This window comes from Bacillus sp. FSL K6-6540 (assembly GCF_038007545.1).
Genome location: NZ_JBBOXH010000002.1, coordinates 461,374 through 519,044, shown reverse-complemented (window position 1 = coordinate 519,044; position 57,671 = coordinate 461,374). Strand labels below are relative to the sequence as shown.

Genomic DNA, 57,671 nt, shown 5'->3' with positions numbered 1-57,671 from the left:
TTGCAGGATGGCATCTCCTTGCTGGAGAGTGAAGGATACCGTGTGATCGTACGCAACTCCGGAGGTCTTGCCGTCGTATTGGATGACGGTGTTTTAAATATCTCTCTTATATTCGAGGACGAAAAGAAAGGCATCGATATAGACAAAGGATATGAAGCGATGGTCGAGCTGATGAGACGAATGCTGAGACCGTACAACGCAAAGATCGAAGCCTATGAAATTGAAGGGTCTTATTGTCCCGGCAGCTATGACCTCAGTATAAATGGCAAAAAGTTCGCCGGCATCTCTCAGAGACGCGTTCGCGGCGGAGTCGCTGTTCAAATTTATCTCTGTGCGGATAAGAGCGGCAGTGAAAGGGCCGACTTGATCAGACGATTCTATCAAGCGGCGCTGAAAGACAAACAAAACGATAAAAAAGGCGTCTATCCGGAAATACGTCCGGAAACGATGGCGTCCTTAAGTGAGCTTCTGCAAAAAGACATCTCCGTACAAGACTTAATGTTCGCTTTATTGACGGAATTAAAAGCGTTAAGCACTCATCTTTACTCTGCCGGACTGTCCATTGATGAGGAAATGGAATTTGAGAAAAACCTCGCCCGGATGGCTGAGCGGAATGCAAAGGTATTTGGGTGAACGTTCTTCGCATGCCGGCTGTATATGCCGGCATGCATTTTTTATCACAAGCGGCATTTTACCCCAATAATCTTATTTTCAGATAAATCCTTCTTACATACAGATAACCACAGCAAAAAGAAAAACGATAAAATGATATCAGCATCCATATTAAAGGGGAGAGGCAGATGAAAGGGAATATTTACAGCCTTTTTGTATTGATTGCGGCTTTTTTCTGGGGGACCACGGGAACCGTTCAGGCATTGGCTCCAGAAAGCGCCACACCGCTGGCATTTGGGGCGTTCAGGTTATTAATAGGAGGGAGCGCCATGCTGCTTGCGGTTTGGATCAGCCGAGAGCTTCACGTGAAAAATTGGTCATGGCCGCTCGTATTTTTAGCCGCTGTTTGTATGGCGTGTTACCAGCCGCTGTTTTTCACAGCGGTTAAAGAAACGGGAATTGCAGTGGGAACTGTGATTGCCATCGGCAGTGCGCCTATCATTGCCGGGACCCTCGAATGGGCTGTATTGAAGAAACGCCCGCGAAACTCCTGGTGGATTGCGACTGTGCTGGCTTTAGTGGGTTGCTGGCTTCTGTTTTCCGACAGTTCCAATGTTCGGATTGATGTGGCTGGTGTTTTTATGGCGCTTGGAGCGGGTGCTTCTTTTGCAGGCTATACGCTCATCAGTAAAGCGATGATGAAAACCCAGCCTCCGCGAGCGACCTCCGCCGTTGTATTCATGATCAGCGCCATCTTGCTGACGCCGCTATTATGGCAGTCAGATATCTCGTGGATATGGACCCCTAGAGGACTGGGAACAAGCCTTTACATCGGGTTAATTGCAACATGTGCCGCATACTTTTTGTTTGCGAAAGGGCTTACCGGGGTTCCGGCCTCGGCGGCGGTCACGCTGTCTTTAGCTGAACCGCTGACGGCTTCATTGCTTGGCGTGTTTTTCATAGGGGAAATGCTTTCGCCTTTCTCGTGGCTGGGCATTGCGCTTATGATGCTGGGGCTTTTGGTCATTTCTGCTGCGCCTCGAAAACAAAAAACGGCCGAGGCAGCTCACATGTCTTAATAGATTCACATAAGCTTGGCCTCATTTTACAAGAATAGCTGATCCGGCTGCAAAATGAGGAAATTCTCTTTTCTCAATAGAAAAGGGGATTTTGCACATGGCGAAAATCCCAAAACAGCTGCCCGTTTTGGGATTTTTCTATGTCATTCCGCTAATTTTTCTAAATTGCCGTTCCGGTCCATTTTGAAGGACGGAGAGGCATGTTCATCTTCTTCAAATAAAACTAGCTTTCTGGCTCTGTTCATAATTTTCACCAAGGTTTCATAATCTTCTTGGATCGTTTTTTGGTCTTTTTCAAGCTTTTGAACTTCTGCCTCTAGCTGCTCTGTTTTGTTTTGCAATTCCTGATTTTCTTTCTTTAAACGCTCGTTTTCCATTTTTAATGCTGATGATTGCTCGTTATTGCCTTCGTAATTCTGCAGGAAGCGGATCACATCATTCATCGTCATCTCAGGCGCAGCTGCAGGCGTTTGAGGAGACAATAAGTGTGATAGACTAGCTAACTCTTCCTTAAAGCTTTCATCAACAAAAGGCATATGTTCGCCAGACATTAAAGGTTGTTCATTTTCGACAGATGGTGTTTCCATTTTAACCGGCTCTTCTGCAGCGGTTTCTTGAATGATTTCAGGATCAACAGCAGGAGGCTGATATAATAATCTTTTTTTCGCGGGCTGCCCGTTTCCGAGCGCTCTCATCCGCTGTTTTCGTTGTTTCTTCGCAAGCTGAAGCGCTTTTTCATATTGATGGCGGACCACTGCGTTCCATCTGAATCCGCAGGCTGCGGATGTCCGGTTTAATTTATCGCCGACTTCTTCAAAGGCGTTCAGCTGAGTGCTGCCCTCCCTCACATGCCGAAGCACTGTTTCGGCTAAAAGCAGATCGTTTTCCTCTGACCAAGCGTCTTGTCGCTGTTTTGTCATTTATCTCAACTCCCATTTTTCTTTTCATGGTATTAGAATGTCCAGGTTGGAAAATATTTATACAAATTGGCTGAAAGAATAGGAGATACGAAGGATGGAGCGGCTTGCAGGAACAGTCGAATCCTTGTAAAATGAAGAGTGATGTGATTTTTTTTGAAACGTGATTTTAGGTTATTCACATAGATGAACATAGAAATGAAGGGAAGCGTACGTCATGGCTAATGAATTTCGAGTGTGTGATGATTGCCAAGCCACTAATATCAAAACATTGCTGCCGCGTTTGAAAGAAGTGGACCCGGACGCAAAGGTTGAGGTAGGATGCCAATCTTATTGCGGGCCCGGACGGAAAAAATCATTTGCTTTTGTGAACAATCGCCCGCTGTCAGCTCCGACAGAGGATGAGCTGATTGACAAAGTAAAAAAGAAAATAAAAAAGTAAAAACATATTTTTTCTTAGCCTCGGCCCTCAGGTCAGGCTTTTTTGCTTCACAAGATGTGTTTTTCATGAAGATGGAACAAATCGCCGGGCAAATTCAAGGATGTTTTCAAAGAATAGAGTCGATATAATAGAAACACGGCTAAAAAAAAGAGGGAATGACGATGGCGTATCCAAATGGAAAATTATCAGAAGAAAAAGTGTTTAAAGATCCGGTGCACCGCTATGTTCATGTTCGGGACAAGCTGATATGGGATTTAATCGGAACCCGTGAATTTCAGCGTCTCCGCAGAATTAAGCAGCTCGGCACGACCTATTTGACGTTCCATGGGGCTGAGCACAGCCGGTTCAACCATTCTCTCGGTGTCTATGAAATTGTCAGAAGAATGGTTGATGACGTCTTTAAAGGCCGCCCTGAATGGGATGACAGTGAGCGCGAACTCTGTTTGGCCGCGGCGCTGCTTCATGACCTCGGGCACGGGCCGTTCTCGCATTCATTTGAAAAGGTCTTTCACCTTGACCACGAGGATTTTACAAGAGGTATCATTTTGGGAGACACGGAGGTTAATCAGGTGCTCAGAAAGGTGAGCCCGGGTTTCCCTCAGGATGTTGCTGAAGTCATTGCCAAAACATATAAAAACAAGCAAGTGGTCAGCCTGATTTCGAGTCAGATTGACGCAGACCGCATGGATTACCTGCAGCGCGACGCATATTATACGGGCGTCAGCTACGGCCATTTTGATATGGAGCGGATTCTTCGGGTGATGCGGCCGCGCGAGGATCAGATCGTCATTAAAGAAAGCGGAATGCACGCTGTCGAAGACTATATCATGAGCCGTTACCAAATGTACTGGCAGGTCTACTTCCATCCTGTGACCAGAAGTGCAGAGGTCATTTTAACGAAGATTCTTCACAGGGCGAAGCAGCTGCACGATGAAGGCTATGTCTTCACTCACGCTCCGGTTCATTTCTATTCTATTTTTGAAGGGAAATTGACACTGGAGGATTATGTAAAGCTGGATGAATCTATTATTTTGTATTACTTCCAGGCCTGGGAGGATGAAGAAGACGTGATTTTATCCGACTTGTGCCGCAGATTCATTAACCGCCAGCTTTTCCAATACGTTGAATTCAATCCTAATGAAGAAATGTCGGCTTATTTTGAGCTGACTTCATTGTTCAAAGAGGCGGGGATCGATCCGAGCTATTATTTGGTCGTTGATTCTTCATCAGATCTGCCATACGATTTTTACCGACCAGGAGAGGAAGAGGAGCGTCTGCCGATCCATCTCTTGACGCAAAACGGCCAAATTAAAGAGCTGTCCAGGCAGTCGGCTATTGTGGAATCCATCTCAGGTAAACGGCGGACGGACCACAAGCTGTACTATCCAAAGGACTTAATTTGTGACGGCTCTAAACATCCGGAAGCGAAAATGAAAATCCGGCAGCTGCTGGGACTGACATAGAAATTGGAAAGAAGGAAAAAGGAGATGTCGGGAATTTGTTGAAAGAACATGCAAAACTGATGAAGGTGTTCTCGGATTCTGGAGAAATCATCGGGCGAAAGAAGCTGCAGAAAATGATTTATATCGCCAAGAAAATGCAGTTTCCTTTCTATGAGAAATATGATTTTCACTTTTACGGACCATATTCAGAGGAACTGACGCTCCAGATTGAAGAGCTGTGCAACCTTGGATTTCTGCATGAGGTGAAGGAAAAAAAGGGCGGCTACTTTCAATATCGGTATTCTCTGACTGAGACAGGCTCCGCATTTTTAGACCATGCTGATCTGGACATGCCGGATATGAAAGGCTATATCGACAGTGTAAACAGCCGTTCATCACGGTTTTTAGAGCTGGTTTCCACGATCCTTTACTTTGACGGGCTTGAGGATGAGGAAAAGAAAGAAAAAGTCTTTACCATCAAAAGCAAGCAAAAATATACAAATGAAGAATATGACGAAGCGCTTCAATACATAGAGGAACTGAAGCAGATTTGTTAACCATACCAAGCAAAAGAAATGAATCGTTTCTTTTGCTTTTTTTATTGACAAAAGCTGCTAAGAGATTCATTATGGATAATAGTTATCCATAATGAATCAGGAGTGAATAGGATGAAAATGAAATCAGGAATGGAGCAGGCGGTTTCTGTGCTGCTGTTACTGTCAAGGCTGCCTGTACAGGCTTCTTTGACGTCAGAGGCTATAAGCCAGCGATTGCGCGTGTCTCCGTCTTACTTGAAGAAGCTGATGAGAACATTAGTTCAAGCCGGTTTGGCAGAATCCTTACCAGGGACGAAGGGCGGTTTTACCCTGACGAAGCCTTTGGCTGACATTACGCTTTATGATGTTTATCAAGCGGTCGAAGGCAGAGGTTCGATGTATCAGGGGAAAGGCCTGCTGCAATCTGTATTTGAGGGTGAAAGTCACTGTGTGCTGGAGACAGTCATGGGGGAAATCGAGGATAAATGGTCCAATCTCATGAAAGAAGAATCCTTGCAGCATGTCATGGACAGAGTCGGGGAATTGTATGATCTTGAAAAAATAGATGATTGGGTAATCAAGCAAGTGAAAGGGCAATTGTAATGAAAAATAGCGGGTCTATACAAGAATCAACATCATCAACAGGCATATCCGTGCTGATCGTGCTTGCACTTGGTTTCCTCATGGCAACTCTTGATGTGACCGTTGTGAATGTGGCGATGGCTGATATGAAAAACACTCTTTCAATGTCACTTTCAGGTGTAACGTGGGTTGTGGACGGGTACATTCTTACTTTTGCGTCGCTTCTGCTGGCGGGCGGAGCCTTGGCTGACCGTTTCGGCTCGAAGACGATCTATATCTTGGGTCTAGCTGTTTTTGTTCTCGCCTCTTGTCTATGCGCTGCATCCTTTAATGGGCAGATGCTGATTGTCGGACGTCTCATACAGGGAATTGGGGCAGCATTGTTTATGCCAAGCTCACTCAGCCTTTTGGCTGCCTCTTACCCTGATGAGCGGGTACGGGCGAGAATGTTTGGGCTGTGGGCCGCGCTTGTTTCCGCCGCTTCAGGCCTTGGGCCCTTTATCGGGGGCGTGCTGGTAGAGTTGGCGGGCTGGCAGAGTATTTTTCTAATCAATGTGCCAATAGGGGCTGCTGCGCTCATTTCAGCTTACCGAATCCTCAGCCGCGTTCCGGGAAAAAGCAGCCGCGTGAACATCATCGGGCATCTGCTTGGCATGATGGCTCTCGGGTTTCTTTCCTATGCTTTGATACAGGGGCCTTCAGCGGGCTGGCGCTCGCCAGTGATTCTTGCAGCATTTACTGCAGCGATTTTGGCATTTGTGCTGTTTTTGCTGCGGGAAATTTCTGCAAAAGCACCCATCCTGCCGGCGTCCTTATACAAAAACGGCCGCTTCTCAGCTGCCCAATTTATCGGGTTTTTGCTGAATTTCGCCCTTTTTGGAGGCATGTTTATGCTCAGCCTTTTTTTGCAGGAAGCAGGAGGCGCAAGTTCCTTTATGGCTGGAGTGGAGCTGCTGCCGATGATGGCGGTCTTCGTGATCGGCAATCTGCTGTTTGCCCGTCTGGCGAATCGGTTTGAAGCCGGTCAGCTTATGTTTGTATCAATGGCGGTCAGCTGTATCATTGCATTGCTGTTGTTTGTGCTGATTTCTCCGGATTTTCCTTATTGGCAGCTGGCGGTGTTGATGTCTGTTATGAACCTCTGTACCGGTATTACAGTTCCTGCCATGACAACTGTGATCATGCAGGCTGCCGGGCAAAGACATACGAATATCGCCGGTGCGGCGTTAAATGCAAACCGGCAAATCGGAGCCTTGGTCGGCGTAGCGATAACCGGGGTGATCATTCATCTGTCCGCCACTTGGTATGCTGGTGCCGGGTTTACGTTTTTGATGATGGGAGCGGCATACAGCCTCGCTGCATTGCTTGTATGGCTGTTTCTGGCTGCCCATAACGGGACTGCCGCGTCAGAAAAAAATGTAAATCACTGATTGCGCTTTGTGGGAATATATAGTAAGATATAAAAAATTATTGAAACAACAGGCACTGATAAGGACACGAGATGCTTTTTACGGTTTCCAGAGAGGGAAGGACAGCTGAGATCTTCCTAACGCAGGGAAAGCAGCTTACCGCCTTTGAGCCGTATCGGGGAAAACAAGTATCTGATACCGTCATGCTGCGTTACAGCATCTTTAAGCCGATCACCATGTGTAATTGATCGGGAATTTGGGTGGAACCACGGATGATCAACACATTCGTCCCTTTTAGAGGGATGGGTGTGTTTTTTTATTTGAATTGAATACATGCGAAGAAAAGGACATGAATGATAGTTACGGTTTTCAGAGAGGGAAGGAAAGGTGAGAGCTTCCCAGCTTAGGAATATCATTTACCACCTTGGAGCAGCATTGGGGAACTGAAGTAACCAATGCCGTCTATGCTGCGTTACAGCACCGAGCCGACAACATAGTATTTGTCGGGAACTTGGGTGGAACCACGGGTTAATCACACACTCGTCCCTATCTGCGGGACGGGTGTGTTTTTTTATATATAACAATGAATAAGGAGTGTTCTAAAATGAGTAAACATGTACACATTCAGCTTCCGGACGGACAGATCCAGGAATATCCGAAAGGCATCACAATCAAAGAAGCGGCTGGTTCTATCAGTTCCAGTCTGCAAAAGAAAGCGGCCGCAGGTCAGGTCAACGGCAAGCTTGTTGATCTCAGTTTCAAGCTGGAGGAGGATGCTGAGCTTTCGATTGTCACACTCGATTCACAAGAAGGCTTGCAGGTGCTTCGCCACACAACAGCGCACGTGCTGGCCCAAGCAGTAAAACGGCTGTACGGCGAAGTGTCATTGGGGGTAGGGCCTGTGATTTTAGACGGCTTCTACTATGACATGAAGCTGGGGAAAAGCTTGGCATCAGGAGACTTAGAGGCCATCGAAAAAGAAATGAAAAACATAATAAATGAGAACCTTGAAATCAAACGTATAGAGGTTTCTTACGAAGAAGCTGAAGAGCTGTTTGCACAAAAAGACGAGCGGCTCAAGCTTGAGATTTTAAAGGATATTCCGCGCGGGGAGGATATCACACTGTACCAGCAAGGGGAATTCGTTGACCTGTGCCGAGGGCCGCATCTTCCTTCTACAGGGATGATCAAGGCGTTCAAACTGACAAGAGTATCAGGCGCTTATTGGCGCGGAGACAGCAAAAATGAAGTCCTGCAGCGGGTGTACGGGGTTGCCTTTCAAAAGAAAAAAGATTTGGATGCGCACCTGCATATGCTGGAAGAAGCGGCAAAACGAGACCATCGCAAGCTCGGCAAACAGTTAGGGCTGTTTATGTTTTCTGAAGAAGCGCCGGGGATGCCGTTTTATTTGCCGAAAGGGCAGATTGTCCGTAATGAGCTGGAGCGCTTCTCGCGTGAGCTGCAAACAAATGCCGGCTACGATGAGGTGCGTACGCCGTTTATGATGAATCAGCGGTTATGGGAGCAGTCAGGCCATTGGGACCATTATCGCGACAATATGTACTTTTCAGAAGTGGATGATACAAGATTCGCAATGAAGCCGATGAATTGCCCCGGCCACATGCTCATTTTTAAAAACAGCCTGTATTCTTATCGGGATCTGCCAATTCGCATGGCGGAATTCGGACAGGTGCACCGCCATGAATACAGCGGCGCTTTAAACGGAATGCTTCGCGTTCGGACGTTCTGTCAGGATGACGCCCATATTTTCGTTCGGGAGGATCAGATTGAGAGTGAGATCAAAGAAGCGATTCGGCTGATTGATGAGGTATATCGGACATTTGGTTTCGTGTATTCTGTTGAGCTTTCGACTCGCCCGGAGGATTCATTAGGCGATGACAGCCTTTGGGAAGCGTCGGAACGTGCCTTAGCACGCGTCCTAGAGGAGCTTGGCCTCTCTTATGAGATCAATGAAGGCGATGGGGCGTTTTACGGGCCGAAAATTGATTTCCACATAAAAGATGCCCTGAAACGGAGCCACCAATGCGCGACAATTCAGCTTGATTTTCAAATGCCGGAAAAATTTGATTTAACATATATCAACGAACTCAATGAGAAGGTTCGTCCCGTTGTCATCCACAGAGCGGTTTTCGGCTCAATCGACCGTTTCTTCGGCATTTTGATCGAGCATTACGGCGGGGCTTTTCCAGTCTGGCTCGCACCGATCCAGGTTCAAATCATACCGGTTTCGCACGTTCACTTAGACTATTGCAGAAAGGTGCAGGCGGAGCTGAAGCAGGCGGGGATAAGAGCCGGCATTGATGAGCGCAATGAGAAGCTGGGCTATAAAATCAGAGAATCGCAGGTGCAAAAAATTCCGTGCGTGCTGGTGCTTGGAGATCATGAGGAGCAGGAGGATGCGGTAAACGTCCGCCAATTCGGATATCAGCAGAATGAACAAGTTCCTTTTCAGACATTTAAAGATGAGCTTGTGAAACAGGTGGAAAATCGAGGCATGTAGGATAAAAGCTGTGAATTCATATTTTGCTTTTTTGACTTTCCCTATTCGGAATCAGTAAAATAATAAGTAAATCATATCGTTCGTATGTTATGAATGCATCTCGAAATGGGGAAATTGACATGGACCATGACAAACTGGAAGCAAATTTGCTGGATCACGCACTTACAAAATATTTGAAAAGCACGAAGCAATTAGATGAAGCCACCGTTCCGAAACACGTGAATAATGTAAGAGGGTTTATTCTGCGGATCATACACAGACATGGGAGCTGCACCATAAAGGATATTTTGAAGGAGGTCACACTGTCTCCCTCTGCCACGACCACAGCTCTGAATCATTTAGAGCAGGAAGGGTTTATTGAGAGATCCAGAAATAATAATGACCGCCGCACTGTATGGATTACGCTTTCTGAATCGGGCCGGGGAGCGGCTGAACAAATGATCGAAAACCGCCAGCAGCTGATTGACGGCATGTTTGAACGTTTAACAGCCGAAGAGAAAGAGACGTTCTTGGCGATTATTGCGAAGCTGGCTCAATAGGGATAATAAAAGCCGGTGCGCGAAGCGCCGGCTTTATAGAGATTATTCCATATCGCTCAGGCGTTTGCCTGCGACGGCATAATGGTCTTTTCTCATTTCTTCTATAAAGACAACAATTTTTTCTTCAGAAGCACCGGTTGTTTCCTTTACGGCTTCTGTTACTTTCTCGACAAGATTGCGTTTTTGCTCGTCTGTACGGCCTTCGAGCATTTTGACAGTTACGTATGGCATGGGTGCTGAATCCTCCTTTATCTCGTTTCCTCTCTTTAGAAAAAGAGGCTTCTTATAGTATACTGAATAAAGTAAATTCTTGCATTTTGAGAAAGAGGGATATCTCACTTGGACCGTTTTTTATATTATCCGTTATCTTTAATGCCATACCTCGTCATCACGCTAATTGTGTCGTTTACGATGCACGAGCTTGCCCACGCTTATGTCGCATACAAATTCGGTGACGATACGGCGAAAAAACAAGGAAGACTGACGCTGAATCCCATTAAACACCTTGATCCGTTCGGAACCATTTTGATTTTGGTGGCCGGCTTCGGGTGGGCGCGCCCCATTCCCGTGAATAGACGCTTCTTTAAGAAGCCTCGGCTTGCCGGTGTGCTCGTATCTATAGCCGGGCCCGTCAGTAACCTGATTCTTGCGTTTATTGGTTTCTTTTTGTTAGTGTTGATGCATGCGTACGGAATGGAAATGCTTGCGGCGTTCAGCACGGGGCTGGATCAGTTTTTTTCTATTTGGATACAGCTGAATCTTGTCTTGTTTTTATTTAATCTGCTGCCGCTTCCTCCGCTCGATGGCTATCGAATTATAGAAGATCTCGTTCCGCCGGGCGTGCGTGCCAAAATGACGCAGGCGGAGAGCTACGGCTTTATCGTATTTTTGGTGCTGTTTGTGACACCGCTAGGATCTTACGTGCTGTGGCCGATGCTCAATGCAGGAAGAGATTCGATTTTAAAGCTGTTTTCAGCGATATTTCAACCGCTTTTGTAGGAGGTAGAACTTCATGGAAGAAAAAAAGAAAAAATCAATCGGGTTTAATATTATCAAAAGTGATCCGACAGACGGACACGGCGGTTTTGGCGTAGGGGCACTCAGCCTTGATAACATTTCTCCCGTATTCGTTGATGTAGAGGAAAAAGAAGCGTTCGTAGACATCGGCGCCATGCATGCCCGCAGCACCGTTGAAAAAGGAATAAAATTTCTCCCGAATAAAGAAGAAGTGCCGAACGGAAAACCATACTGGCTTGTGTGGGTAACGATTGACAGAAAAGAAGAGGGGCCTTATTACGCCGGTGTGACAGCCTGTGAAATGACGGTCGACAGAAGTATCAGAAGAGGCTACAAGTCGCTGCCTGAGCATGTGAATTTGATGGATAAATCCATGAAACGGAAAATCATCGTTGATAAAATGGACGACAGCTCGAAGCGTGTACTAGGCGAATTTCTGAAAAAGCATGATCAGGGCCTATGGGACCGTTCCTCAGATGAGTTAAAAACGAGCCTGCTTCCAGAAAACAATTAATTTATGAATTTTCTGTGAACTTTTAAAGTATTTGAGATATTTTTCGTAAACATTGAGTAAACTGGTGATACAGAAATAGGACATGGAAAATCCCGAGCCGAAACAAGACTCGGGGTTTTTCATTTTTAGGGGGATATGATGTACGAAACCATTCGAGTCGGCGATTGGTTGATAAAAGCCGACGTGGAAGAAACGAGAAAGCAATATGAGAAAGATATAGAGGATATGTGTGAATGCGGTAACTGTCTTAACTATTACGAGGCAGTGAATGAACTGCCAGTCCAAAAAGCACAAGTATTAGAAAGTTTCGGCCTCATTCCGTCCAAATGCACAGATATAAATTATCATGGGGTAAAAGATCATCTGCACTTTTATATAGCGAGTTATTTTATAGTAGGCCGTATTGTTGAAGGAAAACAAGAATGGAATCCGAAAAAGATTGATTTCTCGTGGCATATTTCATTTTCAGTGCCGCAACACCAAATTTACATTCCTAAGGGTTTTCCAAAACCAATTATTCAGCTCGATTGTGTTACGCTTCTTCCATGGGTCATTGACCAACCATACGAATAACCCGGCCTCCGAGGAGCCGGGTTATTTTCAATGATGTCGCCCCAGCCATTTGTCCCACCACTTTTTCTCGGAAGCAGGCTTTTCTTTGGATGGAAGCCGGTCTTTTGTTTGTTTTGCGGGTTCTGCCCCGTAGCACACGTTTGCGGGTTCTGTCCCTTTCACAAAATATGTGTAATGCTTAGCGGCACAGCCGGGACCTGATGAGTAGCCTGTTTCCGGATCAATGTACACACCGGTTACGCCTTTTGGCGGCTTGAACGCGGTTTCCGGTTCGCCTTTGAGCGCGTCCTCCATGAAGTCCGCCCAAATGGTTTTAGCATAGCTTTTTTCTTCGACCGAGTCGATGGTGCTGTTTTTGTCATAGCCGGTCCAAACACCGGCGGCCAGCTTCGGATTGAAGCCGATCATCCAGCTGTCTGCGCTGGTGGTTCCTGATTTTCCGGCATACGTTCTTGTCAGGCGGTTGGCTATCGTTCGCCCCGTAACCGACGTATATCCATTTAAATCGGTATCAAACATGCCTGTCATCATACTCGCTGTGACAAAAGCGGCTTTTTCATCAAGCACCTGTTTATGCTGATTCGGGTTTTCGTACAGCACGTGGCCGGCTGCGTCCGTTACTCTTGAAATAAAAGTCGGTTCGATTTTCTTTCCGCCATTTGCGAGCATGGCATAGGCGTTGACCATCTCAATCGGACGTACGGGTTCGGTGCCGAGTGCCAGGGACGGCAGTGCTTGAAGATGGGCGGTAATGCCGAATTCCTTTGCCGTCTTTACAAGTTTGTTCGTGCCGAGGAAAAGATGCGTTTTCACAGCGTAAATATTGTCGGAAAGCGCCAGCGCCCGCAGAAGCGTAATCGGCTTGTTGGCATAGTATCCGTTATAGTTGCTTGGAGAATAGGTTTCTCCCTTTGCATCAATTTGAAACTCGGTTTCTTCGCTTTTCATCAAAGTGACTGGCGTAAATCCGCTCTGAATCGCTTTATAGTACAGCAACGGCTTGATCGTCGAAGCAGGCTGGCGCTTCGCCTGTGTCGTCCGGTCAAACGGGCTTTTTTGATAATCCCTGCCGCCGACAAGGGCGAGAACGTTTCCGGTGCGGGGATCAATGGCTGAAAACCCGACTTGAATGTCAGATCCCGCGTTAACCGTTTCGGTAATGGTCTCCTCGGCGATGCGCTGCATCCGTTTATCTACCGTTGTATAGACGTTTAACCCGCTCGTTTCAATTTGCTCCCGTGTCATGCCGAGCTTTTTCTCCAGCTCTCTCATCGCATTGTCGTAGAAATAAGGAGCCTTTCTCTTGGAAACTTGTTTATTCAAAGGCTGATAGGAAAGAGGTTCCTTGATCAATTCATCCGCTTTCTTTTGGCTGATCATCTGCTGCTTTTCCATCATCCGCACAATCGTTTTCTGGCGTTCCTTGGCCTTCGTCTCATTGACATACGGTGAATAGCCGGAAGGGCCTTTCGGGATTCCTGCCAAAAGCGCCGCCTCCGCATCCGTCAGGTTTTTGGCATGCTTGCCGAAATACAGGCGGGAAGCTGCTTCAATGCCGTAGGCGCCGTGGCCGTAGTAAATCGTATTTAAATAGCCTTCTAATATCTCGTCCTTAGAATAGTTTTGTTCCAGACGGATCGTGTAGAACGCCTCATTCCATTTCCGTTTCCACGTTTTGTCGTGTTCAAGGTATAAGTTTCTCGCATATTGCTGGGTGATGGTGCTTGCACCCTGAACCTTGGCAAATGCTTTGAGGTCAGCAAGCGCCGCGCCGGCCATGCGTTTATAATCAAAGCCGTGATGATCGTAGAAATTCTGGTCTTCAATCGCCACTGTCGCTTTTACGATCGTCGGATTCATGTCCTTTAAGGGGACCCAATAGCGCTTTTCGCCGTAGTTCGTTTCCCCGAGCTTTGAGCCGTCACTCGCATACAAAATCGTGGATTGCGGCACTTGCACCGAGGGAGCGCCCTGGTATTTGGCTATCAAAATGACAGTCATAAACACGGCAGCTGCCGCCAAGGCCGCAAAAGCCCCTAAAAAGATAAAGGCGCGAACGGTTTTCAGCGTCAGTCTCAGCCGTTTATTTGTCATTGCATCCACAACGGGTTCCCCCTTTTTTTATGTTTCTACTATTATGAGAAAAAAAGATCGTTTTTAAACATCGCAGAACAGGACGCATCTTTACTTTTTCCCCGCCATCCTCTATACTTTTTCCTTAGGTGAAAATGAGATTTCAACCGAGAATAAAAGCTGATTAGACGCTTACAATAAATGAATACAGCCTCGAAAGGGAGATGACAATTGAGCGAACTTTGGTACACAGAGAAGCAGACGAAAAACTTTGGCATTACGATGAAGGTTAACAAGACGTTACATACAGAACAAACGGAGTTTCAGCATTTAGAAATGGTGGAAACAGAAGAGTTCGGCAACATGCTGTTTTTGGACGGCATGGTGATGACATCTGAAAAAGACGAATTCGTTTATCACGAAATGGTGGCGCATGTCCCATTATTCACGCACCCAAATCCGGAGCACGTTCTCGTAGTCGGCGGCGGTGACGGCGGCGTTATCAGAGAAATCCTGAAGCACCCAAGCGTGAAAAAAGCGACACTTGTAGATATTGACGGCAAGGTTATCGAATACTCTAAAAAGTTCCTTCCTTCTATCGCAGGCAAACTGGATGATCCGCGCGTTGACGTGCAGGTAGATGACGGATTTATGCACATTGCAAAATCTGAAAATCAATATGACGTCATCATGGTAGATTCGACTGAACCAGTCGGACCGGCTGTAAACCTGTTTACAAAAGGATTCTACGCAGGAATCGCTAAAGCGCTGAAAGAAGACGGCATTTTTGTCGCACAGACGGACAACCCATGGTTTACACCGGAATTAATCACAAATGTACAGCGCGACGTGAAGGAAATCTTCCCGATTACGAAGCTGTATACGGCGAACATTCCGACATATCCAAGCGGTTTGTGGACATTTACAATTGGCTCGAAAAAATATGATCCGCTTGCAGTGGAAGACAGCCGTTTCTTCGATATTGAGACAAAATATTACACAAAAGATATTCATAAAGCGGCATTTGTTCTGCCGAAATTTGTGAGTGACCTGATTAAATAATGAAGGTATGGCGCAGGAGCGAATCTTGCGCTTTTTTACAGGAAAGCGAGGGTATTATCGATGAGATTTGATGAAGCTTATTCAGGAAAAGTATTTATTGCGAGCCGTCCCGAGTGGGAAGAGGCGGACGCCATTCTTTACGGCATGCCGATGGACTGGACAGTCAGCTATCGCCCGGGCTCACGCTTTGGCCCAAGCAGAATCCGTGAGGTATCAATCGGCCTTGAGGAATACAGCCCATATTTAGACCGCGATCTGGCTGACTTGAACTTCTTTGACGCCGGCGACATTCCGCTGCCGTTTGGAAATCCGCAGCGAAGCCTGGATATGATTGAAGAGTACGTGGACAGCATTTTAGAAAAAGGGAAGTTCCCAATGGGTATGGGCGGGGAGCACCTCGTGTCATGGCCTGTTATTAAAGCGATGTACAAGAAATACCCAGACCTTGCGATTATCCATTTTGACGCACATACAGATCTTCGTGTTGATTATGAGGGAGAACCGCTTTCTCACTCCACGCCGATCCGTAAGGCGGCAGAATTGATCGGACCGCACAATGTGTATTCATTCGGAATCCGTTCCGGCATGAAAGAAGAGTTTGAATGGGCGAAGGAAAACGGCATGCACATCTCAAAATTTGAAGTGCTTGAACCGCTGAAAGAGGTGCTTCCGAAGCTGGCGGGCCGTCCGGTTTATGTCACAATTGACATTGACGTATTAGACCCTGCACACGCACCGGGTACAGGAACGGTTGACGCCGGCGGCATCACGTCTAAAGAACTGCTTGCATCGGTCCATGAAATTGCGCGTTCAGAGGTAAACGTAAAGGGCGCTGATTTAGTGGAAGTCGCACCGGTGTATGACCACTCAGAGCAAACGGCAAACACAGCCAGCAAAATCATCCGTGAAATGCTGCTTGGGTTTGTGAAATAAGTAAACATCCAGACGATGTCTGGATGTTTTTTATTCCCAGTCTTTACAAACATCAATCCACACTTTTGAGAAAGAAAATTCGGATAATTCTTTCGGTGTTAATTCAATAGCGGAGTTTCTGCTGCCGCATGCGGGGAAAACAGTCTGAAACCGTTTCAGCGATACATCAAGATAAACCTCAGGATCATGAGCCAATCCAAATGGGCAAACTCCTCCAATTTCATGGCCTGTCTGCTCCAGCACCTCATTAGGAGAGAGCATTCTTGCTTTAAAGCCAAATGTTTGCCTGGACTTTTTGTTGTCGATCTTGGCATCGCCGCTGCCACAACAGAATCACCTGATCTCCTTCCCCTCTAAGGACAGGGACTTGGCGATTCTAGACAGGCTTACGCCGATTGTCTCAGCTGCCTGTTCAACGGTCGCACTCGACGTTTCGAACTCCGTCACATCATTTTCTCGATTCCATTGAGTAAAGTGGGTTCTCACACTTTTTAGAGACATGCTGCATTTCCACTATTTTTAAGATTATTGAAAAAATCATAGAATGGATTGGGAGACTGGGTAAAGAGGGGACAAAAAAACCGCCGATGGACGGCGGTTAAATCATTCCTCGTTGTGCAACTTCAATTTGGTGTGTAGGTGCATTTGCAATAGTTGTTGCCACGAACACAGTGCTTAGAGCCAGACAAGAGAGTAATAGTTTAGACTTCAATTTCATACAAACTCACTCCTCCTTGAATAAGTTGCCTTACTTGTTCCACCTTCAAAAAATAAGCAGAAGCTTTTTGAAAATTTTTACGTTCATGATAATATTTTGCCACATCAATAGCGAAATCTTCAAGATCAGCATACAACATTTTACTTTCGAGAAAATTAAAAAATCCTTGAATTGCTTCTTCATCCGGGCCTGATAAGTATAAAGATTTCAAAAATTCAAACTCTGATAAATATATTACATCTCCGGCCTTTTGTGAATAAGCCATTCCCTTACTATGATATTCATGAGCTTTATCCATTTTTCCTAATTTATAATGGATCTGTGTAATTAAAAAATACGCTTGAGGTAAGGAAGGAAGAATATTTGATTCTTCAAAAACAGCTATTGCTCTTTTGAAATAAGGTATGGCATCCTCATATTGGCTTTGGCTGTTTTTACAAAGCCCGATATTGTACAAAGTTCTCCCCATTAATTGGGGCTGCTTTTCAGCTTCTGCCATAGAATAAGCTTTTTGAAAATGTGAGATGGCATCCTCATACTGTTTTAAATCTAAAAAATTGGTGGCAAATAAAGAATGACACTGCAGCAATCTTATATTATAAGCTTCATGTTCTTTGTATATTTCATATGCTTGCCGTGCATAGTCCATTGAAAAATACGTTTGTTTCATATAGTAATAAGATTCAGACAACTTAAAGAAAAACTCAGCTTTCTCTATCCGATCCTTAACGAATATCAGCTTGCTTTCGGCCTTTTTGAAAAATTTAATAGCCGACAGATATTCCCGCTGGTCCAGCTCATACATGCCTCTGAAGAAATTAAAATAGTACTCAAGCAGACCAGTTAAACGAGCCTGTTTTTTATCAATCTCAAGCAGCAGATCAGACAGTCTCGGCTGTTCCTCAATCCTCATTTTTTCTAACGGTTCAAGGTATTCAAGCATTAGGTTGTGCCGAAACTCCATCAGTGAATAGTACAAATGAAGGTCTTGATCTTCTTCCATTTGATCCAGCTCTTGCTTGATTTCTCGTCGCAAATATTCTGCATCGGGTATGCTGAATCGGCGTATGTACATATACCATTCGTTAATCTTTTCTCCGATGGAAGAAGAAGATATGACACCTGTCACGTTTGCAAATCCCTCCCTTCATAATTCTATATATGTCATATTTTATCATCAACATTCTTGTGAGAAGCGCAAAAAAACCGCAATTTTTTCTTTCGTTACACCGCATGTTTGGAGATATATTTTCAAAAAGAAGCGTTTACCCTCAGCAATTTGTACAAGCAAACACGTTATTCTTCCATATTCTGTTATATCTGCGTGAGCAGTGTATGTCTGAAAAGGAAGTGAAGGAATGAGAAAAAATAAGCTTTCCTTTAAAGAAAAAGCAGGAGCAGAACAAGAAGAGTGCTTATGTTTTTGTGAGGGAGAAGTAAGCCGAGAAGCCATGTTTCAAGCGCCGATTGAATTACCTGAAGGATTTGTCGTTGATCCGGCTGAAGCTGTTGCAAACGTGACGTGGAATGCAGACAGCCTTTCTTGTGTCAGTGACCGTTGCTTAATTCAAACGGGGCCAGAGCCTGATGAGGTCGGTGTTCAATTTGCAGTGCGCCTGCAGGGAACCGTTACGCTACTCGTCAGTGTCTCACCTGTGCGAAATCAATATGGACAAGGGGACGGGGCTGTTTCCGTCATTCACAATGCAGAAATCGATCAAGTCGTCTATTATTCCGATGAACCGGATGATTGCCCGGATATCAGTGACATCACGATTGAGAACCTTGTTGTTGTTCCGCCGTTTTACGGCAGTCCTTTATCGGTGACGGGGACGATTGTGCTTGTACCGGAGCCGGAACCCGTCTACGCGTTTACAGCGAATCCAAATGATCAATCAGTTTCTGTGATTGATACAAACACCCATACTGTTGTGACAACGATTGCTCTTCCGTACAATCCGGCAGGTATTGAAATTACGCCAGATAAAAGCGCTGTGTTTGTCTTACATCCCAACAATAATGTGATTTCTGTCATCGATTATGACACATTAACAGTGACAGCAACTATATTGCTGGATCAGCCGCCTCGATTGATTAGATTTATCCCTAATCATGAGTTTGCTTATGTTTTCGCCGGTACTGCCATTTATGTGATTGGAATTGATACGTTGACTGTTGAGAGGTCTATTCCTGTAGAAGGTTTTGATATTGCAATTGACCCCAATGGGTTGTTCGCCTATGTTCTTAATTTTGGGTTAGTGCAAAAAGTGGACTTATCTACCGGTGAAGTCTTAGGAACGATTGAACGAGAGCTTATCGTATCATCCATAGAAACAGATTCTACGGAGCGGTATGCGTATGTATTAGAACAAGAATTCTTATTCAATTATTTGACGGTTATTGATTTAAATACGTTTACGATCAGGGATACCCAAGAGCTGGAGCCTGACGGGCTATATGTAATGTTTACGAGTGGATCAGAGGTGTATTTACATGACAGCTTCACTGGCAATTTATATTCTGTCAGTCCGAATGGAGCAGGTGTAATTGGAAATCTTCCGCAATCAGCAACAGACTATGCGTTTACCCCGAATGGCGATTTTCTGTATGCAACTCGTTTTATAGAGCAGAGCATCATTGTTTACAACACAGATGATTATTCTGAGGAAACTGTGATATCTCTTGGGGTTTCACCGGGTGCCATTACGATTTAACCGCTGCATGTTGTGCATTTCTAAAAGGACGTGAAATCATGAAAAAGAATGATCTTTCTGCTTTACAGGAAAATTGTTTCTGTTTTTGTGATGAGGAAATTAGCCGGGAAGCGCCGTTTCAAGTGCCGATAGATATCCCTGAGGGCTTCAAGGTTGATTCGGCAGAAGCGTCAGCGGCTGTTACATGGAGTACAGACAATTTGTCCTGTATCAGTGAGCCTTGCTTAATCCAGACTGGGCCGGAACCAGAAGATATCGGTGTTCGATATGCCGTGAGAGTACAAGGGACCATTACGCTTCTTGTCAGTGTGTCGCCTGTACGAAATCAATATGGACAAGGAGACGGGGCTGTTTCGGTGATTCATACCGAAGAGATTGATCAAGTTGTTTATTATGCAGCACAGTCTGACCGCTGTCCTGATTTTAGTCAAATGATAGTGGAAGATCTTCTCATTGTACCGCCTTTCTACGGCAGTCCGCTTACGGTGGCCGGGACACTTGTTTTACCGCCATCGCCAGACCCTCAATCATATGTGTTTACTGCCAATACTGGAGACAGCACGGTTTCGGTCATTGATGCAGATTTAAACACTGTTGTAAAAACAATCCCGTTTTCTGCTGTGCCAACTAATCTAGGCGTTACTTTCGATAAAGCATTCACGTATATCCTCCATGGAAATACCAACCTTGTTTCAGTGATTGATAATAAAACATTAACTATCATAAATACCATTACTGTTGGAGGAGGGCCGAGAAAAATCGAATTTGATCCAACAGATGAGTTCGCATACGTGATGGCCGCCGGATCTATATATGTGATTAACACGGCCTCTCAATCGGTCATTGATGTCATTCCGATACCCGGCGCTTTAGACTTTGCTCTTGATCCGAATGGACAGTATGTCTATACCGCTAATGGAAGCAGTTGGTCGGTTGATAAATATGATGTAAATACTGGGCAGTTGGTAGAAAGTATCATAGATACATTTGAATTTCCCAGTTTAATTGCAACTCCTTACGCTGGAAATTTTGCGTACGTATTGAATGGTGAGCTGTGGCCGAAAGGTGTAACGGAGATTAGTTTGTCACCATTAAGCAGGGGAGGGGACTTCAGCCGTTTATTTGAAACGCTGAGGACGATTGTATTTTCTCTCGATAGTACTAGAGCTTATTTTCTAGAGCCATATAGTGAACCGTTTCTCATTAATAACTTATATGTAGTTAATACGGCCAGACAGAGGATCATTGCAAACGTGTCTCTCCCCGGCGCTTTTGACCTCGCCGTAACGCCGGACAAACAGTATATTTATGCGGCACAGCCCAACGACAATGCTGTGACCGTGTACCGCACAAGTGATTATACAGCCGTGACGGTGATTCCGGTTGGCGCGGGTCAGTCTGCGATTGCGATGTAGCTATTTTATAGATCAAGAGAAGCGGTGCTGCGATAAGAGAATCGTTTATAAATAAATGATCCGATTTGCTGAATGGCAGCCAGGATAATCAGAAACAGCAGTTCACTTATAGAGAAACTGAGCATCCACCAAATCCCGGCTGCTGCCAGCACTCCCGCAAACACTTTTCTGAACAGGCTGCCGTGCCGGAAAAGCTGCCGCAAATACGTTCGCATGCAAAACAATAAATACAGGATCAGTAGCATCGCAAGTCCCATTGAAAAGGCAGGGGGCGTATGAAGGCGGAAAGGGACGGCTTTAACGATTTCGAACATGCAGCCGAATATGAAGACTTGGCACAACACGGCAGCCATCACGTATGTTTGGCGGACGTTTTTATAGCTGTCACGCAGCGATTTGACGTCTTCTGCATATCGGCTGCACAAGTTGTGTTGCTGAAAGTCACAGCAGCTTTGATGAGACTGTGTGAGTTTCTGAAAAGCTGCTGTCATGTTTTTCACGGATTGGGTGACATAATGAAGATAGAGAAAAGCAGGCAGCATCAGGAGGGCAGCGGTACAAGCCAGCAGTCCGAGCCGCACAGCATCATTGTTGATCATCTGTACATATTGGGCGGCGGCTTCGGCAAAGGCCTGAACCCAGCCGAAGGAATAAGCCGCCATACCTATAAGCAGCAATAAAAGGGTAAAGACAGTGTTTTTTTTCATTGTCTGATCGCCTCTTTCTGAGAAACGTGAATGATCGCTTTGTTAGAAGATGCAATTGCATCAATGAGAGACAAGAAAACCTGAGCATCCATATCTTGAATGATGTGGTACATGTCAAGAAACGAGCAATCGCACCTGTCACACTCGGCTGCCCACTCGAAGCATTTACGCACATAATCGCTGTCATAAATGATCGCGTCTGTCAAAGAGTCCTTGCCGTATTGAAGCCAGGCGGCAACCTGTTCTTTCTTCTGTGTGACATAGTATGAAGCCACATCGATATAAGCTGAAGAATGGGTCCCTTGACTGTGAAGGATCAAGAAACCGCCATCCTCATATATATAAGTCTCGGCTGACAAGCGATCGATTTCCAGACGGTACGTTTGCTGAATCTCTTGAAAAAACGGTGAATCTAATTGAAATAGAATACGAGCCGCGATATCCCAATAAAGCTTTATCGACAACAGATCGTTTTGCCCGGGAAGTGCGCCGATCTGTAATCCGGTCCAAGTATCTTCCATCCGCTCCTCATCACCCAGCACCATTTTTTGTGAGAGGGCTGGAGGGCATGCCGGGATGATTTTTCTTTCAGCATGATAATCCGGACGCTTTTCCAGCTGGAGGTGAGGAGGCAAAAGCGTTTCTGTATTTTCTGAGCCCCCAATCAAAAACAGTGTCATCCGATGGGCTTGGTAGGCAGCCTTATAGGCTTTTTGTAAATCATTGATGTCCAGCGCCTCAATATCTTCGATTCTGCCTGCGGGGAAAACGGCAGCTGGTGAGGAGGGAGAAAGCATGCTGATCAGCTGATAATGATATGAGAGCTGATGGTTAAGGTGTGCTGTTTGAATTTCGCTTGTAATCACAGCTTTTTCCTGAGCGACAATCTTCTTGTCAAATGAGTGGTTCCATAAAGCATCAAGCAGGATGGGGATCGTTTGTCTGAGCCGATCCGGTAATGAGGTAAACATGAAATTGGTATCGGTGTAGGTAGTGAATGCGTTTAAAAGCGCGCCATGCGCAAAAAAATCACTGTACAGATTGCGGCCGTTATGCCAGAAGAGAAGATGCTCTAAAAAATGCGCTGTGCCATACGGAAGCAGTGTATCACCGGATTCTGCCCGTATACATACATCCCGGCTTCCAAAATCGATTTTTACATTGCACAGCCGCAGGTGGGCGCGGGGGAATTTCAATCTGAATATTTTTAGTCCGCTGTCTGTGTATCTGATATCGGTTCGTTCATCCAGTTGTTGAAAAAAGGCTTTCTTTTCCATCTCTTCATCCCCTTACTACATGAGCTCCGATATAATTGATGGTCGCTATGAATTGCAATACATCACGGCATGTAACCGCTGAGATGCCATCCAGCAAGGCTTCTTTCGTGCAGGAGAAGCGGCGCAGGATCCCCATATAGGCCAATAGACCTTCGGGAGAATCGAATTGCAGCAGCAATTCATTGCGTAAAAACTGCTTTGCCTGTTCTAGTTCCCGCTCATCTGTATGAAAAGCTGAGACAGCTTCCAAAACGCGCGGGGGAATGTCTATCTCATGAAGCTGATCTGTGCATATTGAAACAAGCAGCAAATTGTTCATGACATCGTAACGGGTGATAACGTGATAGACTGCCAGATCCTTCTCTCTGAAGTGCTTGAATAAAGCGGAATGGCCGTACTTTCCCAGTAATCCGTCTATTAGCTGTATTTTGATATAATCGCTGGCATCTTTCATCTCTCCGCAGTCAAATCCGAGTGTCAAGACGGAAGGACCTGCAGCGCTGCGTGTCTCTGTTTCAAAAACATGCCGGTTTACGGGTATTCTTCCGGACGTTACAGCGGACGTTTGCGGGGCATGTCCCCGAACATCACATGCTTGTACTTGTCCCAATATGTTCAGCTGTTTTTGTTGGGACACTAAATCAACGATAAAGTCCGTTGCGTCGAGAAACCGTTTAGGATGAATCGCCTTTATCCTGTCTTTCCGGCCAAACATGCCTGTGCCGTACATCGGGTTTCCGAAGACCTCCTCAGCCAAGCGCGCCGCCGAGTAGGAGAAAGGATCAGTGAATTTCTTTTCGATTCTCAGCAGCAGCTCATTCCTGGCCTTTTCAACTGCTTCGAATGAAAGAGAAGAAGGGAAAGACAAGTCTGCAAAAGTTTTCAGCAGGGCGTCAACATGAAGATTCCCGTTATATAATGGGTGAATCAAACGGGTCCCGCAGGTTTTCAGCTGCTGATCAAAAAAGAGATTCGCTGAGTACATGAAACGGCTGCCGGCAGCACAACCAAAAGCGTCAATGATTTGCTCCTTCAGGTATGCGGCGGCGCCGTAAAAATAAATTGTTTCTTCCTCAGGTTCCGCCGCGCTTTCGATCGGTTTCAGAAAGCTCGCGGCGATTGAAATAGTTGAAAATTGATGAGTCTTCAGCAGGTTAACTTCCAAGCCGTTCTCTTTTGCTTGTATCAAAGAAACCACCATCCTGTTTTTGCAGGTAATAGACTATGACCAGACCGGCTATCGGAATGACCGCCAAGGATACAGCGGTGCCGGCTAATGTGGCTAAGAATAGGGGAAGACAAAACAAATAAGACCGATATTTTGAGAAACCGCTCCATAGCTGCTGCTCCGTCTGCCAGCTGAAGGAGGGCCTTTTTTCATCCGCAGTTAACCTGATAAAAGCTCCCGCCAGCAGCAACTCAATACACTGCAAAAAAGTGAGAACTGAAATCGGACGGCCGCTGATGAAACCCACAATTATCACGACAAGGAGAAATCCGCCTGCCAATAGGCCTGAATAAAAGCGATATTTCGCCCAAAACATCATTTTCCGCTTGATCGGAAGCGTGATGAGCAGCATCCGGTCATTTTTTTCAATCGAGTACAAAAGGGCGATCGGCGAGCAGATGAGCAAAAGCGCGGAAATCACGATATAAATCACTTGCTGATTGAAGATGCCGGTATTCATCATCTGGAACGAAAAGAAGCCGCTGAATACCGCCATTACCGCGTAATTTAACAGCATCGCTTTAGAAGAGATAAATCGGTTCCACTCTCTTTTGTAAAACGAAAATTCAGATCGCCGCATAAATGAATGCATCTTGCCCTGCTGCGGAGGCGCCTGCAGAAAGACAGGAAAGTCAATGATCACCGCCCACAGCATATGCACCGCGCAAAGCGGAAGCGTGGCGGCCGGCATCAAAGCGGCGCTGAGACATACACAGGCGAATATCGCCGCATGCAGCAGAAACATCAAGTTCTTCTTTTTGACGAAGTGGTTGCTTAGCACAACTCCGAAAATAATGGAGTAAACGGTAAAAAACGAAAACCTGCCGAGCCAAAACAATGTTTGCGCCCCTGACAGCGTTCCGTTTCCAAATAAGAACAGCGGTAAAATAAAAAAGAATAAAGTTCTTCTCAAACAGGTATCGACAAACAAAACGACACTCTGGGCGAGCCAAAAGCTCCGTGAAGAAATCGGCAGCAGGCAGCTCAGTTTCATATAAGATTCCTTCCATTGAGATGTCACAGAAAGAAACACCATATATGCGTTCATTAAGAGAAGCGCGAGTATGATATACGTTTTGCGCAACACCGATTCATCAATGCCGGCCTGGCGGATCAGCCCGATTTCAAACACGGCCAGAATGACAAGGCCTGCGGCAATGCGGATGGCGTCCTTTTTCCCTTGCCGGCTGTAAAGCTGTTTGAACAGCAAAGACATGATGGGGATTATGTTATTCATGGCCGATCACCTCGAAAAATTCCCGCCGCAGATCGGTCTCCTCTCCAATCGGAATGACCTTTTGGATCTGTTTGTTGTGAAGAATAGCCGCATAATCACAAAATCTTTGCACGACATCGAGCAGATGAGAAGAAAACAAAATGGTCCCACCTGCTTCACAGTACTCGCGCATTTTCTGATAAAAAACCTCTATCGATTCCACATCCAAACCGACGAGCGGCTCATCCAAAATAAACAGGGGAGCGCGCAGCAATAAGCCTGTCATCAATACAACCTTTTGCCTGTTCCCCAAGGACAGCTCCGAAATTCTCCTGTTGGTGTATTTCGAAAAATGAAAGGCCTCGGCCAAACTGGCAAACTGCTGCTCTGAAAAATCCTTTTGATAAAGCGAATGGACGAAAGACACATAGTCCTTCGCCGTAATTTCTGTAAATAGCAGCGGGTAATCGGCGGCGAAGTAACGGTGAGTCTTCAGCTGATCTGATGTTTTCTGCGGCATGCCGGCCTCCGCTTCAATTCCGCACAGTGTAAAGCGCCCGCTGAAATTGCGGTTCACGCCTGTCAGCGTATTAATCAGTGTCGTTTTTCCGGCGCCGTTTACCCCAAGCAACCCGTAAACGGCGCCTTTTTCTAAATGTAAATCCACTTGTTCTAAGATGACGTTGTCCCGTTCATACCAAACGGATACATCGTGTATATCCAAAATGCTCATCGCGAGTCAGCCTTCCGCGCGCGCATCCCGAACAGAATGGCAATGGCAATGAAAATCAGCGTAAACAGATAATCGCTTTTGACAAAATAGACGACTGCGCCGATGACAAAGATAAATGAAAGGATATACAGTAAAATTCTTCTTTGTGCTGGTGACAAATCGTTTCCCTCCTAAATAAGCTGGACCACGTCTTCTAATTGTTCATTTTTCGCCCAAGAGCAAATGTTTTTTCGGTGATATTTGTTAGAGTTCAGCCCTTTTAAGTAACAGCCTCCGCAATAGCCGCTGAACGGGCATTTGTCTTTCATGCAATGTTCGCTGAACCGCGGCGCTTGCGCTTGCCACAGTTTCTGGACGAGAGGGGAGTTAAAGATGCTTTCATAGGAATCATGAAAAATATTTCCCAATGAAAATTCCTTTGGAAAGAGGGCGCAAGGACGTACTTCGCCGAACGGGCTGATCACAATGGACTTCCAGCCAGCGCCGCAATTTGCCGCGCGTTTTCTCTCATAAGGAATAATCGGAATCAGATCTTTAAACTCATCAATCACATTTTGCTCGTATTCCATAAACTTGCGGTGCTGCTCGGCGTCTTTCGTTGGATGGACAATATCCCTGCCTCTTCCGAAATCGTCAACCCAATTGTAAGAGAACGCCTTCGCCCCGAGATCCCGAACCTTTTGGGCCATATCGTGGATTTCCCACATGTTTTTTTCGAAGACAGACATGGCGACTCTGACAAATATACCGTGGTCACTCAACAATTTTATCGTTTTACAAGTTTGGGCAAAAGAGCCTTTTCTCCCTCTAAAGGAGTCATGGACCTCGGAATTGACACTATCAAGAGAAATGCCGACAATGATTTTTTGCTTGTAAGCCTTCAAAAGCTCCAAACTCTCTTTTCGCATGAGTGTTCCGTTTGTTAAGACAGCGACTTTTTTGAACTTTTTACACACATAGTCAAGAATCTCATTGGCGTTTGGATGGACAAAAATTTCTCCGCCTGTGATTTCGCATGTCAATACACCGTTATCAAACAGCATATCAGCTGTTTTTTTGAATTGCTCAATCGACACGGTGCCGAGCGCTTCAGGTGAGCTTTCCAAATAACAGTGGGCGCATTTCAAATTACAGCGGTGCGTCAGTTCAAAGGTGGCGTGGAGCGGCATCGGAAATTCATTGCTTCCGCTCGTGGTGATTGTATGGCGGCTGGCCCGGTTTCCAAGCTGAATAACCTGCTTGTTCTGGAGCATGTTGAGCATGTCGTAATACCAATCTTTATGGTCTTCCGGTGATTCATCATACACTGCACATTGCTCAGCTAAAATCTGCTCAGCTGTTTTTTGGCCATCCATGCGCATGCAGAGCTCGTAAGCCGTTTTGTTGAGATCCAAATACTCAAAGTCGGAAATGGAGACATTATCGCGCAAGTAGTCGATTTCTAACACGCCGCCCTCAGGAAGCTGGTGAACTCTTACACTTTCATTAATAAATGGAAACATCTGCTCTCTAAACAAAATACCATCCCCTATACATATGATTCAAATGAAAAACGGTTGTGTATGTATATCCAAGAGGTAGATTTTAGTTAAAAATTGTAATTTACTTAAAAAGGGCATAGTAGAATGACTATGCCCTTTTGGGAGATCCTTACCCCCATAGACCGAATAGACCTGTTGCACCGGCAATTTCAAAATCAGGGATAGGACCGTCCACTAGACAAGCGGCTCCGATCGAGCATGTTGCACAACCTTTGTTTTCTACAATGACAGCTTTTTTCATAATTGAATCCTCCCTTTTTTTGTTTTTCTAGCAGATCTATGTTGTACTTTTATCTTAAAACTATCAAATTACTAATTCAATACATATAATTTGAAAAAAATGTGAAAAGGAAATGATAGATTTCGGAAAAATGTAACATTTCCTAAAGGTAATTAGTGATATGATTTTCTCTTCTATATAAGGAAATGCTTTTTATGAGGTTTATCTTCAAATCTGATGAGCAATGATGGTAAGATAGAAGCAGTTGAAGTTTACAAACCGAATGATTATACTATTCAAGTCAAAGTGGAATGATGAAAAGGACGTGTCAGAATGAAGCAAGAGACACCGATAACACTCCATGTGAAGTCTGTGATCGAGGATGACGGAAACCAAGAAGTCATCGAATTCCGCACCACCGGATTTTACTATGTAAAACAAAATAAAGTGTATCTATCTTATTATGAAGAACACGACTTAGGCAAAGTCAAAACGATTGTGAAAGTAAGCGAAGGCGAAGTCCTGGTCATGAGGTCAGGCGCTGTCAAAATGAATCAGCGTTTCGTAACGGGAGCTTCCACAATTGCTAAATATAAAATGTCATTTGGTGAGCTTGAGCTGAAAACAAGCACAAAATCGATTCAATCTGATCTCGATGAAGAAAAAGGCCGTATCAGCATCGCATATGACATGCATGTCGGAGACGAGCAGGAGCATTTACATAATATGACGATCACGTATGAGGGAGGAACTCACGCATGAACATTGCGGAACAAATGAAGGACGTGCTGAAAGAAGAAATTAAAGCGGCCGTTCTGAAAGCGGGACTGGCTGAAGAAAGCCAGATTCCCAATGTTGTTTTAGAAACACCGAAAGATAAAACACACGGCGACTACTCAACGAATATGGCGATGCAGCTGGCAAGAGTGGCAAAAAAAGCGCCGCGTCAAATCGCTGAAGAGATTGTCGCCCATTTTGATAAAGGAAAGGCTTCGATTGAAAAACTGGATATCGCCGGCCCAGGTTTTATTAATTTCTATATGAACAATCAGTATTTAACAAAGCTGATTCCGTCTGTACTGGAAGCAGGGGAAGCATACGGGGAAACAAACATCGGAAACGGTGAACGAGTTCAGGTAGAATTCGTATCAGCGAATCCGACGGGAGACCTTCACCTCGGGCATGCGCGCGGGGCGGCTGTCGGCGATTCCTTGTGCAACGTGCTTTCAAAAGCGGGTTACGATGTAAGCCGCGAATACTACATTAACGATGCGGGAAACCAAATCAACAATCTGGCGCTCTCTGTTGAAGTCCGTTACTTTGAAGCACTCGGATTGGAAAAACCGATGCCGGAGGATGGCTACCGCGGCGAGGATATCATTGCGATCGGAAAGCGTCTCGCTGAGGAATACGGTGATCGTTTCGTTAACGAAGAGGAAAGTGAACGCCTCGCGTTTTTCCGTGAATACGGCCTGAAATACGAGCTGGAAAAGCTTCGTAAGGACTTGGAAAACTTCCGTGTGCCGTTTGATGTGTGGTATTCCGAAACTTCACTGTACCAAAATGGAAAAATCGACACGGCGCTTGAAGTGCTTCGTGAAAAAGGCCACGTCTATGAAGAAGACGGCGCGACTTGGTTCCGTTCCACGACGTTCGGCGATGATAAAGACCGCGTATTGATCAAGAAGGACGGCACGTACACGTACCTGCTTCCTGATATCGCGTACCATAAGGACAAGCTTGACCGCGGCTTTGATAAGCTGATCAATGTTTGGGGCGCCGATCACCACGGCTACATCCCGCGTATGAAAGCGGCAATCGAAGCGCTGGGCTATGAAAAAGGAACGCTTGAAGTAGAAATCATTCAGCTCGTTCACCTTTACAAAAACGGCGAGAAAATGAAAATGAGCAAACGGACCGGTAAAGCCGTAACGATGCGTGACCTGATTGAAGAAGTCGGCTTGGATGCTGTTCGTTACTTCTTTGCGATGCGAAGTGCGGACACCCATATGGATTTTGACTTAGATCTTGCTGTATCAACATCTAACGAAAACCCTGTGTATTATGCACAATACGCGCATGCCCGTATTTGCAGCATGCTTCGCCAAGGGGAAGAGCAGGGACTTAAACCGGCGGCAGATCTTGATTTCAGCCATATTCAATCAGAAAAAGAATACGATCTGCTGAAAACGATCGGCGGCTTCCCAGAGGCAGTGGCGGAAGCAGCAGAAAAACGAATTCCGCACCGTGTCACAAACTATATTTATGATCTGGCTTCTGCTCTGCACAGCTTCTACAACGCAGAGAAAGTCATCGACCCTGAAAATGAAGAGAAAAGCCGCGCGCGCCTGGCTTTAATGAAGGCAACGCAAATTACGCTGAACAATGCGCTTCAGCTGATCGGCGTATCGGCTCCGGAAAAAATGTAATCACGATCAAAAGGACAAAGTCTTCGGGCTTTGTCCTTTTTTTATGAGAAAAACGTGTGATGTAATTCACAATCCTGTTTGGCGAGTTTTTGTATGATAAGACTGATTATTGAATCATTGAAAGGGGCAAGCCAAATGATCAACCGTCAACACATTCAATTATCGTTACAGTCATTAAGCTTGGTGGCAGGGTTTATGGTTTGGGTGCTGATTTCATCACTCATTTCCCAAATCACATTAGATATTCATTTAAGCAAGGGCGAGATTTCTTTGGTGACGGCGATTCCTGTGATCCTCGGGTCGCTTCTCCGCATTCCTTTAGGGTATTTAACGAACAGGTTTGGCGCGCGGCTCATGTTTATGGTCAGCTTCATCCTGCTTTTATTTCCTGTATTTTGGATCAGTATCGCGGACTCTCTGTTTGATTTAATCGCAGGCGGCTTTTTCTTAGGGATCGGGGGAGCGGTGTTTTCCATTGGAGTGACCTCCCTCCCGAAATATTATCCGAAAGAAAAGCACGGTGTCGTCAATGGGATTTACGGTGCAGGAAATATCGGGACAGCCGTTACGACATTTGCAGCGCCGGTTATCGCTCAAGCCGTCGGGTGGAAATCAACCGTGCAGATGTATCTGGTTTTGCTGGCTGTCTTTGCCATACTGCACGTTTTGTTCGGCGACAGGCATGAGAAGAAGGTCAAAGTTTCTGTTAAGACTCAAATCAAAGCCGTTTACCGAAATCATGTGCTATGGTTTCTGAGCCTGTTTTATTTTATTACGTTCGGTGCCTTTGTCGCCTTCACTATCTATCTGCCGAACTTTCTGGTCGAGCATTTTGGGCTGAATCCTGCAGATGCCGGCTTGCGGACGGCTGGCTTTATTGCGGTTTCTACGCTGCTCAGGCCTGCGGGCGGATTCCTGGCTGATAAAATGAGCCCGCTCCGCATCTTGATGTTTGTTTTTGCTGGGCTTACATTATCAGGCATTATCCTATCGTTCTCGCCGACAATTGGCCTTTATACGTTTGGATCATTAACCGTGGCTGTCTGCTCAGGCATAGGAAACGGGACTGTTTTTAAACTGGTGCCTTTCTATTTTTCCAAGCAAGCGGGGATTGCCAATGGGATTGTGTCTGCCATGGGCGGATTAGGCGGCTTTTTTCCTCCGCTCATATTGGCGAGTGTATTTCAGGCAACAGGCCAGTACGCGATCGGGTTTATGGCGCTTTCAGAGGTGGCGTTAGCCAGTTTTGTCCTTGTCATATGGATGTATTGGCAGGAAAGAATGAAAACACACACGGAGAGAAACAGCCAGAGCATCAACTAACACTGGGGCATTCACAAGATTGTTATTTTTTTCTCGATGGGTACAAATCAATTCACGTTACAATAAACACACAACGTGACTTTCTTCGAGGTGAGCTCATGAATTTTCTCTCTGTTCGACCATCTGATAGTGATCTTATTTCCAGCGATCTGCATGAATTGCTGGAATCGATCAGCACGAAAAGAAAAATGGAAAAACACACGTATTTGTTTCGGGAAGGAATGGATGCAGAAGAGCTTTATCTGATTCAATCAGGACTCATTGAAATCGGCAAGCTGACATCTGACGGAAAAGACCTGACGCTTAGAATCTGCCAAAAGCATGATATCGTCGGAGAATTAACACTTTTCACTGAAGAACCAAGGTATATGCTCAGTGCAAAAGTGCTAGAGGATGGCGAGGTGCTCGTCATTAATAAAAATAAGCTGGAAAAAGAATTAATCCAAAACGGCGCTTTGACATTTGAGTTCATGAAATGGATGAGCACGCACCTCCGGAAGATTCAGTCCAAAATCAGGGATCTGCTTCTTCATGGCAAAAAGGGGGCGCTCTATTCTACCCTTATCCGCTTATCAAACAGCTACGGAGTGGAGCGAAGCGACGGCATTCTGATTAACATTGTCCTGACAAATCAGGATTTGGCAAAGTTTTGTGCGGCTGCACGGGAAAGCATCAACCGTATGCTGGGAGATCTCCGCAAAAAAGGGGTTATTTCGATAGACGAATCCGGAAAAATTATTTTGCACAAGCGGGACTATTTACGATGTGAGATTGAGTGTGAAAATTGCCCGCTGGAGATTTGCAATATTGACTGAAAAAAACAAGGACAGCGGTGTCCTTGTTTTTTTACCTTGTCATAAAGAGGCACATGACGGCAAAAAAGAAGCAGGCATTCACGATTTCCAGAATGCCAATCGTTTTTACGGGCCAATCCCTTCCATGAAAAAACCATGCCCGCAAGCTGCTCGGGATAAAAGCGAGAAACGCCCATCCTGCTCCGAAAAGAGCGGATAAAAAGGGGAGCAGCAGGTGATATCCCCATGACCAGTATGCAAATGTCCTGTTTTTTCTTTCACGAATCACCGATTTCACATAAAAGGAACTCCCGATAAAAAATAAAGCAGACTGCAAGAAAATAAACCAAGCCCAGCCGTCGAGGGTTCCCATCCCCAGCCAGCAGCTCGTAAACCCGCCCGAACAAAAGAACAAGACACCTGCAACATCATTCAATAGGGCTCGTTCGTTTTTTCTGCGGGCAAAATACATATGTATGAGAAACAGCGGCAGTAAAGAAACGCCCACCCAGATGAGAGGCGGCTTATGAAAGACCGAGATCATCAAAAAGCAGCAGGCGGGAAAACCGTAATAACACATCCACTTTTGATATGGTTTGCTTTGTTTCTTTTTTAAGGCAAGCGTAACGGGATAAACCGCTAAGTATAGGAAAAGCCAGCCTAGGAAGAGCGGAATATGCCAAATAACGGGGCCTCCCTTGGCCATGCCGAGTAAAAATGGGATCAGCAGCATCGCCCACGCGCCGTGCTGCTTCGGAATCAGCGCCTTCATCGAAATCCTCCTTTTTTCTTTCATTATAAATGCAGTCACCCTCCTGATAAGTGACATTCATCATACAGGCTGTGAAATACATCACTGCTGTACAGGCTCAGTCGAGCTACACTAAAGCTATCCTTAGCACAGGAGGTTTTCCTATGAATCAGTGTGACTATTTATTATTTCTGAAACAACTTCCTATGTTTAATGAAGTGCCTCTATCCATTGTCGAAACCTTGCTGAAAAACGGCACGTTTATCCGCGGCTCATGTGATCAGTCTCCATCTTTTCTTCATTCTCAATCTGTTTATATTGTATTAAATGGCAGTGTCCGTTTCATGGACACGAGGCTCCCTGAAGGGTCGAAAACCGTTGCGCTGTGGGAAAAAGGCGATGTGTTTCCGATTGATGAAAAAGGCGGGCTTTATTTATCGCCCTTTATCTCAGTCAATGCCACTTCAGACATTCTGATTCTCAATATCCCATATTACATATTTAAGAAAATGATGTCTTATCATCCGCAGCTGCAAATGAACTTTTTGGCTATGCTTCAGCAAAATGTTTTTTGTTCCTATCAATTATTTTTGCGGTATCTGCATACATCACAGGATGAAAACGCTGAGCCCGGTTCTTAAATAGAGCCGGTTTTTTTTGATCTTTGAATGAAAGGCAGCTAATGACCCAAGCGTCCTGCCTGAACTCAGCCTTCCTTCTCCTTTGTGTGAACATTTTGTGAAAAAAGCAGAGTGTGTGACATAGTTCACAAGGAAACACGCTGTCTCTGTTTATAGTGAACTTAGCATCACCTGACTCGGAAGGAGTGAACTCTCATGAAGAAAAAGAAAATGAGTCCGTTGTTTAGGAGATTGAATTATTTCTCTCCTATCGAACACCATTCAAATAAACATAGCCAAACTACCCGCGAGGATCGCGATTGGGAGAATGTATACAGAAACAGATGGCAGTACGACAAAGTCGTTCGCTCCACCCACGGCGTTAACTGTACAGGGTCTTGCAGCTGGAATATTTATGTAAAAAACGGAATTGTCACGTGGGAAGGGCAAAATTTGAATTATCCATCAACAGGACCGGATATGCCTGATTTTGAACCGAGAGGCTGCCCGCGGGGGGCCAGTTTTTCATGGTATATCTACAGCCCGCTGCGTGTGAAATATCCATACGTGCGCGGTGTACTGATTAATTTATGGCGGGAGGCACTGCAAGAACATCAAAATCCATTGGAAGCCTGGAAATCGATCGTCGAAAACCCTGAAAAAGCGAAGTCCTATAAACAGGCGAGAGGGAAAGGCGGTTTTGTGCGCGCTGAATGGCCGGAGGTGCTGAAGCTGATTTCAGCCTCTCTGCTGTATACAGTGATGAAATATGGGCCTGACCGAAACGTCGGTTTTTCTCCGATTCCGGCCATGTCCATGATCAGCCATGCATCAGGCTCCCGGTTTATGTCGTTAATCGGAGGCCCTATGCTCAGTTTTTATGACTGGTATGCGGATCTTCCACCAGCATCCCCGCAAATTTGGGGTGACCAGACGGACGTTCCGGAAAGCAGTGATTGGTACAATTCCGGCTATATCATCACATGGGGCTCCAACGTTCCGTTAACGAGAACGCCTGACGCGCATTTTTTGGCGGAGGCCCGCTATAAAGGCGCTAAGGTCATTTCGATCAGTCCGGATTTTGCGGAATCCTCAAAGTTCGCGGATGACTGGCTGAGTATTCGCCAAGGGACTGACGGGGCACTTGCGATGGCGATGGGTCATGTCATTCTGCAGGAATTTTACGTGAACCAAGAAACTGAACGTTTTATTGAGTACGCGAAGCAATACACTGATTTTCCATTTCTCGTCACCCTGTCAAAAGAAAATGGCGTATACACAGCGGGACGGTTTCTGCATGCGAAGGACATCGGGCGGCAGACAAAGCATGATCAGTGGAAGCCTGCGGTTTGGGATGAACAAACAAGTTCATTTGCCATACCCCAAGGGACAATGGGATCGCGCTGGGACGGGCAGCAGAAATGGAACCTGCACATGATTGATGAAGAAACCGGGGAACCGATTGAACCCCGTCTCTCTGTGCTGGGAATAGAGGACGAAATCGGCACGGTGCGCATCCCGTATTTTTCAAATGACGGAAACAAAGTGCTCGAGCGGGATCTTCCTATTAAAAAAATGAACCTGAACGGTGAAGAAACGTACATCACGACCGTGTTTGACTTGATACTGGCTAACTACGGCGTGAACCGGGGCATCGGCGAACGATCGGCTGTCTCCTATGATGATCCTGAGCCGTTTACGCCTGCCTGGCAGGAACAAATGACAGGAATCAAAAAAGAAGCTGTCGTTAAGATTGCCAGAGAGTTTGCCCAAAATGCGATCGATACAGACGGCCGATCCATGATTATCGTAGGGGCCGGCATTAACCACTGGTTCAACTCCGACACGATCTACCGAGCGGTGTTAAATCTTGTTTTACTTGTAGGCGCCCAAGGCGTAAACGGCGGAGGCTGGGCCCATTACGTGGGGCAGGAAAAGCTCCGACCTGCTGAAGGGTGGCAGACCATTGCAACTGCAAAGGACTGGGAAGGCGTGCCCAAGCTGCAAAACGGCACCTCATTTTTCTACTTTGCGACAGATCAGTGGCGTTATGAGGACCAGCCGATCAGTGATTTGGCATCGCCGATTGCTGCGTCATCCCGCTACAAGCACCACGCTGATTACAATGTGCTGGCCGCGCGGCTGGGGTGGCTTCCGTCTTACCCGACTTTCAATCAAAATGGCATCGATCTGTATAAAGAAGCTGAAAAAGCAGGGGCAGAAACACCTGAAGACGTTGGTGCGTACGTGGCCTCACAGCTCCAAGAGAAAAAACTGAAATTCGCGATTGAAGATCCTGATAATGAAGTGAATTTCCCAAGAAATCTCTTCGTATGGCGGGCAAATCTGATCTCGAGCTCAGGAAAAGGGCATGAATATTTTCTCAAGCATTTGTTAGGGACGACAAACGGCTTGATGAATGACGACAGCGACAGCATCCGCCCTGAAGAAATCAAATGGCGGGAGCAGGCGCCGGAAGGAAAGCTCGACTTGTTAATCAATCTTGACTTCCGAATGGCCGGTACGGCGCTGTATTCCGATATCGTGCTGCCGGCGGCGACATGGTATGAAAAACACGATCTCAGCAGCACAGATATGCATCCGTTCATTCATCCATTTGCTCCTGCGATCTCGGCTCCGTGGGAATCGAAGTCAGACTGGGATATTTTCAAGGCGCTGTCAAAAGCCGTTTCCGATCTGGCAGAAGAAGTCGATATGGAGCCCGTGAAAGAAGTGGTTGCGACGCCGCTCCTCCATGACACCATGCAGGAATTGGCCCAGCCATTCGGCAAAATCAATGACTGGAGCAAAGGCGAATGTGAAGCCATTCCGGGAAAAACGATGCCGAACATCCAAGTCGTTGAACGGGATTACAAACACATTTTTCATAAAATGACTGCACTTGGTCCGAACGTTGCTTTAAAGCCGAGCGGAACAAAAGGGATGAGCTGGTCAATAGCCGATGAATATGAATCACTCAAACAGAGATTGGGAGAAATCACCTCGGACAGTGTCGCAAAGGGATGTCCAAATATAAGTGAAGCAAAGCAGGCAGCAGAAGCGATTTTAACCCTATCATCCACTTCGAATGGAAAGGTCGCCGTCAAAGCATGGGAATCACTTGAAAACATCACGAACCTGAAGCTGAAAGACCTGGCGGAAGAACGCGAGGAAGAATGCTTTACGTTCGAACAAATTACAGCCCAGCCGAAAACGGTGATCACGTCTCCAGCGTTTTCCGGCTCTGAAAAAGGAGGGCGCAGGTATTCGCCGTTTACAACGAATGTTGAAAAATTAATTCCGTGGCGGACGCTGACAGGCAGACAATCCTATTATGTCGATCATGAACTGATGATGGAATTCGGTGAAACGATGGCGACATTCAAACCGATCCTCCAGCATCGCCCGTTTCTGAGCAAGCGGCCTGATCAAGAGGGAAAAGAAATCGTCCTTAATTATTTGACGCCGCATAATAAATGGTCTGTCCACAGCATGTATTTTGATTCCCTGCCGATGCTGACGCTGTTCCGCGGCGGACCGACCGTATGGATGAATAAAGATGATGCAGAGGATACGGATATCAAAGACAACGATTGGATTGAATGCTTCAACCGAAACGGCGTTGTCGTCGCAAGAGCGGTTTTGTCTCATCGGATTCCTAAAGGAATGGCGTTTATGCACCATGCCCAGGACCGCCACATCAACGTGCCAGGCACAAAGCTAACGAATAACCGCGGAGGCACCCATAACAGCCCGACAAGGATTCACGTCAAGCCGACACAGATGATCGGTGGCTACGCCCAGCTCAGCTACGGCTTTAATTATTACGGTCCAACGGGGAATCAGCGCGACCTGAACGTCGTCATCCGCAAGCTGAAGGAGGTCGATTGGCTTGAAGATTAAAGCGCAAATCGGTATGGTCATGAACTTGGATAAATGCATCGGCTGCCACACGTGCAGCGTCACCTGCAAAAACACGTGGACAAACCGTTCCGGTGCGGAATATATGTACTTCAATAATGTAGAAACAAAGCCGGGCATCGGCTACCCGAAGCAATGGGAGGACCAGGACAAATATAAAGGCGGCTGGACATTGAAAAAAGGAAAGCTCGAGCTGAAATCGGGTTCGAAAACCAATCGGCTTGCAGGCCTTTTCTATAATCCGAATCAGCCGTCGATTGATGATTACTATGAGCCCTGGAACTATGATTATGAAACATTAACGAACAGCCCGCAGAAAAAACACCAGCCGGTAGCACGACCGAAATCGTCCTTGACGGGGGATTTCATGAATATCGAATGGGGACCGAACTGGGAGGATGATCTCGCGGGCGGCCACATAACGGGACTTGAAGATCCAAACGTACAAAAGATGGAGGAATCGATCAAAACAGAATTCGATGAGGTCTTTATGATGTATCTGCCCCGTATTTGCGAGCACTGCATCAACCCGGCGTGCGTTTCCTCCTGTCCATCCGGCGCCATGTACAAACGCGAGGAGGACGGCATTGTGCTTGTGGATCAAAACGCATGCCGTTCTTGGAGATATTGCGTCTCATCCTGTCCTTATAAAAAAGTCTATTTTAACTGGCAAACGAACAAAGCGGAAAAATGCACTCTCTGCTTTCCGCGTTTGGAGGCGGGACTGCCGACCATCTGCTCTGAGACGTGTGTTGGCAGAATCCGCTACCTCGGCGTCATGCTGTATGACGCGGACAAAGTGGAGGAAGCGGCATCTGTTGAAAATGAAAAGGATCTCTACCATTCACAATTGGACATTTTTCTCGATCCAAATGATCCTGAGGTTGCCAAACTGGCAAAAGAACAAGGCATTCCGGCTGAATGGATAGAGGCTGCGCAGCAATCGCCGATCTATAAAATGATCATTGACTGGAAGATTGCGCTGCCGCTTCATCCTGAGTACCGCACGCTGCCAATGGTGTGGTACATTCCGCCGCTCAGTCCGATTATGAATCTCTTTGAAGGAAAAGGCAGCCGGCAATCCGCAGAAGATATTTTTCCGGCTATCGACCAAATGAGAATCCCGATAGATTATTTGGCGCAGCTGTTAACAGCCGGTGATACGGATCATATTCGGTCAACGTTAAAGAAAATGTCTGTCATGCGCCAGTATATGAGAGCGATCCAGACAAATAAATCAATCGACCCGGAACTGATCTCCAGTGTCGGCTTAACAGAACAGCAAATTGAAGATATGTATCGGCTGCTTGCGATTGCCAAATATGATGACCGCTTTGTGATACCGAGCAGTCATCGAGAAGAAGTTTCAGATTTATATGCTGAACAAGGGAGCTGCGGCTTATCATTTTCAGGCGGCCCCGGCTCCTGTTTCTAACTTTTGATAAATGAGGTGTAACAAGATGAACACCACAGACCGGCAAATTACGTTCTCCGCCCTTTCCTCTCTTCTCTCTTATCCAGATGAAGAGTGGAGAGCCGAGATTCCCGATTGGAAGGCTCTTATCCATGAAATCAGCAACCGGCAAATCCGGGAGAAGCTGCTGCACTTTTTCGAGGCGTCAGCCAGCTTTTCACCGGAAGCGCTGATTGAACACTATGTCTATACGTTCGACTTTGGGAAAAAAACAAATATGTATGTCACCTACTTTAACTCGGGCGAGCAAAGGGAACGCGGCATTGAATTGCTGCATTTAAAAAACGCATACGAGCAATCCGGTTTTCTGCCGACAGAGAAAGAGCTGCCTGATTATCTGCCGCTGATGCTGGAATTTGCTGCGGCTGCAGAAATTGAAGCAGCGAGAAGCGTGTTTGAGAAATATCTGTCCAATGTGAGGGAGCTGGCATCCCGTCTCGAAAAAAATGACAGTATATACGCTGAACTGCTGCACGTGCTGCTGGCCGCGCTTGAAAACATTGGCGTACGTGAAATCGTTGAAGGGGCTGTTCAGGCATGAGCGGGCAGATCCTCTGGGGTATTATGCCATACATTGTATTGACAATCTTTATCGGCGGCCATATTTACCGCTACCAGCATGACCAATTTGGCTGGACGGCGAAATCAAGTGAGCTGTTAGAAAAGAAAAAACTCGCCGCGGGCAGCACACTTTTTCACTGGGGACTGCTGTGCGTTGTCGGCGGGCATGTCATGGGGATTCTGATCCCGAAAGGCGTGTATGCTTCCCTTGGCATTTCAGAGCATATGTATCACAAAATGGCGATTGGCGCTGGCTTGCCGGCGGGCATTGCGGCATGTACCGGACTTGTCATCCTGACGTACAGAAGGCTGTTTGACAAAAGGATCCGCAAAACGAGCTCGCCATCCGATATCCTGACGCTCCTCCTGCTGCTGTTTATGATGCTGTCAGGCGTTGCGGCCACGTTTCTCAACATTGATTCGAAAGGCTTCGATTACCGGACAACAGTCGGGCCGTGGTTCAGGGAAATCGCTTTGTTCCGGCCTGACCCCTCGTTGATGGAGAGTGTCCCGCTATGGTTTAAGTTTCATATTGTGATAGGCTACGTCGTTTTTATCCTGTGGCCGTTTACAAGATTGGTTCATGTGTTCAGTCTGCCGCTCAAGTATCTGACCCGCAGCTACGTTGTATATCGGAAACGCTCGTGAAATTCCTCCTTGCAAGAGGGGGTTTTTTCTGCCAAGGTAATGGCTGGGCGGCCGGGAATCCTGTTGTGTTTGTATTTGGAAATAACATCAAGAATAAAACGGATTTTACTCATTTTAAACCGGCGGAACAGCAGATTATGACTCAGCCTGACTAACTCCTTATTTTCTTTCTGATCAATATCCCGTTTTATATATTTTCTCTCATCAGAATGGGCATCAAATTCACTCTATCCACCGTATTTGCAGTCACAGCGCCGCCTCTTTTTCGGCGCTTGCCGGAGTGCTCAGCGGGTTCAGCCTGCCGCTCATGTTGTCACTCGGCGTTGCCTATAGTCTTGCTTTATTTCTGCAGAAACGATGCGGATGAATTCCTTGACAGTTAGTTTTTTCTAAACCTCTCCTCCTTCGGCGGAGAGGTTATTTACTTACAAGGTTTATCGATTAGAAAAAAGAGGTAATACAGAGGTAATTGAATCAGATTGGAGAGAATCAGGATGCTGAAAAGGAGACTGGAATTTTTCTTTTTATATATGATGCTCATCGGGGCATATGTCATTTGGTTTTTTCCGGTTTCCAGGCTTGAGTTTTACGGAGGATTGCTTTGCTATATAAGCATTATTTTGTTCAGCATCTATTCATTAATTCTTGAAAACCGCACCTCGCAGCACACGCTGCTGTGGATCCATATTCTTGTCTTTTTTCCAATCGCCGGCTACGTGTTTTATCTGTTTTCGGGACAGCTTTATGTAAAGGGAAAGCTGTTTAAGACAAAACGAATGTACAACAGGGAAAAGCTCAGGAAGCTGTTTGACAAGGAGGAAACGCCCGAAGTGACAGGGCTGAAGGACAATCAAGAGAGGTTCTTTACATATTCCATCAGGGCTGCCCATATGAATATCAATACGAAAAGCAACATCAAAGTGCTGAAAAACGGCGAAGAAACCTTCCCGGACATTTTCAAAGCAATGAGAAAAGCGGAATCTTACATACATATTGAATACTACATGTTTAAATCAGACATGCTCGGACGCGGCATGATGGATATTATGATGGAGAAAGCGCGCCAGGGTGTCGAGGTGAGGTTTTTATACGATGCGGCAGGAAGCATGAAGCTGGCAAGAAGAGATATTATGAGAATGAAACAAGCGGGGGTGGACATCGTCCCGTTTTCTCCGCTGAAATACGGGTTTTTCAACCAGAAGCTGAATTTCAGAAATCACCGGAAAATCGTGATCATCGATGGGAAAACCGGTTTTGTGGGCGGATTAAATGTTGGGAAGGAATATATCAGCAGAGATCCGCACATCGGATTTTGGAGAGATACACACCTGCGGCTTGAGGGGGAAATTGTGCAAACGCTCCACGCTATCTTTATGCTGGATTGGGAATACGTCTCCAATGAAGTGCTAATTGATCAAGAGGAGTACAATACCCCGGTTCCCGTGGAGGGAGGAGGCATTTATCAAATTGTCGCGACAGGCCCTGACATGAAGGAAAGCATGAGCGATCTTTATTATGAAATGATTTCTTCAGCGCAGAAATCAATATGGATCGCCACGCCCTATTTTGTCCCCAATGAATCCATTCGCACGGCGCTAAAAGCAGCGGCGACAAAGGGGGTAGAGGTAAGGGTTATGGTGCCGGAGAAGAACGACAGCTTTTTGACCCAATACGCGTCGAGGTCCTATTTCCCGGAGTTGCTTCTTGAGGGCATTGAAGTGTACTCCTATCAAAAAGGCTTCATGCATCAAAAAGTCATGATCATTGATGGCGATCTCGCCTCCGTCGGTACCGCGAATATGGACATGCGCAGCTTTCAGCTCAACTTTGAAGTGAATGTGTTCTTCACGGATGCCGAAGCGATCCGAACTCTTGAGGCCCATTTTGAAGAGGATATGCAGGAAAGTGAAAAGCTCAGCCCTGTCGGCTTTTATAAAAGAGGCGTGGCTGACCGGACAAAAGAGTCGTTTGCCCGCCTGTTTTCAGGTGTTCTGTAAGAAAAAAGAAATCTGATCTTTCAAAACAGCCCGTGTATAGTATAATTGAGAAATATTATCAGTTATTTATACATTGGGGGAAGATAGGGTGCTGAGGCAATTTTTTTCATATTATAAACCATATAAAACGTTGTTCTTTCTCGACTTTTTCTCAGCGATCGCGGGAGGTTTAATGGAGCTGAGTTTTCCTTTGATCGTCAATTATTTTATTGATACCTTGCTGCCGGGCAGGGACTGGGGGCTGATCATCGCGACCTCAATCGGGTTATTTGCGGTGTACGCGCTCAGCTCAGCTCTTCAGTATATCGTGACCTACTGGGGACACATGCTTGGTATCAATATTGAGACTGATATGAGAAAGTCGCTTTTTGACCATTTGCAAAAGCTCTCGTTCAAATTTTACGACAACAACAAGACGGGAACGCTGATGTCGAAGCTCACGAACGATTTAATGTATATCGGTGAAGTCGCCCATCACGGACCGGAAGACTTATTCATTGCGGTCATGACCATTCTCGGGGCGTTCGGAGTGATGCTGTTTATTAACTGGCAGCTTGCTTTATTAACGTTTATCATTATGCCGATCGTCATTTGGCTAGCGCTTTATTTCAACAAAAAAATGACCAAAGCATTTACCACGCTGAACAAGGATATCGGAGACTTCAGCGCGCGTGTGGAAAATAACATCGGCGGCATCCGGCTTGTGCAGGCGTTCGGAAATGAAGCGTTTGAAAAAGAACGTTTCGCCGTCAATAACCAGCGTTTCCGTGCCACAAAGCTTTCTTCCTACAAAATCATGGCGAAAAACGGTTCAATCAGCTATATGCTGACCCGGTTTGTCACGCTGTTTGTCCTTTTGTGCGGGACGTGGTTTGTCATTCGCGGCTCCTTATCGTACGGGGAATTTGTGGCGTTTGTGCTCCTGACAAATGTGCTGTTCAGGCCTATTGACAAAATTAATGCCATTATCGAAATGTATCCGAGGGGGATCGCGGGTTTCAAAAGCTATATGGAGCTCATGGAGACAGAGCCGGACATTCAGGATTCACCTGATGCGAAAGATGTTTCCGGCCTGAAGGGCAATATCCGCTATAAACATGTTTCGTTTGGCTATGATGGCCATCACAATGTCCTCAATGACATCAACCTATCCATTCAAGCGGGGGAAACGGTGGCGTTCGTCGGTCCGTCAGGTGCGGGGAAATCAACGCTTTGCAGTCTGCTTCCGCGTTTTTATGAAGCATCGGAGGGCTACATTACGATTGACGGGATCAGTATAAAAGACATGACGCTTTCTTCGTTGCGCGGGCAGATTGGCGTCGTGCAGCAGGACGTTTTCTTATTCTCGGGCACGCTTAGAGAAAATATCGCCTACGGCCGACTAGGCGCATCAGAAGAAGACATTTGGCAAGCTGTGAAGCAGGCGCATCTGGAAGAGCTCGTCCATAACATGCCCGATGGGTTGGATACTATGATTGGCGAACGCGGCGTGAAGCTTTCCGGCGGGCAAAAACAGCGTCTGTCAATTGCAAGGATGTTCTTGAAAAATCCGTCGATCTTGATTCTCGACGAAGCCACCTCAGCCCTTGATACAGAGACGGAAGCGGCGATCCAAAAGGCGCTTCAAGAGTTGTCTGAGGGGCGCACGACGCTTGTCATCGCCCACAGGCTGGCGACGATCAAAGACGCGGACAGAATTGTAGTTGTCACAAACAACGGTATTGAAGAACAAGGCCGTCATCAAGACCTGATCGAAGCCGGAGGCCTATACAGCAGGCTGCATCAAGCGCAATTCGGGCAAATTGTGCAGCGATAGGAGGAGAACATGGAAAGAAAAACTGTGCTGTACATTGCTGTTTCATTGGATGGGATGATCGCAAAAGAAGATGGAAGCATCGATTGGCTGGATGAATTTGAAGGTGAAGGTGACAACGGCTACAGTGATTTTTATCAGACTGTTGATACAGTCATTCTAGGGCGGGGCACATATGAGCACGTTAAAGTGCTAACACCGGTTTTCCCATATCAGGATAAAACCTGCTATGTTTTTACAGGATCGCCCGACAGTTATCAAGATGAACATGTGACGTTTATCAATGAGGGAGCCAGAGCCTTCACTGCCCGTTTGAAACAGGAAAAAGGCTCAAACATCTGGATAGCTGGCGGGGCAGAGCTTGTGAATGACTTTATGAAAGAAGATGCCATCGACGAATTCATCATCACTGTTATTCCCGTCGTTTTAGGAAGCGGCATCCCGCTGTTTCACGAACTAACAAATGAAACAAAACTGCGGTTAAAAGGGACAAAACAATTTGGACAAGCGGTTCAGCTCCATTATGTAAGAGCATAAGAAAAAGGATAGACAGATGTCTATCCTTTTTTGTATGTAAGTTAGAGCGCTTCTCTCTCAGCAGGCTCGATGAGATTTTGGAATTTTTCAATGAGCTGTGATGCTTTTGTTCCTTCAACTACGATCAGATATTCCTTTTCATTATGAGCCATGCGGAACGTTTCAAGCTCAATTAAGCTTTTGATTTTGCACATCGTTTTCTTTGAATAAATATAAACCTCGTGGCTTCCGGAATGGCACATTTTATAAAGATGAATCAAATTTCTTAAAGTAAAGGCCTGTGTGGCTACTTTCAGAGACTTGATATTTTTCATGATCTTTCTCCTCCATCGATTGTTGTCTTATATAGCCTAAGTTCCCAAAGCTGACAAGTCGTAAACCTATTTTTGCACATTTATGATTTCCATTGCAGCGCACCGCCCCCGATGCGTTTGACACCGCGGATGGAGCTTAATTCATCCATCAAGCGGAGAAGCGCCTTGTCTTTCTGCTTTGCTTCAATCATGAAATCAATATTCGTTCCCCATTGCCTAAAGCGTTCCAACAGCGGCAGCAAAAAGTTGGCGTCAACATAATCGGCATGGCTGCGTATCGCTTGCTCCGATTTTGGGGAAGACAAGTGAACCTTTGGCTGAAGGCCGATCCGCTCCCACGTTTTGATCATGCGGGGCAGTGCTACATTCAGGTCGGCGTGATCGTCTGGATTGGCGTAAAAATGATGAAAGTCAAAGACAAACGGAACATCCTCCTGCTCACAGACCTGAAGCGTTTCTTCCGTTGTATATGTTTTATCATCATTTTCAAGTGTCATCCGCTTTTTGATCTCCTGCGGCAGCTGTTTTATATTTTGATGAAATTGTGCAGTGGCGGTGTCTTTATTTCCGTAAGCGCCGCCAATATGAATGTTGATAACGGAGCGATCAGCAATGCCCATGGCTTCAAGCATGCGGTAGTGATACGCCATATCGGTTACCGCATTTTTTGTGAGGGATTCCTTCGGGCTCGTAAACAGAGTGAATTGATTTGGATGAAAGCTTGTTCGCAGTTGATGGGTTTTAACAAGCTCTCCAATCTCCCGAAACTCTTTTTGAAACGGTGTTACAAAATCCCACATCACGTCGGGATGCGTAGCCAGCGGCACAATCGAACTGGAAAAACGGTACAAAGGGATGCCGTGTCCGATGATATAGTGAAGGGTTCTCATCGTATTGCGCAAATTGGCTTTTGTCACAGTCAGAAGCGCTTCTTTTCTTTCAGTCTTTGAAAGCTTTGAATAACGCGCGAATGTCAATGTTTTAGCGGGAGACGCATCCCAAAGGCTCATCGCATTTGAAACGAACCCGAATCTGAAAATCATAGGAACTCTCCTTTATAAGAAATAAGATAATGCCCTGCCGAGCCATTCCGCCGGGCGCTGCCTGAATGTGCGCTTGCTGAAATCCTCCATCGTCAGCCGCTCCGACTTTTTCATATCCTCCTCAATCGTGGCATAGACTTCACTTGTAAACGCTTCGTCATCAATTTCGACATTCACCTCTTCATTTAAAAACATGCTTCGTTTATCGAAGTTGGCTGTTCCGATAATGCTGAGATGGTCGTCTATGATGAGGGCTTTTACATGATAAAACCCTTGATAATAACGATAAATAAGACAGCCGGCATCCAAGAGCTCCGAATAATACGTAAAAGCCGCTTCTCGTACCAGCGGATGGTCTGATTTCATCGGTACAATGATTCTCACGGATACGCCGTTTTTTCTTGCGTTAATAAGGGCCTCTTGAAGCGGTTTTGATGGAATGTAATAAGGCGTGCAAACCGTAAGGCGATTCTTCGCTTGGGCAATATTGGCCAAGTATTTGTTTTCAAGGGAATAACCGTCGGTCGCATATATCTTGTGAGAAATAGTCCCTTGCTGAAGCTTTGGCCAAACATCCGAACCCAGTTGGATTCCGGTATTTCGTTTTAGATCAGAAGCAAAAAGCGTTTGAAGATCATGTACGCCTTCTCCCATCATGCGCAGATGATAATCCTCCCAATTGCCGAACTTCGCCTTCTTTCCAAGATATTCTTCGGCGATGTTAAACCCGCCGATATAACCGATTTTTCCGTCTATCACCGTAATCTTCCGGTGATTCCGTTTTTGCATGTGAAAAAAGAAAAAAGGAAAACGGGGACGATTCATCACATGGACATGGACGCCGGCATTTTTCATCGTCTGCAGCGCCGTTTTTTTAATTGCCCGGCAGCCAGCCCAATCCAGAAGCAAATAAACGGAGACGCCAGCTTGGGCTTTTGTTTTCAGCAAGGTATACATATTGTGGCTGACCTCATCATTTTTCATAATAAAAAACATCATGTGAACAGAAGAGGCGGCCTGGCGAATATCATTCATCATCCGCTCAACGAGATCAGCGCCGCAGTGGATCAATTCGATGTCACTCTTCTTTTTTGAAAAAACAGGCTCGTACGCCTTTTTTCTGTATCCGGCACGGCCCATGAAGATATCAAGCAGAATCAAGGCAAAGAAAATAACGACAATGATCATAATCACGATAAATACCTTCATACCGGCACTCCTTTCCGTAGTAAAGGTAGTGTGCCCGAACAGCAGGAATTTAATTATTGACTGAACACTCATTCATTATTTATCATAAAGATAATCTTATACAGATTCGGGGGTAGGGGATCGCGGTCTTTATCAGTAAAAAGGGGGAATTGGAATGAGCGGCTTTCTCATCGCAAATGCATTATTATTTCTGATTGTAACCGCTTACGCTGTCTGTTTGTTTGTGTACTTGGTCAAAACGAGACTGGCCTACATCAAGCTCGGCCAGAAAGAACAATTTGATCAACGGTTCAAGGAACGGCTTCACGCCATATGGGTGAATGTATTCGGACAGAAAAAACTGCTCAAGGACAAGAAAAGCGGAATCATTCACGTCATGTTTTTCTACGGATTTATATTGGTTCAGTTCGGAGCAATTGACTTTATCATCAAAGGACTGGCTCCCGGCCGGAATCTGCCGCTTGGCCCTGTCTATCCCGCCTTCACCTTTTTTCAGGAAATTGTTACGTTTCTCATTTTAATTGCTGTTGGGTGGGCATTCTACAGACGTTATATCGAAAAGCTCGTGAGGCTGAAACGCGGTTTCAAAGCCGGACTCGTTCTCATTTTTATCGGAGGATTAATGCTGACCGTTCTGCTTGGGAACGGGATGAATCTGATTTGGCATGAGCATGGGCTTTCTTGGAGCGAGCCAATTGCCTCAGGTATTGCGTTTATGCTTAGCGGTGTCGGGAAAACAGGCGCGGCGGTGATTTTCTATATCGCTTGGTGGATCCATCTTCTGTTCTTGCTTAGCTTTTTAGTGTACGTGCCTCAGTCGAAGCATGCCCATTTAATCGCCGGCCCGGCAAACGTCTTTTTCAATCGAATGGAATCTGCCGGAAAACTTGAAAAAATTGATTTTACCGACGAAACGAAAGAAAGCTACGGAGCGGGAAAAATTGAGGATTTCAGACAGTCTCAGCTGCTTGATCTATATGCGTGTGTCGAGTGCGGCCGCTGTACCAATATGTGTCCTGCAACAGGCACCGGAAAAATGCTTTCTCCGATGGACTTGATTTTGCGTCTCAGAGACCATCTCACGGAAAAAGGCGCTGCCGTCACCTCGCGCTCCCCATGGGTGCCCGCAGCAGCGTTTCGGCATACGAGAGGCAATCAGCTGGCTGCGGCGTCAGCGGGCAGCGGATCGCAGGAAGCCGCAGCGGCGCTTGATTACAATCCAAGCTTGATCGGCGACGTCATCACAGAGGAAGAAATTTGGGCATGCACCACTTGCCGGAACTGTGAGGATCAATGCCCGGTCATGAATGAGCACGTGGATAAAATCATCGATCTCCGCCGCTACCTCGTACTGACAGAAGGAAAAATGGACAGTGACGCCCAGCGCGCAATGACAAGTATTGAGCGGCAGGGGAATCCGTGGGGACTCAACCGCAAGGAACGTGAAAATTGGCGTGACGAGGCGCCGGATACTGAGATTCCGACTGTAAAAGAAATGAAAAAAGAAGGAAAAGAATTTGAGTACCTTTTCTGGGTAGGCTCCATGGGGTCTTACGACAACAGAAGCCAGAAAATCGCAATTTCCTTTGCCAAGCTGCTCAATCACGCGGGCGTGTCCTTCGCGATCCTCGGCAATAAAGAAAAAAATTCAGGAGACACGCCGCGCCGCCTCGGAAATGAATTTTTGTTCCAAGAGCTGGCTGAGAAGAATATTTCTGAATTTGAAAAAAATGATGTCAAAAAAATCGTTACGATCGATCCCCATGCATACAATTTATTTAAAAACGAATATCCGGATTTCGGATTTGAAGGCGAGGTTTATCATCATACAGAAGTGCTGGCCGAGCTTGTGAAAAACGGAAAATTAAGACCGCAGCACCCGCTTCATGAGACGATTACCTTCCATGATTCGTGCTATTTGGGCCGGTACAATGAAGTCTATGATCCGCCGAGAGAGATTTTGAAAGCCATTCCGGGCGTGCAGCTTGTTGAAATGGAGAGAAACCGGGAAACCGGCATGTGCTGCGGAGCTGGCGGGGGATTAATGTGGATGGAGGAAGAAACAGGAAACAGGATTAACGTCGCCAGGACAGAGCAAGCGCTCGCAGTCAATCCATCGGTGATCAGTTCTGGCTGTCCGTATTGTCTCACAATGCTTGGGGACGGCACAAAGGCGAAGGAAGCCGAAGACCAAGTCAAAACGTACGACGTCGTCGAGCTTCTGGCTCAATCCGTTTTAGGCGCTGATCTGAAAATGGGGGAGAAGCAATGAATTTTTCATTATCAGAAGAACATGAGATGATACGAAAATTGGTGCGCGATTTTGCGAAGCATGAGGTGGCCCCGACAGCAGCAGAACGAGACGAACAAGAACGCTTCGATCGCGAGCTGTTTCGGGAAATGGCAAATCTGGGGCTGACGGGAATTCCGTGGCCTGAAGATTACGGCGGAATCGGAAGTGACTATTTGGCCTACGTCATCGCGGTGGAGGAGCTGTCAAAAGTGTGCGCCTCCACCGGTGTGACGCTTTCCGCCCATATCTCTCTTTGCAGCTGGCCGCTGTTTGCCTTTGGGACGGAGGAGCAGAAGACAGAGTACTTAACACAGCTGGCCCTCGGAGAGAAAATCGGCGCATTCGCTTTGACCGAAGCAGGGTCTGGCTCTGACGCCGGCAGCATGAAAACAACTGCTGAACGAATCGGCGATGACTATGTGTTAAATGGTTCCAAAGTGTTTATCACAAACGGCGGTGTTGCTGATATTTACATTGTTTTTGCCGTCACCGATCCCGAGAAAAAGAAAAGAGGCATTACCGCTTTTATAGTAGAAAAGGATTTTGAAGGATTTTTTACAGGCAAGAAAGAAAAGAAGCTGGGCATCCGTTCTTCACCGACAACGGAAATCATGTTCGAAGATTGTGTGGTGCCCGCATCAAAGCGTCTCGGAGAAGAAGGAGAAGGCTTCAAAATCGCGATGAAGACGCTTGACGGAGGCAGAAACGGCATAGCTGCACAAGCCGTAGGCATCGCTCAAGGAGCGCTTGATGCGGCGCTTCAATATGCAAAAGAGCGAAAGCAATTCGGAAAATCGATCGCCGAGCAGCAGGGCATCGCTTTTAAACTCGCGGATATGGCGACAATGATAGAAGCTTCAAGGCTATTGACCTATCAGGCTGCGTGGTTAGAATCATCGGGCCTTCCATATGGAAAAGCTTCCGCCATGTCCAAACTGATGGCTGGGGATACGGCGATGAAGGTAACGACCGAAGCCGTGCAGATTTTCGGCGGCTACGGCTATACAAAAGATTATCCGGTAGAACGCTATATGCGTGATGCAAAAATCACGCAAATCTATGAAGGCACTCAAGAAATTCAAAGACTGGTCATCTCCAGAATGCTCGCGGATTAACGGAAAACATCTCTCAGTCGGATCACTCTTGTAAAATTATTTAAATTAACGCTGTTAAGGGTAGCATATTCTGTTTTATTTTGTTTATAATGAGAGGTATGGTTTGTATAAGAACGATACAAAATCGCTTTCATTATTGATAAAACAGATACATATAAGTAATAGAAAGGGAGTGTCCGACCTTGGGTATCAAACAATATTCACAGGAAGAGCTAAAGGAAATGGCTTTAGTTGAAATCGCTCACGAATTATTTGAAGAACATAAAAAACCAGTTCCTTTTCAGGAGCTTTTAAATGAAATCGCATCTTTGCTCGGCGTGAAAAAAGAAGAGCTTGGAGACCGCATCGCTCAATTTTATACAGATTTAAACATTGACGGCCGCTTCCTGGCGCTTTCTGACCAGACGTGGGGGCTTCGCAGCTGGTATCCGTATGATCAGCTTGATGAAGAAACTCAGCCGACAGTCAAGGCGAAAAAGAAAAAAGCGAAGAAAGCAGTCGAAGAAGATCTTGATCTTGACGAGTTTGAAGAGATCGACGAAGACGACCTTGATTTGGATGAAGTTGAGGAAGAACTCGATCTTGAAGCCGACGATTTTGACGATGAAGATCTTGATGAAGACGACGATGATCTTGAGATCGAAGAAGATATTATTGATGAAGATGATGAAGACTATGATGATGAAGAAGAGGAAATTAAATAGTATCAGATTTCATCTTCAAAACGATCTTGACTTTCATAGTCGAACTATGTAGTATGTATTTTGGGCTCTTCAAAAACGAAGAGAGAACATAGTACGTTATGCTCCCTTTCAAGAAATTGAAAGGGAGCTTTCTTATTTTCACCCCTCATTTTTCTTATAAATCATTTAAAAGGCTAAATGATTTTTTATAAAATAGTACATTTTAAAAATGTAGCTAAGAGCGAAGAGAGGAGCAAACGAAATGACGAAATATATTTTTGTAACCGGGGGAGTTGTATCCTCACTTGGAAAGGGTATTGTAGCAGCTTCATTAGGGCGTTTGCTGAAAAACCGCGGACTGAACGTGACGATTCAGAAATTCGATCCATACATCAACGTTGACCCGGGAACAATGAGCCCGTACCAGCACGGTGAAGTATTCGTAACGGATGACGGCGCTGAAACAGACTTGGACCTTGGCCACTATGAGCGTTTTATCGACATTAACCTGAATAAATTCAGCAACGTGACAACAGGTAAAATCTATTCAACAGTTCTTAAAAAAGAACGCCGCGGAGATTACCTTGGCGGAACCGTACAGGTCATTCCGCACATCACAAACGAATTGAAAGACCGTGTTTACCGCGCAGGGAAAGAGACAAACGCAGATGTTGTCATTACAGAAATCGGCGGTACTGTCGGAGACATCGAATCACTGCCATTCCTTGAAGCGATCCGCCAAATGAAGAGCGACATCGGCCGTGAAAACGTAATGTACATCCACTGTACGCTCGTACCTTACATTAAAGCTGCTGGTGAATTAAAAACAAAACCGACACAGCACAGCGTAAAAGAATTACGCAGCTTGGGCATTCAGCCAAACATCATCGTCGTTCGTACAGAAATGCCGATTTCTCAAGATATGAAAGATAAAATCGCGCTTTTCTGCGACATCGATACAAAAGCGGTTATTGAATGTGAAGATGCGGACAACCTTTACTCCATTCCGCTGGAGCTTCAAAAACAAGGGCTTGATAAGCTTGTTTGCGAGCACATGAAATTGGCATGCAAAGAAGCGGAAATGTCCGAATGGAAAGAGCTTGTTAACAAAGTCAGCAACCTGTCTCAAACGATTACAATCGGCCTTGTCGGCAAATACGTTGAGCTTCCTGACGCTTACATTTCTGTTGTCGAGTCTCTCCGCCATGCGGGCTATGCGTTTGACGCAGATGTAAAAGTGAAATGGATCAACGCGGAAGAAGTGACAGAAAACAATATCGCAGAACTCACAAGCGGAACAGACGGCATCATTGTGCCGGGCGGATTCGGAGACCGCGGTGTTGAAGGTAAAATCGTCGCGACAAAATACGCGCGCGAAAACAACATTCCGTTCTTGGGCATTTGCTTGGGCATGCAGGTGGCGTCTATTGAATACGCACGAAACGTATTGGGCTTAAAAGGCGCCCACTCAGCGGAAATTGATCCGTCAACTCAATACCCGATCATTGATCTTCTTCCTGAACAAAAGGATGTGGAGGATCTCGGGGGAACGCTTCGTCTCGGCCTTTACCCTTGTAAGCTTGAAGAAGGCACGAAAGCCTTTGAAGTGTATCAGGATGAAGTGGTGTACGAGCGCCACCGCCACCGCTATGAGTTTAACAATGAATTCAGACAGCAAATGGAAGAGCAAGGCTTTGTATTCTCAGGCACAAGCCCTGATGGACGCCTTGTTGAAATCATCGAGCTGAAAGACCACCCTTGGTTCGTGGCTTCTCAGTTCCACCCAGAGTTCAAGTCAAGACCGACAAGACCTCAGCCTCTATTCAAAGGCTTTATCGGAGCGTCTGTCGAAGCTGCAAATCAGAAGTAATAAAAAAGACTTGCCGTTTGTCAAAAGCGGGCAAGTCTTTTTTATTTGTTTCCGGCAAGTTCCAGCATGTACAATAAGATATTATGCATACTCTTGCAGAATTTCTTTTAGTGTAAACGATAAAGCGTGATAGACATACAGTGCTGTCATTAAAGAGGGAAACCCGTAACGGGTGCCGTCTTCATCCGGAACAAGCGGCATTTTTAATTTAGAATCAATATGCACATCACAATACTGTTCTATTCCCGCACTGTCTTTGGCTGCGGGCGATACGCATACGACTCCCGCACCTTTTTCATAAAGCTCTTTTGCGAGCGCCTGTTCTTCGGCTGTGCCCGTCCCTGAGCAAAACATCAGCACCCTGTCGCTTTCTGTCACTTCCTCAGCGCTTTCTGGAAAGGCTTTGACAGATGGGAAGGGTTCTTTGCTTTCAGTGGCCTCAAAAAAGACGCCCTGCAGCTCATTTGCTCCGTATAAATAAATGGAATGCCCGCTGATCACCGCTTGAGCAAGCAGCCGCGCCCCATCTTCAATCGCGTCAGATTCCTTATCCTGAATGCGGGAAAAAATACCTGTTAACTGCGTCGTGAATATTTTCAACATAAGTGAATCCTCCTTTATAACGTACAATATCAGTATACAACAAAAGAGAAAATGCTCAGAAAATGTCGTAAAGTAGACTATTATAATTAAAGGAAATAGGAAAATCAAACAGAATACATACAATACTGCTTACTTTTGACGAAAATCATAATATTGGGGTGTAAAATGATGAATGAAAAAATTTTAATCGTTGATGATCAATACGGCATTCGTATTTTGCTAAATGAAGTGTTCAATAAAGAAGGCTACCAGACGTTTCAGGCTGCGAACGGCCTGCAGGCGCTTGACATTGTGACAAAAGAACGGCCCGACCTTGTGCTTTTGGACATGAAAATTCCCGGCATGGACGGAATCGAAATCTTAAAACGGATGAAGGTCATTGACGAAAACATCCGGGTCATTATCATGACGGCATACGGAGAGCTCGACATGATCCAGGAATCGAAGGAATTGGGCGCTCTGACGCACTTTGCCAAGCCGTTTGACATCGACGAAATCAGAGACGCCGTCAAAAAATATCTGCCCCTGAAGTCTAACTGACAAAAAGAAGAAACAAATGAATCATGTCATTATGTTGCCGATTTGTCGAAAAGTTGGTATCCTAGTTATGGAGAAAAAGCGATCTGAGTATTTACATATGACAGCAATATATGGGTCATGCTAGGGTGGAAAGCTTTTTTCGCTAGAAGACAATCAGGCTACATAAGGAGGACATTCGACATGCCTTTAGTTTCTATGACGGAAATGTTGAATACAGCTAAAGAAAAAGGGTACGCTGTAGGACAATTTAACTTAAACAACCTTGAGTTTACTCAAGCGATTTTACAAGCAGCTGAAGAAGAAAAATCTCCAGTGATCCTTGGTGTTTCCGAAGGTGCGGGACGCTACATGGGCGGCTTCAAAACAGTCGTTGCTATGGTAAAAGCACTTATGGAAGAGTACAAAGTGACAGTTCCTGTTGCGATTCACTTAGACCATGGTTCAAGCTTTGAATCTTGTGCGAAAGCGATTCATGCAGGTTTCACATCTGTAATGATCGACGCTTCTCACCATCCATTTGAAGAAAACGTAGCAACAACTGCTAAAGTTGTTGAGCTTGCTCATTTCCACGGAGTATCTGTAGAAGCTGAGCTTGGAACAGTAGGCGGACAAGAAGATGACGTTATCGCTGAAGGCGTAATCTACGCTGATCCTAAAGAGTGCCAAGAGCTTGTTGAGCGCACTGGCATCGACTGCCTTGCACCTGCATTAGGTTCTGTTCACGGCCCTTACAAAGGTGAGCCAAACCTTGGCTTCAAAGAAATGGAAGAGATCGGAAAATCAACTGGTCTTCCGCTAGTTCTTCACGGCGGTACTGGAATTCCGACTGCTGACATCAAAAAATCAATTTCACTTGGTACAGCTAAAATCAACGTGAATACTGAAAACCAAATTTCTTCTGCAAAAGCTGTTCGCGAAACATTGGCAGCTAAGCCTGACGAGTACGATCCACGTAAATACCTTGGACCAGCTCGTGAAGCGATCAAAGAAACAGTTATCGGTAAAATGCGTGAATTTGGTTCTTCAAACCAAGCTTAATTCAATTGGAACTTTTTATAGCCGCCTGACAGCTTGACAGGCGGTTTTCCGTCTATCTTTAGAAAGCGCAATCATATTCGCAGTTCAGAAAATTTCTTAATCAGGGAGGCTTTTTGAAAATGTTATTCTTTGTTGATACAGCCAATATCGATGAAATTAGAGAAGCGAATGAATTAGGAATTCTCGCCGGTGTAACGACGAATCCTAGTTTAGTAGCAAAGGAAGCTAACGTATCATTCCACGACCGTCTTCGCGAGATCACAGACGTCGTGAAAGGGTCTGTAAGCGCAGAGGTTATTTCTTTGAAAGCTGAGGAAATGATCGAGGAAGGAAAAGAACTGGCGAAGATCGCTCCGAACATTACGGTGAAAATTCCAATGACGTCTGACGGTTTAAAAGCGGTAAGAGCACTTACTGACTTAGGCATCAAAACAAACGTTACATTGATCTTCAATGCCAACCAGGCGCTTCTTGCTGCCAGAGCGGGGGCAACATATGTATCTCCATTCCTGGGACGTTTAGATGACATCGGCCACAACGGGCTTGACTTGATTTCAGAAGTTAAACAGATTTTTGACATTCACGGCCTTGACACGCAAATCATTGCAGCGTCAATCCGCCATCCGCAGCACGTGACAGAAGCTGCTCTTAGAGGGGCTCATATCGGCACAATGCCGCTGAAAGTCATTCATGCGCTCACGAAGCACCCATTAACAGACAAAGGAATCGAACAATTCCTGGCAGACTGGAACAAATAATGAAAGGGGCGGCAAACAGCTTTATGCCTGTTTGCCGCGGCCTTTGTATTTCACCGACCTGATACAGCGGATCTTCAGATGCTGACGCCGCTTTACAGAGAAGGAATCATTGGGCTGCAGAAGCTGATATCGGAATGAAGGGTATGCGTACTGCTTTTGCCGGATGACGACGATGTCTCTCGAGCCGGCGGGTCTCTGTGATCTTTTGAAACCTGTACCCCCCAAAGCTTCGCTATTTTCTTCCTGATATTTTACAATGTGTTGTATTCTTTCTCTTCGAATTGGCTAGATTTTGGACATGAGCTTTATTTGCAGAGACAGAATAAAATGACATTTTATTTAGCTCCGCAGCTATCTTCTTATGGAAGGAGACTATCATGGAAAAGTTGAATATTGCCGGCGGTGACTCGTTAAACGGTACAGTACATATCAGCGGCGCTAAAAACAGCGCTGTTGCGTTAATACCTGCAACCATTTTGGCAAATTCCGAGGTGACAATTGAAGGGCTTCCAGAGATTTCAGATATTGAAACGCTGCGTGACCTGTTAAAGGAAATCGGCGGCAACGTGCATTTTGAGAATGGGGAAATGGTTGTTGACCCTACGTCGATGATCAGCATGCCGCTTCCTAACGGGAAAGTAAAAAAGCTTCGCGCGTCATATTATTTAATGGGGGCGATGCTCGGCCGCTTCAAGCAGGCGGTCATTGGATTGCCTGGCGGCTGTCACTTAGGGCCCCGTCCGATTGATCAGCATATCAAAGGCTTTGAAGCACTCGGAGCTGAAGTAACCAATGAACAAGGCGCCATTTATTTGCGAGCTGAAAGGCTGAGAGGCGCAAGGATTTATTTAGATGTCGTAAGCGTTGGGGCAACGATTAACATTATGCTTGCCGCTGTTTTGGCAGAAGGGAAAACGATCATCGAAAACGCTGCCAAGGAGCCTGAGATCATTGACGTCGCGACATTGCTTACTAGCATGGGCGCCAAAATCAAAGGTGCGGGCACCAATGTGATTCGAATCGACGGCGTGAAGGAGCTGCACGGCTGCAAGCATACGATCATTCCGGACAGAATTGAAGCCGGGACATTTATGATTGCAGGGGCTGCAATGGGCAAGGAAGTCATTATCGATAATGTCATTCCCACTCATCTTGAGTCGTTAACGGCAAAGCTGAGAGAAATGGGCTATCATATCGAAACAAGTGACGACCAGCTCCTCATTGTCGGCGGGCAGAAGAACTTAAAGCCGGTTGACGTCAAAACCCTCGTATACCCGGGGTTTCCGACTGATTTACAGCAGCCGATGACGGCGCTCC

56 protein-coding genes, 2 pseudogenes and 2 other annotated features (2 of these 60 only partly in view) are annotated in these 57,671 nt (G+C 45.9%); of the genes and pseudogenes, 38 read left to right on the top strand and 20 right to left on the bottom strand.

Annotated features, from left to right (window positions below):
• Together ywfL and MHH82_RS35045 are read left to right on the top strand one after the other, a co-directional pair.
• Positions 1-633 carry the 3' portion of an octanoyl-[GcvH]:protein N-octanoyltransferase gene (gene ywfL / locus MHH82_RS35050; RefSeq protein WP_014478310.1) on the top strand. 213 nt of this gene lie to the left of the window's left edge, so 633 of the gene's 846 nt are visible here — the last part of the coding sequence; its start codon lies off the left edge, out of view; the stop codon is at positions 631-633.
• A gap of 167 nt (positions 634-800) precedes the next feature.
• Positions 801-1,691: a carboxylate/amino acid/amine transporter gene (locus MHH82_RS35045; protein WP_072175775.1), complete on the top strand. Its 891-nt coding sequence runs from the start codon at positions 801-803 to the stop codon at positions 1,689-1,691.
• 143 nt (positions 1,692-1,834) lie between these two features.
• On the opposite strand, the gene rsfA is transcribed toward MHH82_RS35045, so the two are convergent.
• Complete coding sequence (rsfA, locus tag MHH82_RS35040) at positions 1,835-2,611, bottom strand: prespore-specific transcription regulator RsfA (protein WP_019712820.1); 777 nt, start codon at positions 2,609-2,611, stop codon at positions 1,835-1,837.
• Positions 2,612-2,825: 214 nt separating this feature from the next.
• Here rsfA and MHH82_RS35035 point away from each other — a divergent pair, with 214 nt between their 5' ends.
• The 7 genes from MHH82_RS35035 to MHH82_RS35005 all read left to right on the top strand — a co-directional run bounded on the left by MHH82_RS35035 (position 2,826) and on the right by MHH82_RS35005 (position 10,079).
• A complete protein-coding gene (locus MHH82_RS35035; protein WP_003222050.1) occupies positions 2,826-3,050 on the top strand; it encodes a DUF1450 domain-containing protein in 225 nt (74 codons plus the stop codon).
• Positions 3,051-3,211: 161 nt separating this feature from the next.
• Complete coding sequence (locus tag MHH82_RS35030) at positions 3,212-4,513, top strand: HD domain-containing protein (protein ID WP_064671823.1); 1,302 nt, start codon at positions 3,212-3,214, stop codon at positions 4,511-4,513.
• Positions 4,514-4,548: 35 nt separating this feature from the next.
• Entirely contained in the window at positions 4,549-5,049 is a 501-nt protein-coding gene (locus tag MHH82_RS35025) for a YwgA family protein (RefSeq protein ID WP_003227524.1), read from the top strand.
• A gap of 111 nt (positions 5,050-5,160) precedes the next feature.
• A complete protein-coding gene (locus MHH82_RS35020; RefSeq protein WP_072175776.1) occupies positions 5,161-5,631 on the top strand; it encodes an Rrf2 family transcriptional regulator in 471 nt (156 codons plus the stop codon).
• On the top strand, positions 5,631-7,040 hold the full coding sequence (locus MHH82_RS35015) for an MFS transporter (RefSeq protein WP_072175777.1): 1,410 nt from the start codon (positions 5,631-5,633) through the stop codon (positions 7,038-7,040). The genes MHH82_RS35020 and MHH82_RS35015 overlap by 1 nt, the downstream gene beginning before the upstream one ends.
• 46 nt (positions 7,041-7,086) lie before the next feature.
• Positions 7,087-7,315, top strand: a binding site (T-box leader).
• A gap of 33 nt (positions 7,316-7,348) precedes the next feature.
• Positions 7,349-7,570 (top strand) — a binding site (T-box leader).
• 53 nt (positions 7,571-7,623) lie between these two features.
• Positions 7,624-9,540 carry a threonine--tRNA ligase gene (gene thrS, locus MHH82_RS35010; RefSeq protein ID WP_072175638.1) on the top strand — a complete coding sequence of 639 codons (1,917 nt, stop codon included), beginning with the start codon at positions 7,624-7,626 and terminating at the stop codon, positions 9,538-9,540.
• Between the two features lie 119 nt (positions 9,541-9,659).
• Entirely contained in the window at positions 9,660-10,079 is a 420-nt protein-coding gene (locus MHH82_RS35005) for a MarR family transcriptional regulator (RefSeq protein ID WP_072175637.1), read from the top strand.
• Between the two features lie 42 nt (positions 10,080-10,121).
• Here the strand turns inward: MHH82_RS35005 and MHH82_RS35000 are convergent, their stop codons facing one another.
• The gene (locus MHH82_RS35000; protein WP_003222038.1) at positions 10,122-10,310 is read right to left on the bottom strand and encodes a 2-hydroxymuconate tautomerase; all 189 of its coding nucleotides are present in this window, start codon (positions 10,308-10,310) and stop codon (positions 10,122-10,124) included.
• Between the two features lie 108 nt (positions 10,311-10,418).
• Here MHH82_RS35000 and MHH82_RS34995 point away from each other — a divergent pair, with 108 nt between their 5' ends.
• The 3 genes from MHH82_RS34995 (at position 10,419) to MHH82_RS34985 (ending at position 12,183) form a co-directional block, all read left to right on the top strand.
• Positions 10,419-11,078, top strand: coding sequence for a site-2 protease family protein (locus MHH82_RS34995; RefSeq protein WP_003243167.1), 660 nt, complete (start codon positions 10,419-10,421; stop codon positions 11,076-11,078).
• 13 nt (positions 11,079-11,091) lie between these two features.
• Positions 11,092-11,610: a YwhD family protein gene (locus MHH82_RS34990; protein ID WP_003244446.1), complete on the top strand. Its 519-nt coding sequence runs from the start codon at positions 11,092-11,094 to the stop codon at positions 11,608-11,610.
• Between the two features lie 135 nt (positions 11,611-11,745).
• Positions 11,746-12,183: a hypothetical protein gene (locus MHH82_RS34985; protein WP_031601096.1), complete on the top strand. Its 438-nt coding sequence runs from the start codon at positions 11,746-11,748 to the stop codon at positions 12,181-12,183.
• A 27-nt stretch (positions 12,184-12,210) separates the two neighbouring features.
• Here MHH82_RS34985 and MHH82_RS34980 read toward each other — a convergent pair whose 3' ends face one another.
• Complete coding sequence (locus tag MHH82_RS34980) at positions 12,211-14,286, bottom strand: transglycosylase domain-containing protein (protein WP_072175636.1); 2,076 nt, start codon at positions 14,284-14,286, stop codon at positions 12,211-12,213.
• A 201-nt stretch (positions 14,287-14,487) separates the two neighbouring features.
• Between MHH82_RS34980 and speE the strand changes: the two genes are divergently transcribed.
• Both speE and speB read left to right on the top strand, forming a co-directional pair.
• Positions 14,488-15,318 (top strand): spermidine synthase, encoded by an 831-nt coding sequence (gene speE, locus MHH82_RS34975; protein WP_003227543.1) that lies wholly within the window; start codon positions 14,488-14,490, stop codon positions 15,316-15,318.
• Positions 15,319-15,378: 60 nt separating this feature from the next.
• Positions 15,379-16,251, top strand: coding sequence for an agmatinase (gene speB, locus MHH82_RS34970; RefSeq protein WP_003227545.1), 873 nt, complete (start codon positions 15,379-15,381; stop codon positions 16,249-16,251).
• A 30-nt stretch (positions 16,252-16,281) separates the two neighbouring features.
• Here speB and MHH82_RS34965 read toward each other — a convergent pair.
• From MHH82_RS34965 to rapF, 3 genes and pseudogenes are all read right to left on the bottom strand, one after another.
• Positions 16,282-16,752, bottom strand: a pseudogene (locus MHH82_RS34965) (YbaK/EbsC family protein).
• Between the two features lie 97 nt (positions 16,753-16,849).
• Entirely contained in the window at positions 16,850-16,969 is a 120-nt protein-coding gene (gene phrF, locus MHH82_RS34960) for a phosphatase RapF inhibitor PhrF (RefSeq protein ID WP_009968329.1), read from the bottom strand.
• Positions 16,953-18,098, bottom strand: a complete 1,146-nt coding sequence (gene rapF, locus MHH82_RS34955; protein WP_032727072.1) for a response regulator aspartate phosphatase RapF — start codon at positions 18,096-18,098, stop codon at positions 16,953-16,955. Before rapF ends, phrF begins: the two co-directional genes overlap by 17 nt.
• A 2-nt stretch (positions 18,099-18,100) precedes the next feature.
• Here rapF and MHH82_RS34950 point away from each other — a divergent pair, with 2 nt between their 5' ends.
• The 3 genes from MHH82_RS34950 to MHH82_RS34940 are packed head-to-tail and all read left to right on the top strand — an operon-like array spanning position 18,101 to position 21,098.
• Positions 18,101-18,331, top strand: coding sequence for a hypothetical protein (locus MHH82_RS34950; RefSeq protein ID WP_072175635.1), 231 nt, complete (start codon positions 18,101-18,103; stop codon positions 18,329-18,331).
• Positions 18,328-19,683, top strand: a complete 1,356-nt coding sequence (locus MHH82_RS34945; protein ID WP_072175634.1) for a YncE family protein — start codon at positions 18,328-18,330, stop codon at positions 19,681-19,683. The genes MHH82_RS34950 and MHH82_RS34945 overlap by 4 nt, the downstream gene beginning before the upstream one ends.
• Positions 19,684-19,721: 38 nt before the next feature.
• On the top strand, positions 19,722-21,098 hold the full coding sequence (locus MHH82_RS34940) for a YncE family protein (RefSeq protein ID WP_072175633.1): 1,377 nt from the start codon (positions 19,722-19,724) through the stop codon (positions 21,096-21,098).
• Between the two features lie 5 nt (positions 21,099-21,103).
• Here the strand turns inward: MHH82_RS34940 and albG are convergent, their stop codons facing one another.
• From albG to sboA, 9 genes are read right to left on the bottom strand one after another with little or no spacing between them, the layout of a single operon-like run.
• Positions 21,104-21,805 (bottom strand): antilisterial bacteriocin subtilosin biosynthesis protein AlbG, encoded by a 702-nt coding sequence (gene albG, locus MHH82_RS34935; protein ID WP_021480840.1) that lies wholly within the window; start codon positions 21,803-21,805, stop codon positions 21,104-21,106.
• On the bottom strand, positions 21,802-23,082 hold the full coding sequence (locus tag MHH82_RS34930; RefSeq protein ID WP_021480839.1) for a M16 family metallopeptidase: 1,281 nt from the start codon (positions 23,080-23,082) through the stop codon (positions 21,802-21,804). Before MHH82_RS34930 ends, albG begins: the two co-directional genes overlap by 4 nt.
• 4 nt (positions 23,083-23,086) lie before the next feature.
• A complete protein-coding gene (gene albE / locus MHH82_RS34925) occupies positions 23,087-24,247 on the bottom strand; it encodes an antilisterial bacteriocin subtilosin biosynthesis protein AlbE (RefSeq protein WP_072175642.1) in 1,161 nt (386 codons plus the stop codon).
• Positions 24,237-25,547 carry an antilisterial bacteriocin subtilosin biosynthesis protein AlbD gene (gene albD, locus MHH82_RS34920; RefSeq protein ID WP_072175632.1) on the bottom strand — a complete coding sequence of 437 codons (1,311 nt, stop codon included), beginning with the start codon at positions 25,545-25,547 and terminating at the stop codon, positions 24,237-24,239. Before albD ends, albE begins: the two co-directional genes overlap by 11 nt.
• Positions 25,540-26,259, bottom strand: coding sequence for an ABC transporter ATP-binding protein (locus tag MHH82_RS34915; RefSeq protein WP_072175631.1), 720 nt, complete (start codon positions 26,257-26,259; stop codon positions 25,540-25,542). Before MHH82_RS34915 ends, albD begins: the two co-directional genes overlap by 8 nt.
• On the bottom strand, positions 26,256-26,417 hold the full coding sequence (albB, locus tag MHH82_RS34910) for an antilisterial bacteriocin subtilosin biosynthesis protein AlbB (RefSeq protein WP_003222006.1): 162 nt from the start codon (positions 26,415-26,417) through the stop codon (positions 26,256-26,258). The genes MHH82_RS34915 and albB overlap by 4 nt, the downstream gene beginning before the upstream one ends.
• Before the next feature lie 12 nt (positions 26,418-26,429).
• Positions 26,430-27,776: a subtilosin maturase AlbA gene (gene albA, locus MHH82_RS34905; protein ID WP_072175630.1), complete on the bottom strand. Its 1,347-nt coding sequence runs from the start codon at positions 27,774-27,776 to the stop codon at positions 26,430-26,432.
• A gap of 24 nt (positions 27,777-27,800) precedes the next feature.
• Positions 27,801-27,953, bottom strand: a complete 153-nt coding sequence (gene sboX, locus MHH82_RS34900) for a bacteriocin-like protein SboX (RefSeq protein WP_010886632.1) — start codon at positions 27,951-27,953, stop codon at positions 27,801-27,803.
• On the bottom strand, positions 27,910-28,041 hold the full coding sequence (gene sboA, locus MHH82_RS34895) for a subtilosin A (RefSeq protein WP_003222002.1): 132 nt from the start codon (positions 28,039-28,041) through the stop codon (positions 27,910-27,912). The genes sboX and sboA overlap by 44 nt, the downstream gene beginning before the upstream one ends.
• Positions 28,042-28,353: 312 nt before the next feature.
• Here sboA and MHH82_RS34890 point away from each other — a divergent pair, with 312 nt between their 5' ends.
• The 4 genes from MHH82_RS34890 (at position 28,354) to fnr (ending at position 32,587) form a co-directional block, all read left to right on the top strand.
• Complete coding sequence (locus MHH82_RS34890; protein ID WP_003243604.1) at positions 28,354-28,782, top strand: DUF1934 domain-containing protein; 429 nt, start codon at positions 28,354-28,356, stop codon at positions 28,780-28,782.
• On the top strand, positions 28,779-30,449 hold the full coding sequence (gene argS, locus MHH82_RS34885; protein WP_124072637.1) for an arginine--tRNA ligase: 1,671 nt from the start codon (positions 28,779-28,781) through the stop codon (positions 30,447-30,449). Before MHH82_RS34890 ends, argS begins: the two co-directional genes overlap by 4 nt.
• 135 nt (positions 30,450-30,584) lie before the next feature.
• Complete coding sequence (narK, locus tag MHH82_RS34880) at positions 30,585-31,772, top strand: nitrate transporter NarK (RefSeq protein ID WP_077671152.1); 1,188 nt, start codon at positions 30,585-30,587, stop codon at positions 31,770-31,772.
• Positions 31,773-31,870: 98 nt separating this feature from the next.
• Entirely contained in the window at positions 31,871-32,587 is a 717-nt protein-coding gene (gene fnr / locus MHH82_RS34875; RefSeq protein ID WP_014481215.1) for a fumarate/nitrate reduction transcriptional regulator Fnr, read from the top strand.
• Between the two features lie 31 nt (positions 32,588-32,618).
• Here the strand turns inward: fnr and MHH82_RS34870 are convergent, their stop codons facing one another.
• Positions 32,619-33,338: a YwiC-like family protein gene (locus MHH82_RS34870; RefSeq protein ID WP_141949267.1), complete on the bottom strand. Its 720-nt coding sequence runs from the start codon at positions 33,336-33,338 to the stop codon at positions 32,619-32,621.
• Positions 33,339-33,481: 143 nt separating this feature from the next.
• Between MHH82_RS34870 and arfM the strand changes: the two genes are divergently transcribed.
• The 9 genes and pseudogenes from arfM to MHH82_RS34825 all read left to right on the top strand — a co-directional run bounded on the left by arfM (position 33,482) and on the right by MHH82_RS34825 (position 44,888).
• Positions 33,482-33,958, top strand: coding sequence for a Crp/Fnr family transcriptional regulator ArfM (gene arfM / locus MHH82_RS34865; protein ID WP_046160956.1), 477 nt, complete (start codon positions 33,482-33,484; stop codon positions 33,956-33,958).
• Between the two features lie 195 nt (positions 33,959-34,153).
• Entirely contained in the window at positions 34,154-37,840 is a 3,687-nt protein-coding gene (locus tag MHH82_RS34860; protein WP_049140950.1) for a nitrate reductase subunit alpha, read from the top strand.
• Positions 37,830-39,293, top strand: coding sequence for a nitrate reductase subunit beta (gene narH / locus MHH82_RS34855; RefSeq protein ID WP_038427984.1), 1,464 nt, complete (start codon positions 37,830-37,832; stop codon positions 39,291-39,293). The genes MHH82_RS34860 and narH overlap by 11 nt, the downstream gene beginning before the upstream one ends.
• A gap of 25 nt (positions 39,294-39,318) precedes the next feature.
• A complete protein-coding gene (gene narJ, locus MHH82_RS34850) occupies positions 39,319-39,873 on the top strand; it encodes a nitrate reductase molybdenum cofactor assembly chaperone (RefSeq protein ID WP_072175625.1) in 555 nt (184 codons plus the stop codon).
• Positions 39,870-40,541, top strand: a complete 672-nt coding sequence (gene narI / locus MHH82_RS34845) for a respiratory nitrate reductase subunit gamma (protein ID WP_072175624.1) — start codon at positions 39,870-39,872, stop codon at positions 40,539-40,541. The genes narJ and narI overlap by 4 nt, the downstream gene beginning before the upstream one ends.
• Positions 40,542-40,699: 158 nt before the next feature.
• Positions 40,700-40,905 (top strand): annotated as a pseudogene (locus MHH82_RS34840) (YitT family protein); the annotation flags it as partial.
• A 130-nt stretch (positions 40,906-41,035) separates the two neighbouring features.
• Positions 41,036-42,538 (top strand): cardiolipin synthase, encoded by a 1,503-nt coding sequence (gene cls / locus MHH82_RS34835; protein ID WP_072175623.1) that lies wholly within the window; start codon positions 41,036-41,038, stop codon positions 42,536-42,538.
• Positions 42,539-42,626: 88 nt separating this feature from the next.
• Positions 42,627-44,354: an ABC transporter ATP-binding protein gene (locus MHH82_RS34830; RefSeq protein ID WP_047183341.1), complete on the top strand. Its 1,728-nt coding sequence runs from the start codon at positions 42,627-42,629 to the stop codon at positions 44,352-44,354.
• Between the two features lie 9 nt (positions 44,355-44,363).
• On the top strand, positions 44,364-44,888 hold the full coding sequence (locus MHH82_RS34825; protein ID WP_014481206.1) for a dihydrofolate reductase family protein: 525 nt from the start codon (positions 44,364-44,366) through the stop codon (positions 44,886-44,888).
• 41 nt (positions 44,889-44,929) lie between these two features.
• On the opposite strand, the gene MHH82_RS34820 is transcribed toward MHH82_RS34825, so the two are convergent.
• From MHH82_RS34820 to cls (MHH82_RS34810), 3 genes are all read right to left on the bottom strand, one after another.
• Positions 44,930-45,202: a hypothetical protein gene (locus tag MHH82_RS34820; protein ID WP_340797445.1), complete on the bottom strand. Its 273-nt coding sequence runs from the start codon at positions 45,200-45,202 to the stop codon at positions 44,930-44,932.
• Between the two features lie 80 nt (positions 45,203-45,282).
• The gene (gene uvsE / locus MHH82_RS34815; RefSeq protein ID WP_032727054.1) at positions 45,283-46,245 is read right to left on the bottom strand and encodes a UV DNA damage repair endonuclease UvsE; all 963 of its coding nucleotides are present in this window, start codon (positions 46,243-46,245) and stop codon (positions 45,283-45,285) included.
• 12 nt (positions 46,246-46,257) lie between these two features.
• Positions 46,258-47,454 carry a cardiolipin synthase gene (gene cls / locus MHH82_RS34810; protein ID WP_072175622.1) on the bottom strand — a complete coding sequence of 399 codons (1,197 nt, stop codon included), beginning with the start codon at positions 47,452-47,454 and terminating at the stop codon, positions 46,258-46,260.
• A 154-nt stretch (positions 47,455-47,608) separates the two neighbouring features.
• On the opposite strand from cls (MHH82_RS34810), the gene MHH82_RS34805 reads away from it, so the two are divergent.
• The 4 genes from MHH82_RS34805 (at position 47,609) to pyrG (ending at position 53,415) form a co-directional block, all read left to right on the top strand.
• Positions 47,609-49,726 carry a heterodisulfide reductase-related iron-sulfur binding cluster gene (locus MHH82_RS34805; RefSeq protein WP_072175621.1) on the top strand — a complete coding sequence of 706 codons (2,118 nt, stop codon included), beginning with the start codon at positions 47,609-47,611 and terminating at the stop codon, positions 49,724-49,726.
• Positions 49,723-50,862: an acyl-CoA dehydrogenase AcdA gene (gene acdA, locus MHH82_RS34800; protein WP_072175620.1), complete on the top strand. Its 1,140-nt coding sequence runs from the start codon at positions 49,723-49,725 to the stop codon at positions 50,860-50,862. Before MHH82_RS34805 ends, acdA begins: the two co-directional genes overlap by 4 nt.
• A gap of 182 nt (positions 50,863-51,044) precedes the next feature.
• Positions 51,045-51,566, top strand: coding sequence for a DNA-directed RNA polymerase subunit delta (gene rpoE / locus MHH82_RS34795; protein ID WP_003227609.1), 522 nt, complete (start codon positions 51,045-51,047; stop codon positions 51,564-51,566).
• A 241-nt stretch (positions 51,567-51,807) separates the two neighbouring features.
• Positions 51,808-53,415 carry a glutamine hydrolyzing CTP synthase gene (gene pyrG / locus MHH82_RS34790; RefSeq protein ID WP_021480821.1) on the top strand — a complete coding sequence of 536 codons (1,608 nt, stop codon included), beginning with the start codon at positions 51,808-51,810 and terminating at the stop codon, positions 53,413-53,415.
• Positions 53,416-53,496: 81 nt separating this feature from the next.
• Here pyrG and MHH82_RS34785 read toward each other — a convergent pair whose 3' ends face one another.
• Entirely contained in the window at positions 53,497-54,018 is a 522-nt protein-coding gene (locus MHH82_RS34785) for a DUF2529 domain-containing protein (RefSeq protein ID WP_014481199.1), read from the bottom strand.
• 165 nt (positions 54,019-54,183) lie between these two features.
• Here MHH82_RS34785 and spo0F point away from each other — a divergent pair, with 165 nt between their 5' ends.
• The 4 genes from spo0F to MHH82_RS34765 form a co-directional block, all read left to right on the top strand.
• Complete coding sequence (spo0F, locus tag MHH82_RS34780) at positions 54,184-54,558, top strand: sporulation initiation phosphotransferase Spo0F (protein WP_003227621.1); 375 nt, start codon at positions 54,184-54,186, stop codon at positions 54,556-54,558.
• Positions 54,559-54,738: 180 nt separating this feature from the next.
• A complete protein-coding gene (locus MHH82_RS34775; protein WP_003243339.1) occupies positions 54,739-55,596 on the top strand; it encodes a class II fructose-bisphosphate aldolase in 858 nt (285 codons plus the stop codon).
• Between the two features lie 119 nt (positions 55,597-55,715).
• A complete protein-coding gene (gene fsa / locus MHH82_RS34770; RefSeq protein ID WP_003227626.1) occupies positions 55,716-56,354 on the top strand; it encodes a fructose-6-phosphate aldolase in 639 nt (212 codons plus the stop codon).
• Between the two features lie 377 nt (positions 56,355-56,731).
• Positions 56,732-57,671, top strand: the 5' portion of a protein-coding gene (locus MHH82_RS34765) for a UDP-N-acetylglucosamine 1-carboxyvinyltransferase (protein ID WP_003227628.1). It continues 350 nt past the right edge of the window; the window shows 940 of its 1,290 coding nt (coding positions 1-940); it begins with the start codon at positions 56,732-56,734; its stop codon lies off the right edge, out of view.

Coding starts and splice junctions, on each gene's coding strand:
- MHH82_RS35035 (WP_003222050.1), top strand. CDS start 2,826: ATGGCTAATGAATTTCGAGTGTGTGATGATTGCCAAGCCACTAATATC.
- arfM (WP_046160956.1), top strand. CDS start 33,482: ATGAATCAGTGTGACTATTTATTATTTCTGAAACAACTTCCTATGTTT.
- narJ (WP_072175625.1), top strand. CDS start 39,319: ATGAACACCACAGACCGGCAAATTACGTTCTCCGCCCTTTCCTCTCTT.
- MHH82_RS34930 (WP_021480839.1), bottom strand. CDS start 23,082: ATGGAAAAGAAAGCCTTTTTTCAACAACTGGATGAACGAACCGATATC.
- MHH82_RS35005 (WP_072175637.1), top strand. CDS start 9,660: ATGGACCATGACAAACTGGAAGCAAATTTGCTGGATCACGCACTTACA.
- spo0F (WP_003227621.1), top strand. CDS start 54,184: ATGATGAATGAAAAAATTTTAATCGTTGATGATCAATACGGCATTCGT.
- cls (WP_072175622.1), bottom strand. CDS start 47,454: ATGAAGGTATTTATCGTGATTATGATCATTGTCGTTATTTTCTTTGCC.
- MHH82_RS35000 (WP_003222038.1), bottom strand. CDS start 10,310: ATGCCATACGTAACTGTCAAAATGCTCGAAGGCCGTACAGACGAGCAA.
- MHH82_RS34825 (WP_014481206.1), top strand. CDS start 44,364: ATGGAAAGAAAAACTGTGCTGTACATTGCTGTTTCATTGGATGGGATG.
- MHH82_RS34805 (WP_072175621.1), top strand. CDS start 47,609: ATGAGCGGCTTTCTCATCGCAAATGCATTATTATTTCTGATTGTAACC.
- MHH82_RS34860 (WP_049140950.1), top strand. CDS start 34,154: ATGAAGAAAAAGAAAATGAGTCCGTTGTTTAGGAGATTGAATTATTTC.
- MHH82_RS35030 (WP_064671823.1), top strand. CDS start 3,212: ATGGCGTATCCAAATGGAAAATTATCAGAAGAAAAAGTGTTTAAAGAT.
- albD (WP_072175632.1), bottom strand. CDS start 25,547: ATGAATAACATAATCCCCATCATGTCTTTGCTGTTCAAACAGCTTTAC.
- argS (WP_124072637.1), top strand. CDS start 28,779: ATGAACATTGCGGAACAAATGAAGGACGTGCTGAAAGAAGAAATTAAA.
- MHH82_RS35045 (WP_072175775.1), top strand. CDS start 801: ATGAAAGGGAATATTTACAGCCTTTTTGTATTGATTGCGGCTTTTTTC.
- MHH82_RS34870 (WP_141949267.1), bottom strand. CDS start 33,338: ATGAAGGCGCTGATTCCGAAGCAGCACGGCGCGTGGGCGATGCTGCTG.
- cls (WP_072175623.1), top strand. CDS start 41,036: ATGCTGAAAAGGAGACTGGAATTTTTCTTTTTATATATGATGCTCATC.
- MHH82_RS35020 (WP_072175776.1), top strand. CDS start 5,161: ATGAAAATGAAATCAGGAATGGAGCAGGCGGTTTCTGTGCTGCTGTTA.
- thrS (WP_072175638.1), top strand. CDS start 7,624: ATGAGTAAACATGTACACATTCAGCTTCCGGACGGACAGATCCAGGAA.
- rsfA (WP_019712820.1), bottom strand. CDS start 2,611: ATGACAAAACAGCGACAAGACGCTTGGTCAGAGGAAAACGATCTGCTT.
- MHH82_RS34990 (WP_003244446.1), top strand. CDS start 11,092: ATGGAAGAAAAAAAGAAAAAATCAATCGGGTTTAATATTATCAAAAGT.
- pyrG (WP_021480821.1), top strand. CDS start 51,808: ATGACGAAATATATTTTTGTAACCGGGGGAGTTGTATCCTCACTTGGA.
- acdA (WP_072175620.1), top strand. CDS start 49,723: ATGAATTTTTCATTATCAGAAGAACATGAGATGATACGAAAATTGGTG.
- uvsE (WP_032727054.1), bottom strand. CDS start 46,245: ATGATTTTCAGATTCGGGTTCGTTTCAAATGCGATGAGCCTTTGGGAT.
- fsa (WP_003227626.1), top strand. CDS start 55,716: ATGTTATTCTTTGTTGATACAGCCAATATCGATGAAATTAGAGAAGCG.
- MHH82_RS34985 (WP_031601096.1), top strand. CDS start 11,746: ATGATGTACGAAACCATTCGAGTCGGCGATTGGTTGATAAAAGCCGAC.
- MHH82_RS34940 (WP_072175633.1), top strand. CDS start 19,722: ATGAAAAAGAATGATCTTTCTGCTTTACAGGAAAATTGTTTCTGTTTT.
- sboA (WP_003222002.1), bottom strand. CDS start 28,041: ATGAAAAAAGCTGTCATTGTAGAAAACAAAGGTTGTGCAACATGCTCG.
- albG (WP_021480840.1), bottom strand. CDS start 21,805: ATGAAAAAAAACACTGTCTTTACCCTTTTATTGCTGCTTATAGGTATG.
- MHH82_RS34945 (WP_072175634.1), top strand. CDS start 18,328: ATGAGAAAAAATAAGCTTTCCTTTAAAGAAAAAGCAGGAGCAGAACAA.
- narI (WP_072175624.1), top strand. CDS start 39,870: ATGAGCGGGCAGATCCTCTGGGGTATTATGCCATACATTGTATTGACA.
- MHH82_RS34915 (WP_072175631.1), bottom strand. CDS start 26,259: ATGAGCATTTTGGATATACACGATGTATCCGTTTGGTATGAACGGGAC.
- MHH82_RS34890 (WP_003243604.1), top strand. CDS start 28,354: ATGAAGCAAGAGACACCGATAACACTCCATGTGAAGTCTGTGATCGAG.
- fnr (WP_014481215.1), top strand. CDS start 31,871: ATGAATTTTCTCTCTGTTCGACCATCTGATAGTGATCTTATTTCCAGC.
- phrF (WP_009968329.1), bottom strand. CDS start 16,969: ATGAAATTGAAGTCTAAACTATTACTCTCTTGTCTGGCTCTAAGCACT.
- narK (WP_077671152.1), top strand. CDS start 30,585: ATGATCAACCGTCAACACATTCAATTATCGTTACAGTCATTAAGCTTG.
- MHH82_RS34820 (WP_340797445.1), bottom strand. CDS start 45,202: ATGAAAAATATCAAGTCTCTGAAAGTAGCCACACAGGCCTTTACTTTA.
- MHH82_RS35015 (WP_072175777.1), top strand. CDS start 5,631: ATGAAAAATAGCGGGTCTATACAAGAATCAACATCATCAACAGGCATA.
- MHH82_RS34785 (WP_014481199.1), bottom strand. CDS start 54,018: ATGTTGAAAATATTCACGACGCAGTTAACAGGTATTTTTTCCCGCATT.
- MHH82_RS34775 (WP_003243339.1), top strand. CDS start 54,739: ATGCCTTTAGTTTCTATGACGGAAATGTTGAATACAGCTAAAGAAAAA.
- speB (WP_003227545.1), top strand. CDS start 15,379: ATGAGATTTGATGAAGCTTATTCAGGAAAAGTATTTATTGCGAGCCGT.